At 70.5% G+C, this 54304-nt stretch carries 56 protein-coding genes and 4 tRNA genes (1 of these 60 running past the window's edge); 38 read left to right on the top strand and 22 right to left on the bottom strand.

The features are described 5' to 3' along the window. Positions 1-138 precede the first annotated feature (138 nt). A complete protein-coding gene (locus Aau02nite_RS06970) occupies positions 139-1581 on the top strand; it encodes an LVIVD repeat-containing protein (protein ID WP_212987464.1) in 1443 nt (480 codons plus the stop codon). 144 nt (positions 1582-1725) lie between these two features. Beyond that, positions 1726-2235 (top strand): class I SAM-dependent methyltransferase, encoded by a 510-nt coding sequence (locus Aau02nite_RS06965; RefSeq protein ID WP_212987510.1) that lies wholly within the window; start codon positions 1726-1728, stop codon positions 2233-2235. Here Aau02nite_RS06965 and Aau02nite_RS06960 read toward each other — a convergent pair whose 3' ends face one another. The 3 genes from Aau02nite_RS06960 to Aau02nite_RS06950 all read right to left on the bottom strand — a co-directional run bounded on the left by Aau02nite_RS06960 (position 2236) and on the right by Aau02nite_RS06950 (position 3901). Beyond that, positions 2236-3009 carry a M15 family metallopeptidase gene (locus Aau02nite_RS06960; RefSeq protein ID WP_246594952.1) on the bottom strand — a complete coding sequence of 258 codons (774 nt, stop codon included), beginning with the start codon at positions 3007-3009 and terminating at the stop codon, positions 2236-2238. A gap of 158 nt (positions 3010-3167) precedes the next feature. Continuing rightward, positions 3168-3476, bottom strand: coding sequence for a DUF3618 domain-containing protein (locus Aau02nite_RS06955; RefSeq protein ID WP_212987462.1), 309 nt, complete (start codon positions 3474-3476; stop codon positions 3168-3170). Continuing rightward, on the bottom strand, positions 3473-3901 hold the full coding sequence (locus Aau02nite_RS06950) for a phage holin family protein (protein ID WP_212987461.1): 429 nt from the start codon (positions 3899-3901) through the stop codon (positions 3473-3475). The genes Aau02nite_RS06955 and Aau02nite_RS06950 overlap by 4 nt, the downstream gene beginning before the upstream one ends. Before the next feature lie 184 nt (positions 3902-4085). Between Aau02nite_RS06950 and msrA the strand changes: the two genes are divergently transcribed. The 3 genes from msrA to Aau02nite_RS06935 all read left to right on the top strand — a co-directional run bounded on the left by msrA (position 4086) and on the right by Aau02nite_RS06935 (position 5722). Then, positions 4086-4589, top strand: a complete 504-nt coding sequence (gene msrA / locus Aau02nite_RS06945) for a peptide-methionine (S)-S-oxide reductase MsrA (RefSeq protein WP_212987460.1) — start codon at positions 4086-4088, stop codon at positions 4587-4589. A gap of 96 nt (positions 4590-4685) precedes the next feature. Next, on the top strand, positions 4686-5039 hold the full coding sequence (locus Aau02nite_RS06940; RefSeq protein ID WP_212987459.1) for a hypothetical protein: 354 nt from the start codon (positions 4686-4688) through the stop codon (positions 5037-5039). A 35-nt stretch (positions 5040-5074) separates the two neighbouring features. Beyond that, positions 5075-5722, top strand: coding sequence for a 4a-hydroxytetrahydrobiopterin dehydratase (locus Aau02nite_RS06935; protein WP_212987458.1), 648 nt, complete (start codon positions 5075-5077; stop codon positions 5720-5722). 17 nt (positions 5723-5739) lie between these two features. On the opposite strand, the gene Aau02nite_RS06930 is transcribed toward Aau02nite_RS06935, so the two are convergent. Further along, a complete protein-coding gene (locus Aau02nite_RS06930; protein WP_212987457.1) occupies positions 5740-6129 on the bottom strand; it encodes a MarR family winged helix-turn-helix transcriptional regulator in 390 nt (129 codons plus the stop codon). 101 nt (positions 6130-6230) lie between these two features. On the opposite strand from Aau02nite_RS06930, the gene Aau02nite_RS06925 reads away from it, so the two are divergent. After that, positions 6231-7655: an MFS transporter gene (locus Aau02nite_RS06925; RefSeq protein WP_212987456.1), complete on the top strand. Its 1425-nt coding sequence runs from the start codon at positions 6231-6233 to the stop codon at positions 7653-7655. Between the two features lie 140 nt (positions 7656-7795). Further along, a complete protein-coding gene (locus Aau02nite_RS06920; protein ID WP_212987455.1) occupies positions 7796-8575 on the top strand; it encodes a CYTH domain-containing protein in 780 nt (259 codons plus the stop codon). A gap of 3 nt (positions 8576-8578) precedes the next feature. Here the strand turns inward: Aau02nite_RS06920 and Aau02nite_RS06915 are convergent, their stop codons facing one another. Continuing rightward, positions 8579-8722, bottom strand: coding sequence for a hypothetical protein (locus tag Aau02nite_RS06915; RefSeq protein WP_212987454.1), 144 nt, complete (start codon positions 8720-8722; stop codon positions 8579-8581). An 80-nt stretch (positions 8723-8802) separates the two neighbouring features. On the opposite strand from Aau02nite_RS06915, the gene Aau02nite_RS06910 reads away from it, so the two are divergent. Further along, positions 8803-8979 (top strand): DUF1059 domain-containing protein, encoded by a 177-nt coding sequence (locus tag Aau02nite_RS06910; RefSeq protein ID WP_212987453.1) that lies wholly within the window; start codon positions 8803-8805, stop codon positions 8977-8979. A 3-nt stretch (positions 8980-8982) separates the two neighbouring features. Here the strand turns inward: Aau02nite_RS06910 and Aau02nite_RS06905 are convergent, their stop codons facing one another. Then, the gene (locus Aau02nite_RS06905; RefSeq protein WP_212987452.1) at positions 8983-9144 is read right to left on the bottom strand and encodes a hypothetical protein; all 162 of its coding nucleotides are present in this window, start codon (positions 9142-9144) and stop codon (positions 8983-8985) included. Between the two features lie 143 nt (positions 9145-9287). On the opposite strand from Aau02nite_RS06905, the gene Aau02nite_RS06900 reads away from it, so the two are divergent. The 9 genes from Aau02nite_RS06900 (at position 9288) to Aau02nite_RS06860 (ending at position 17692) form a co-directional block, all read left to right on the top strand. Next, positions 9288-11549: a tetratricopeptide repeat protein gene (locus tag Aau02nite_RS06900; protein WP_212987451.1), complete on the top strand. Its 2262-nt coding sequence runs from the start codon at positions 9288-9290 to the stop codon at positions 11547-11549. Beyond that, positions 11546-13045 (top strand): dienelactone hydrolase family protein, encoded by a 1500-nt coding sequence (locus tag Aau02nite_RS06895; RefSeq protein WP_212987450.1) that lies wholly within the window; start codon positions 11546-11548, stop codon positions 13043-13045. The genes Aau02nite_RS06900 and Aau02nite_RS06895 overlap by 4 nt, the downstream gene beginning before the upstream one ends. Before the next feature lie 103 nt (positions 13046-13148). Next, positions 13149-13802: a hypothetical protein gene (locus Aau02nite_RS06890; protein ID WP_212987449.1), complete on the top strand. Its 654-nt coding sequence runs from the start codon at positions 13149-13151 to the stop codon at positions 13800-13802. Between the two features lie 287 nt (positions 13803-14089). Further along, positions 14090-14162 (top strand) — tRNA-Leu (locus Aau02nite_RS06885). Between the two features lie 31 nt (positions 14163-14193). Then, positions 14194-14267, top strand: a tRNA-Arg gene (locus Aau02nite_RS06880). Positions 14268-14327: 60 nt separating this feature from the next. Continuing rightward, a tRNA-Tyr gene (locus tag Aau02nite_RS06875) sits at positions 14328-14408 on the top strand. A 130-nt stretch (positions 14409-14538) separates the two neighbouring features. Further along, positions 14539-15399, top strand: coding sequence for a sulfotransferase domain-containing protein (locus tag Aau02nite_RS06870; RefSeq protein ID WP_212987509.1), 861 nt, complete (start codon positions 14539-14541; stop codon positions 15397-15399). Positions 15400-15895: 496 nt separating this feature from the next. Beyond that, positions 15896-16384: a DUF3887 domain-containing protein gene (locus Aau02nite_RS06865; RefSeq protein WP_212987448.1), complete on the top strand. Its 489-nt coding sequence runs from the start codon at positions 15896-15898 to the stop codon at positions 16382-16384. 24 nt (positions 16385-16408) lie between these two features. Further along, positions 16409-17692 (top strand): serine hydrolase, encoded by a 1284-nt coding sequence (locus tag Aau02nite_RS06860; RefSeq protein ID WP_212987447.1) that lies wholly within the window; start codon positions 16409-16411, stop codon positions 17690-17692. On the opposite strand, the gene Aau02nite_RS06855 is transcribed toward Aau02nite_RS06860, so the two are convergent. Further along, positions 17689-18507 carry a hypothetical protein gene (locus tag Aau02nite_RS06855; protein WP_212987446.1) on the bottom strand — a complete coding sequence of 273 codons (819 nt, stop codon included), beginning with the start codon at positions 18505-18507 and terminating at the stop codon, positions 17689-17691. The genes Aau02nite_RS06860 and Aau02nite_RS06855 overlap by 4 nt on opposite strands. A 58-nt stretch (positions 18508-18565) precedes the next feature. On the opposite strand from Aau02nite_RS06855, the gene Aau02nite_RS06850 reads away from it, so the two are divergent. From Aau02nite_RS06850 to Aau02nite_RS06825, 6 genes are all read left to right on the top strand, one after another. Beyond that, positions 18566-19591 (top strand): PIN domain-containing protein, encoded by a 1026-nt coding sequence (locus Aau02nite_RS06850; RefSeq protein WP_212987445.1) that lies wholly within the window; start codon positions 18566-18568, stop codon positions 19589-19591. A gap of 9 nt (positions 19592-19600) precedes the next feature. Further along, the gene (locus tag Aau02nite_RS06845; RefSeq protein ID WP_212987444.1) at positions 19601-19894 is read left to right on the top strand and encodes a DUF8821 family protein; all 294 of its coding nucleotides are present in this window, start codon (positions 19601-19603) and stop codon (positions 19892-19894) included. Between the two features lie 156 nt (positions 19895-20050). Next, positions 20051-26203 (top strand): polymorphic toxin-type HINT domain-containing protein, encoded by a 6153-nt coding sequence (locus Aau02nite_RS06840; RefSeq protein ID WP_212987443.1) that lies wholly within the window; start codon positions 20051-20053, stop codon positions 26201-26203. Between the two features lie 104 nt (positions 26204-26307). Beyond that, the gene (locus Aau02nite_RS06835; protein ID WP_212987442.1) at positions 26308-26751 is read left to right on the top strand and encodes a hypothetical protein; all 444 of its coding nucleotides are present in this window, start codon (positions 26308-26310) and stop codon (positions 26749-26751) included. 10 nt (positions 26752-26761) lie between these two features. Beyond that, entirely contained in the window at positions 26762-27016 is a 255-nt protein-coding gene (locus Aau02nite_RS06830; protein WP_212987441.1) for a hypothetical protein, read from the top strand. Between the two features lie 334 nt (positions 27017-27350). Next, on the top strand, positions 27351-28502 hold the full coding sequence (locus tag Aau02nite_RS06825; RefSeq protein WP_212987440.1) for an endo-1,4-beta-xylanase: 1152 nt from the start codon (positions 27351-27353) through the stop codon (positions 28500-28502). Positions 28503-28580: 78 nt separating this feature from the next. Here the strand turns inward: Aau02nite_RS06825 and Aau02nite_RS06820 are convergent, their stop codons facing one another. Continuing rightward, positions 28581-29837 (bottom strand): ATP-binding protein, encoded by a 1257-nt coding sequence (locus Aau02nite_RS06820; protein WP_212987508.1) that lies wholly within the window; start codon positions 29835-29837, stop codon positions 28581-28583. A gap of 249 nt (positions 29838-30086) precedes the next feature. Between Aau02nite_RS06820 and Aau02nite_RS06815 the strand changes: the two genes are divergently transcribed. After that, positions 30087-30162 (top strand) — tRNA-Arg (locus Aau02nite_RS06815). 7 nt (positions 30163-30169) lie between these two features. Here the strand turns inward: Aau02nite_RS06815 and Aau02nite_RS06810 are convergent. Then, entirely contained in the window at positions 30170-31021 is an 852-nt protein-coding gene (locus tag Aau02nite_RS06810; protein WP_246594951.1) for a helix-turn-helix transcriptional regulator, read from the bottom strand. Between the two features lie 100 nt (positions 31022-31121). Between Aau02nite_RS06810 and Aau02nite_RS06805 the strand changes: the two genes are divergently transcribed. The 3 genes from Aau02nite_RS06805 to Aau02nite_RS06795 all read left to right on the top strand — a co-directional run bounded on the left by Aau02nite_RS06805 (position 31122) and on the right by Aau02nite_RS06795 (position 33458). Further along, a complete protein-coding gene (locus tag Aau02nite_RS06805) occupies positions 31122-31886 on the top strand; it encodes an SDR family oxidoreductase (protein ID WP_212987438.1) in 765 nt (254 codons plus the stop codon). Between the two features lie 4 nt (positions 31887-31890). Beyond that, the gene (locus Aau02nite_RS06800) at positions 31891-32778 is read left to right on the top strand and encodes an SDR family NAD(P)-dependent oxidoreductase (RefSeq protein ID WP_212987437.1); all 888 of its coding nucleotides are present in this window, start codon (positions 31891-31893) and stop codon (positions 32776-32778) included. Positions 32779-32900: 122 nt separating this feature from the next. Next, positions 32901-33458 carry a hypothetical protein gene (locus tag Aau02nite_RS06795; protein ID WP_212987436.1) on the top strand — a complete coding sequence of 186 codons (558 nt, stop codon included), beginning with the start codon at positions 32901-32903 and terminating at the stop codon, positions 33456-33458. A gap of 74 nt (positions 33459-33532) precedes the next feature. Here the strand turns inward: Aau02nite_RS06795 and Aau02nite_RS06790 are convergent, their stop codons facing one another. Together Aau02nite_RS06790 and Aau02nite_RS06785 are read right to left on the bottom strand one after the other, a co-directional pair. Then, positions 33533-34405 (bottom strand): LysR family transcriptional regulator, encoded by an 873-nt coding sequence (locus Aau02nite_RS06790; protein ID WP_212987435.1) that lies wholly within the window; start codon positions 34403-34405, stop codon positions 33533-33535. 81 nt (positions 34406-34486) lie between these two features. Continuing rightward, on the bottom strand, positions 34487-35167 hold the full coding sequence (locus tag Aau02nite_RS06785; RefSeq protein ID WP_212987434.1) for a type 1 glutamine amidotransferase domain-containing protein: 681 nt from the start codon (positions 35165-35167) through the stop codon (positions 34487-34489). A 127-nt stretch (positions 35168-35294) separates the two neighbouring features. Between Aau02nite_RS06785 and Aau02nite_RS06780 the strand changes: the two genes are divergently transcribed. The 5 genes from Aau02nite_RS06780 (at position 35295) to Aau02nite_RS06760 (ending at position 37583) form a co-directional block, all read left to right on the top strand. Further along, positions 35295-35813, top strand: coding sequence for a CGNR zinc finger domain-containing protein (locus tag Aau02nite_RS06780; protein ID WP_212987433.1), 519 nt, complete (start codon positions 35295-35297; stop codon positions 35811-35813). A gap of 349 nt (positions 35814-36162) precedes the next feature. Further along, positions 36163-36342: a hypothetical protein gene (locus Aau02nite_RS06775; RefSeq protein ID WP_212987432.1), complete on the top strand. Its 180-nt coding sequence runs from the start codon at positions 36163-36165 to the stop codon at positions 36340-36342. Between the two features lie 18 nt (positions 36343-36360). Further along, positions 36361-36549 carry a hypothetical protein gene (locus Aau02nite_RS06770; protein ID WP_212987431.1) on the top strand — a complete coding sequence of 63 codons (189 nt, stop codon included), beginning with the start codon at positions 36361-36363 and terminating at the stop codon, positions 36547-36549. Positions 36550-36700: 151 nt separating this feature from the next. Next, positions 36701-37147, top strand: a complete 447-nt coding sequence (locus tag Aau02nite_RS06765; protein ID WP_212987430.1) for an ATP-binding protein — start codon at positions 36701-36703, stop codon at positions 37145-37147. Between the two features lie 61 nt (positions 37148-37208). After that, a complete protein-coding gene (locus Aau02nite_RS06760) occupies positions 37209-37583 on the top strand; it encodes a hypothetical protein (RefSeq protein ID WP_212987429.1) in 375 nt (124 codons plus the stop codon). 91 nt (positions 37584-37674) lie between these two features. Here Aau02nite_RS06760 and Aau02nite_RS06755 read toward each other — a convergent pair whose 3' ends face one another. From Aau02nite_RS06755 to Aau02nite_RS06735, 5 genes are read right to left on the bottom strand one after another with little or no spacing between them, the layout of a single operon-like run. Continuing rightward, positions 37675-38619, bottom strand: a complete 945-nt coding sequence (locus Aau02nite_RS06755) for a zinc-binding dehydrogenase (protein WP_246594950.1) — start codon at positions 38617-38619, stop codon at positions 37675-37677. Next, positions 38619-38978 carry a hypothetical protein gene (locus Aau02nite_RS06750; RefSeq protein ID WP_212987427.1) on the bottom strand — a complete coding sequence of 120 codons (360 nt, stop codon included), beginning with the start codon at positions 38976-38978 and terminating at the stop codon, positions 38619-38621. The genes Aau02nite_RS06755 and Aau02nite_RS06750 overlap by 1 nt, the downstream gene beginning before the upstream one ends. Then, positions 38975-39838: a DODA-type extradiol aromatic ring-opening family dioxygenase gene (locus Aau02nite_RS06745; protein ID WP_212987426.1), complete on the bottom strand. Its 864-nt coding sequence runs from the start codon at positions 39836-39838 to the stop codon at positions 38975-38977. Before Aau02nite_RS06745 ends, Aau02nite_RS06750 begins: the two co-directional genes overlap by 4 nt. Positions 39839-39847: 9 nt before the next feature. Further along, positions 39848-40627 carry a citryl-CoA lyase gene (locus Aau02nite_RS06740; protein WP_212987425.1) on the bottom strand — a complete coding sequence of 260 codons (780 nt, stop codon included), beginning with the start codon at positions 40625-40627 and terminating at the stop codon, positions 39848-39850. Beyond that, a complete protein-coding gene (locus Aau02nite_RS06735; RefSeq protein ID WP_212987424.1) occupies positions 40609-41733 on the bottom strand; it encodes a CaiB/BaiF CoA transferase family protein in 1125 nt (374 codons plus the stop codon). Before Aau02nite_RS06735 ends, Aau02nite_RS06740 begins: the two co-directional genes overlap by 19 nt. A 192-nt stretch (positions 41734-41925) precedes the next feature. On the opposite strand from Aau02nite_RS06735, the gene Aau02nite_RS06730 reads away from it, so the two are divergent. The 4 genes from Aau02nite_RS06730 (at position 41926) to Aau02nite_RS06715 (ending at position 45970) form a co-directional block, all read left to right on the top strand. Next, the gene (locus tag Aau02nite_RS06730; RefSeq protein ID WP_212987423.1) at positions 41926-43356 is read left to right on the top strand and encodes an amidohydrolase family protein; all 1431 of its coding nucleotides are present in this window, start codon (positions 41926-41928) and stop codon (positions 43354-43356) included. A gap of 30 nt (positions 43357-43386) precedes the next feature. Beyond that, on the top strand, positions 43387-44184 hold the full coding sequence (locus tag Aau02nite_RS06725; protein ID WP_212987422.1) for an IclR family transcriptional regulator domain-containing protein: 798 nt from the start codon (positions 43387-43389) through the stop codon (positions 44182-44184). A 70-nt stretch (positions 44185-44254) separates the two neighbouring features. Continuing rightward, positions 44255-44866, top strand: a complete 612-nt coding sequence (locus tag Aau02nite_RS06720) for a GNAT family N-acetyltransferase (protein ID WP_212987421.1) — start codon at positions 44255-44257, stop codon at positions 44864-44866. A gap of 12 nt (positions 44867-44878) precedes the next feature. Continuing rightward, complete coding sequence (locus Aau02nite_RS06715) at positions 44879-45970, top strand: DNA glycosylase AlkZ-like family protein (RefSeq protein ID WP_246594949.1); 1092 nt, start codon at positions 44879-44881, stop codon at positions 45968-45970. Between the two features lie 24 nt (positions 45971-45994). Here Aau02nite_RS06715 and Aau02nite_RS06710 read toward each other — a convergent pair whose 3' ends face one another. The 4 genes from Aau02nite_RS06710 to Aau02nite_RS06695 all read right to left on the bottom strand — a co-directional run bounded on the left by Aau02nite_RS06710 (position 45995) and on the right by Aau02nite_RS06695 (position 50972). Continuing rightward, positions 45995-46294: a DUF3040 domain-containing protein gene (locus Aau02nite_RS06710; protein ID WP_212987420.1), complete on the bottom strand. Its 300-nt coding sequence runs from the start codon at positions 46292-46294 to the stop codon at positions 45995-45997. Positions 46295-46381: 87 nt separating this feature from the next. Continuing rightward, positions 46382-47623: a bifunctional glycosyltransferase family 2/GtrA family protein gene (locus tag Aau02nite_RS06705; protein ID WP_212987419.1), complete on the bottom strand. Its 1242-nt coding sequence runs from the start codon at positions 47621-47623 to the stop codon at positions 46382-46384. Positions 47624-47758: 135 nt separating this feature from the next. Next, on the bottom strand, positions 47759-49822 hold the full coding sequence (locus tag Aau02nite_RS06700; protein ID WP_212987418.1) for an ArnT family glycosyltransferase: 2064 nt from the start codon (positions 49820-49822) through the stop codon (positions 47759-47761). A gap of 73 nt (positions 49823-49895) precedes the next feature. Next, complete coding sequence (locus Aau02nite_RS06695; RefSeq protein ID WP_212987417.1) at positions 49896-50972, bottom strand: 3-deoxy-7-phosphoheptulonate synthase; 1077 nt, start codon at positions 50970-50972, stop codon at positions 49896-49898. 270 nt (positions 50973-51242) lie between these two features. Here Aau02nite_RS06695 and Aau02nite_RS06690 point away from each other — a divergent pair, with 270 nt between their 5' ends. Continuing rightward, positions 51243-51653, top strand: coding sequence for a hypothetical protein (locus Aau02nite_RS06690; RefSeq protein WP_212987416.1), 411 nt, complete (start codon positions 51243-51245; stop codon positions 51651-51653). Here the strand turns inward: Aau02nite_RS06690 and Aau02nite_RS06685 are convergent. Beyond that, the gene (locus Aau02nite_RS06685; RefSeq protein WP_212987415.1) at positions 51619-53157 is read right to left on the bottom strand and encodes a sensor histidine kinase; all 1539 of its coding nucleotides are present in this window, start codon (positions 53155-53157) and stop codon (positions 51619-51621) included. The two genes, Aau02nite_RS06690 and Aau02nite_RS06685, sit on opposite strands and share 35 nt — an antisense overlap. Then, the gene (locus Aau02nite_RS06680) at positions 53135-53872 is read right to left on the bottom strand and encodes a response regulator transcription factor (protein WP_212987414.1); all 738 of its coding nucleotides are present in this window, start codon (positions 53870-53872) and stop codon (positions 53135-53137) included. The genes Aau02nite_RS06685 and Aau02nite_RS06680 overlap by 23 nt, the downstream gene beginning before the upstream one ends. A 186-nt stretch (positions 53873-54058) precedes the next feature. On the opposite strand from Aau02nite_RS06680, the gene Aau02nite_RS06675 reads away from it, so the two are divergent. Then, a protein-coding gene (locus Aau02nite_RS06675; RefSeq protein WP_212987413.1) for an RCC1 domain-containing protein crosses the window boundary here: on the top strand, positions 54059-54304 show its 5' end (the start). Its footprint extends 1398 nt past the window's final position; only the first 246 of its 1644 coding nucleotides appear in the window; it begins with the start codon at positions 54059-54061; the stop codon falls past the right edge of the window.

The following is a 54304-nucleotide window of genomic DNA, read 5'->3' as shown; positions in this document are numbered from 1 at the left end:
GAGTCATCGGATCCTCTCGCCCGGATAACAATGTCCCCCGCGTTCCCCGTCCGGCCACTACTGTAGCGACGAAGGTGAATGCGCACCGACCGTGAGAACATCCTGCCCCTCGGTGCGCCAGCAGCCGGAAGGAGCTCCATGAAGCACTCTGCCTCACGAGGGCGGCAGCTCAAGCGCCTGGCGGGCGTCAGTGCCGCAGCAGTCCTCATCGGACTGTTGTCGGCGCCGTCGAGCAGCGCCGCGCAGGCCCCCGCCCTCGACCCGGGCACCCCGCCCGGTGTCGACGAGGTCGCCAGCACCCCCAACCTCAACCTGGTCGCCAATCTGCCGAAGACGGGCCCGTTCGCCGACTCCACGAACTCGGACCTCGCCTTCCAGGACGATTTTGCATACGCCGGTAACTACAACGGCTTCACCGTCTACGACATCAAGGACCCGGAGTCGCCGACCGTCGCCGCGCAGGTGCTCTGCCCCGGCGCGCAGAACGACGTTTCGGTCAAGGGCAACCTGCTGTTCCTGGGCACCGACTCGCAGCGGACGAACGACTCCTGCGACAACACCGGCTCCACCACCGCCGCGCCCGGTGAGCGGTGGGAGGGCATCAAGATCTTCGACATCAGCGACCCGCGGACGCCGAAGTACATCAAGTCGGTCAAGACGGACTGCGGCTCGCACACCCAGACGGTGGTTCCGGGCAAGAGCGGCGACAACTCGGTCTACCTGTACGTCTCGTCGTACAACCTGGCCGGCGCGGACCTGCCGAACTGCCCGCTGCCGCACGACAAGATCTCGATCGTGCGCGTGCCGGTGCAGAACCCCACCGCCGCGGCCGTGGTGTCGACCCCGGTGCTGTTCCCGGACGGCGGTTACCCGGGTGGCACCGAGGGGCAGTCCGCGACGACCGGTTGCCACGACATCACCGCGTACCCGGAGAAGGACATCGCGGCCGGCGCCTGCATGGGTGACGGCGTGCTGTTCGACATCTCCGTGCGCAGCGCCCCGAAGGTGATCACCAGTGTCCGGGACACCGTGAACTTCGCGTTCTGGCACTCGGCCACCTTCAACAACAGCGCCACCAAGATCGTCTTCACCGACGAGCTCGGCGGCGGCGGCGCGGCCACCTGCAACCCGGAGATCGGCCCGACCCGGGGCGCCGACGCGATCTACGACATCGTCGGCAAGGGCAAGAACCGCAAGCTGGAGTTCCGCAGCTACTTCAAGATCCCGCGGACCAACACCGAGAACGAGAACTGCGTCGCCCACAACGGCTCGCTGATCCCGGTCCCGGGCCGCGACATCATGGTGCAGGCGTGGTACCAGGGCGGCATCTCGGTCTGGGACTTCACCAACTCCCGCAAGCCCAAGGAGATCGCCTACTGGGAGCGTGGACCGCTCTCGGCCGACAGCCCCGTGCTGGGCGGCTCGTGGTCCGCGTACTGGTACAACGGCTACATCGTCTCGAATGACATCGTCAAGGGACTCGACGTCCTGAAGCTCAAGGACCGGCGGACGAACCCGGCCCGTAACTTCCTGACGGACGAGTTCAACGCGCAGACCCAGGACAACTTCCGCAACTGGTGAGTCCCGGATCAGTGTGGGCCCGGTCTCTTCGCGAGACCGGGCCCGTTGCGTCTGGCAGTGTTCGTGGACGTGGAGAACCTCTGGCTTCAGCAGATCGCGGCGAACCCCGGCCACTCGCAGTGGTACGTCGAACGCTTCCGCACCATGGCGAGCAACGGCGCCGACCTCGGCGGCGAGGCCCGCCTGATCGACGCGATGGTCCCGCGCGGCGCGCGCATCCTCGACGCGGGCTGCGGCACCGGCCGGGTGGGCGGCCGGCTCGCCGCCGCCGGTCACCAGGTGACCGGCATCGACCTGGACCCGGAGCTCATCGCCGCCGCCCGGCAGGACTATCCGGACACCGACTGGCGGGTCGGTGACCTGGCCGAGCTGGAACTGCCGGACCGCTTCAATGTGATCGTCTGCGCCGGCAACGTGATGACCTTCGTGGCCCCCGACACCCGCGGCGAGATCCTCCGGCGGATGCGCACCCACCTGAGCGCGAACGGCCGGGTGGCGATCGGCTTCGGTGCCGACCGGGGATACCTGTTCGACGACTTCCTCGCCGACGCGGTCGCCGCCGGACTGGTCGGTGACCTGCTGCTGGCCACCTGGGACCTGCGCCCGTACACCCCCGGCGCGGACTTCCTGGTGGCCCTGCTCAGGCCGGCCTGATCAGCGGTTGTTCATGCTGAAGTGCATGTCGTCCTTCAGGCTCTTCCAGCGTCCGCCCCAGTAGAAGCCCTGGTCGGTGAAGGCCCGGACCGCGCCGGTCGCGTGCATCATGCCGCGGCGGTAGACGTCGCGGCGCAGGAAGTCGGTACCGGCGGCCGGGTCGACGTACGAGCCGCGGACCATCGGGTTCTGCACCGGGTTGACGTCGATGGCCTTGCCGTAGGCGTGCTGTGACCAGGTCCTGCTCCCGCTGACCACCCGGCAGTTGTAGCCCGAGGTGACCGCGCTCATGTCGGAGATGTAGGGCGCGTTGAGCGTCATCGGGCTCATCCCCTGGATCCGGAACCGCATCCGGTACAGCGTCCGGAACGCCCCCTGGGTGCGGGTGGCGATGCTGCGGTGCACGACGATGCTGCCCTGGTGCGGGACGCCGTAGAAGTCGATGTAGGTGACCCAGACTTTGCGGAGGTCGGCCGGGCGTACCGGGCACTTCCTGGCCGGGTCCCAGTTGACCGCGGCCGGCGTCACGGCCTCGATCGTGGAGCGCCAGCCGGAGAGCCGCCCGGCGGCCGGCCGGGCGAGGTTGAGCACACCGTCCGGGTGGGGCTGGTTCGGCTTGACGATGCCGTTCCAGGCGCGCAGGTCGCGCGGGCGCAGCCGGTGGGCCCGGGCGATGCTCTTGATGGTCTCGCCGGGACGGACCACGTGATAGGCGGGCGCCGCGTCGGCCGGGGTCACCGCGGCGGCCGGGGCCGGCGGGGCGAAAGCCGTCACGATGGTCAGGACAAGCGTACTGAGCAGGGTGGGCAGTCTTTTCACATGCCCCATTACGCCAAGAAACAGCGCGGAAATCTGGCGAAACCGGAAAACGGTTCGCTTAACGCCGGTGGCCCGCCCCGGATCCGGGACGGGCTACCGAGCACATCTCGAAGTCAGCGGCGGCTGCGGCGGATCAGCACCAGCGCCACCATGGCCGCGGAGGCGACCGCGGCGATCACGGCTACCGGCACGGGGCGCCGTACCGTCGTCGCGGCGCGGTCCCGGACGGTGCCCGCCAGAGCGGTCGTCCGGACAGCGACATCGGAGGCCTTGGCGCGTACGCGGGCCTTCACGTCGGTCTTCGCGGCCAGGGCCGCGGCGGTCTGGCCCAGGTCTTCCCGGGTACGCGCGATCTCGGCCTTGAGCTGCGCCGGATCCTGCGGGGCCGTGCCGTTCGCCCGGGTGGTGGTGTCGCTGCTCACCCGTGCCTCCCGTCCCGGACGGCGGCCTTGACCGCGTCCACGTCCCGCTTGCTGCTGTCGACCGCGGCGGTGGGCGCCGGCGGTACGGCCTGCTGGACCTGCTTCTTGCCCAGCAGCGCGGCCACGCCGGCGAGGGCGAACACCACGACGGTGACCACGAGGGCCGCCAGCCAGGCCGGCCACACGACCGCCAGGGCCGCTCCGATGGTCACGAGCAGGGCGCCCACGCCGTACATGGCCAGCACGCCGGCCCCGCCCAGCAGCCCGGCGCCGGTCCCGGCGCGCTTGCCCTTCTCCACCATCTCCACGCGGGCGAGCGCCAGCTCGTCCCGCACGAGGGTGGACACCTGCTCGGTCATCTGGCTCACGAGCTGCGCGGTCGACGCCTCCGCCGGCCACACAGTGCGCGACTGTGTATCGGTCATGATCATCTCCATCCTGCGTCCGACGCCGACCTGTGCTGACCAGCGCGTCAGCTCTCTGACGTACCCACCGCCCGGGTGGCTATGCCCACCGGCGGCAACCGCACCTGATCGGGTCACCGCGAGCTACGGTTCTTCAGGCAGGCCGCCGCCGTCGGGCAGGCCGCTGAGAAAGAGGTGTATCGCGATGACCGCAGAGAAGGCCGTACTCGCCGGAGGCTGTTTCTGGGGGATGCAGGACCTGATCCGCAAGCGCCCGGGCATCATCTCCACCCGGGTCGGCTACACCGGTGGCGACGTGCCGAACGCGACGTACCGCAACCACGGGACCCACGCCGAGGCGATCGAGATCGTCTACGACCCGGCCGTCACCTCGTACCGTGAGCTGCTGGAGTTCTTCTTCCAGATCCACGACCCGACCACGCTGAACCGCCAGGGTGGCGACATCGGGCTCAGCTACCGGTCGGCGATCTTCTACACCGACGACGAGCAGAAGCGCGTCGCGCTGGACACGATCGCCGACGTCGAGGCGTCGGGGCTGTGGCCGGGCAAGGTCGTCACCGAGGTGACCGCCGCCGGTCCGTTCTGGGAGGCCGAGCCCGAGCACCAGGACTACCTCGAGCGCATCCCGAACGGTTACACCTGCCACTTCGCGCGGCCGGGCTGGAAGTTGCCGCACCGCGCCGGCTGATCCCCCGCACGCGCACCCTCGTCCTGACGGGCCGGGACCCGGTCGGCGGATAATCTGCCTTCCGGTTCCCGGCCCGTACGTTCAGAGTGGAGTGTTGTGAAGCTGAGTCTCAACAAGCGTCAGGTCATCATCGCGGGAGTGGTGCTCGCGGTGGTCCTGGTGGGGCTGGCGGTGGGCCGGTCGGCCGGCGAGGAGCAGGGCGGCGGCGTGCTCGACGCCCCGGCCGAGCGCGCGTGCACCGACTTCGCCGACGGTTACCCGGAGGCTCGCACCGCGGCGGCCCGGCTGGCGCTGGCCGACAAGGTCAGCAAGTCGGCCGCCGGCAGCGACAACGAGGCGATCGCCGACCGGGTCCTGGCCGTGGGCCGCAGCGCCAACGAGAGCACCACCGCCTGGAAGGCCGACGCCACCGCCCTGACCAAGGCCTGCCGGGACGCCGGCTGGAGCTGACTGCCGCGGCGCTGCCGGTGTGCGAGCATGCCTGCATGACCAAGCTGACGGGACAGCAGATCGCCGACCAGGCTCCGGCCGGATGGGTCTATCTGCTCGGTGGGCTGCAGACCAGGATCCGCACCCGGGACTTCGCGGCCGGGCTGGCCGTCGTCGACGCTATCGGCGCGGCGGCGGAGGCGATGGACCACCACCCTGATCTCGACCTGCGTTACACCCACGTCGACGTCCGGCTGACCAGCCATGACGTCGGCGCGGTGACCGGGCGCGACCTCCGGCTGGCCCGCACGATCTCCACCATCGCCGCCGACGCCGGCACCGCGACGGAATGCGCGAGCGTCTCCCGGCTGGAGCTGGCCCTGGACAGCCCCGACTTCGGCGCGGTCCTGCCGTTCTGGGGTGCCTTGCTGGCGATGGAACAGGCCGGGGACGAGCTGCGGGACCCGTACGGGGCGCTGCCCGTCGTGTGGTTGCAGCAGTCCGGCAGCGAGGAGCCCCGGCAGCACTGGCACCCCGACGTGTGGGTGGACCCGGCCCAGGTCCAGCCGCGGATCGAGGCGGCCGTCGCCGCGGGCGGGACGCTGGTCAGTGACGCGTTCGCCCCGAGCTTCTGGGTGCTGGCCGACCCGCAGGGCAACAAGGTCTGCCTGTGCACCTGGCAGGAGCGCTCGACGGGCGCGTGATCCGGGCTGAGCCCGCCTCAGCCGGCCGGGGCTGAGGTGCCGAGGTGCTCGGCAAGGATCGCGCGGTGGGTGGCGCGGGCGTCCGCGTGCCGCTGGAGACCCTCCTCGGTCACCGAGACGAAGATCCCCCGGCGGTCGTCCTCGCAGAGGCTGCGGCGGACGAGCCCGCCCTTCTCCAGGCGCGCCACGGTCCGGGACAGTGCGCTCTGGCTCAGGTACATGTCCGCGGCGAGCTCCTGCATGCGGCGCTTCTCACACGTCACCGTGATCAGCCGGTCGAGGGTCTCGAACTCGCCCATGGTGAGCCCGTGGGTCTCCTGCAGCGCTCGCTCCAGGTGCCCGGCGACCTCGTTGTAGCTGCTCAGCAGGGAGCGCCACCGCTCAACGAGGGCCGGCTCGGACGTCATGTCGCGCATCCTAACTGCTGAGGAAAGTAGATGCGAACAAATTATATGCAGCCGAATCTGATGCGTCGACATTTAATGCGTGCGCATGTATCTTCTGGCCCGTGACTATCTCAGAAGCCGCCCTCCCGGCGGCAGCTCCGACCACCCCGGTCGACCAGCGCTGGACCCCGCGTCTCTGGGGTGTCCTGGCGGTGCTGTGCGGGGTGCTCTTCCTGGACGGGCTGGACGTCTCGATGGTCGGCGTGGCGCTGCCGTCCATCGGCGCCGAACTCGGCCTGTCGACCACGTCGCTGCAGTGGATCGTCAACGGCTACGTGCTCGGTTACGGCGGGCTGTTGCTGCTCGGTGGGCGTACCGCTGATCTGCTCGGCCGTCGCAAGGTCTTCCTGATCGCCCTCGCCGTCTTCGCGGTGGCCTCGCTCGTCGGTGGCCTCGTCGACGACGGCACGCTGCTCATCGCCACCCGGTTCGTCAAGGGCCTGGCCGCGGCGTTCACCGCGCCGACCGCCCTGTCGATCCTGACCACCACCTTCCACGAGGGACCGGCCCGCAACCGCGCGCTGTCGGTGTTCTCCGTCTTCGGCGCGAGCGGCTACTCGTCCGGCCTGATCCTGGGCGGGCTGCTCACCAGCTTCGGCTGGCGGTGGACGTTCCTGATCCCCGTACCGCTGGCGATCGCGGCCCTGGTCGCGGGCATGGCGCTGATCCCGCGCGACCGCCCCGCCGCGGGCGGCGGCCACGACCTGGTCGGCGCCGCGACGCTGACCTCCGGAATGCTGCTGGCCGTCTACACCGTCGTGTCGGCGCCCGACCGCGGCTGGACCGACCCGCTGACCCTGGGCTCACTGGTGCTGTCCGTGGCGCTGCTGGCCGGCTTCGTCGTCACCGAGAAGCGGGTCCGGCACCCGCTGATCCGGCTGGGCATCCTGCGCACCGGCACGGTCGTGCGGGCCAACCTGAGCATGATCGCGCTGTTCGGCTCCTACCTGAGCTTCCAGTTCATGATGACCCTGTACCTGCAGAACGTCCTGCACTGGTCGCCGCTGCGGATGGCGCTCGCGCTGCTGCCGGCGGGCCTGCTGGTGGCGTTCGGGTCGCCCTTCGTGGGCCGGCTGATCGACCGGTACGGCACCCCGCGCCTGCTGATCAGCTCGATGACCTCGCTGCTGCTGGGCTACGCATGGTTCCTGCTGACGGCGGGCAACGCACCGCACTACACCGTGACGGTCCTGCCGACGATGCTGCTGCTGGGCGGCGGTTTCGCGTTCGGCTTCAGCTCGATCATGGCGCAGGCCACGCAGGGCATCGCCGACTCCGAGCAGGGCCTGGCCTCGGGTCTCGTGCAGACCTCGGGCCAGGTGGGCGCGGCCCTGGTGCTGGCGGTGCTGACCGCGCTGATCGCCGGCGGGGGAGCGGGCGGCGACTTCAGCGGCTTCCACCCGGGCGTCAACCTGGTGACCGGGGTGGCCCTGGTCGGCCTGCTGCTCAACCTGGTTCCGCTGTTCAACCGGCGCCGGCCGGCATGAACGGCCGGGTGCGCGACGCCGGTCCCGCGGCGTCGCGCACCCGCGGCCATGACGAACGGCACAGCGCTGGTACGCATGTGTTGCGTAGGCTGGGGAACCCGGACGTGTTCGACCATGGTTGACACCGGAGGAAGCCCCACATGCAGCTCGTGCAGGATCCAGCGACGAAGGCCGACGCCCAGCAGTTCTGGCAGTTACCCGGCCACCAGCTGGACCGCCTGCTCGCCTCGACCCGCCACGCCGACCGGGTGGAGCTCAAGCTCGTCGTGCCCCCGGCCGCGCATGAGCGCACGTGCGAATCCCTGGGCGTCGACTTCTCCCGGGCCTCCGCCCGCAAGGTGTACTTCCTGGACACGGCCGACCTCGAACTGAAGCGGCGCGGGGTGGTGGCGCGCATCCGCAGTGTCGGGGACCGCGCCGACGACTCGGTCGTGAAGCTGCGGCCGTGCACCGCCGAGGACCTGCCGGGGCGGCTGCGCCGGTCGAAGCGGTTCGGCGTCGAGATCGACGCGATGCCCGGGCAGTTCGTGTGCACCGGCGCGATGACCCGGCGGCTCGGCAAGAACGACGTGCGCAAGGTGGTGCGCGGCGAACGGCCGCTGCGCGCTTTGTTCGCGAAGGAACAGCTGGCGCTGCTCCCCAGCCGGATCCGCATCGACGATCTGACGATCTTCGGCCCGGTGGACGTACGGCGGCAGAAGATCATGCCCCAGGGCGCGGACTTCCGGCTGGCGATCGAGCGCTGGACGTACCCGGACGGCTCGGCCCTCCTCGAGCTGTCGACCCGCTGCGCCGCCCGGTCGGCTGTCCCGGTGGCCGCGCAGCTCGTGTCGGTGCTGCGGGCGTACGAGATCGAGCTGACGGGCGAGCAGCAGACCAAGACCCAGACGACGCTGTCCTACTTCCACTGCGCCGGATAATGCTCAGTCGGTCGGCTCGGCGCTCCCGGCCTGCGGCTCATCGGACTCCTCCGGCCCCACCCGGACATCCTGCCCCTCGGGCACCGCCGGGGCGTCACTCTGCTCCGCGCCCTCGACCATGTCCTCGGGCTGCTGCTCCACGCTCATCACGACATCCTCTCGCCGGTTGCCGCTGGTGTACCCGCTCCGCGCCGTTTCAGGCAGGCGGGCCCGGGTAGCCAGCTGCCATGGCCGTTTCGATCCGCTGCGCTGATTTCAACAACGACTGCCCCGCCCAGTTCACGACCCCGGACGAGGGGGAGCTGCTGCAGCACGTGGAGCTGCACACCAAGTCCGCCCACCAGCCGATGGACTGGACGCCGGAGCTGGCCGAGGTGGTCAAGACCCACGTCAGGCAGGTCTGAGCCTCACGCATCGTCGCGCGGCTCATCCGAGCCGGACCCGGACGACTTGTCCGCCCCCCGGCGCTGCTGGATCTCTCGGGCTGCCAACCAGCCCGCCACCACGAAGCCGATGAGCGCCGTGCCGAACTCCAGGGCGGCGGTGGCGCTCGGCAGCCAGATCAGCATGATGACAACTTCTCCCTGAGTGAGTCGTGAAGGTACGTTCACCTCAGGATGGGTTCTTGATCTGGTTGTCCACCAGTAGTTCCGGACATACCCGAACACCCTTCATATCGATACGCGACAGTGTTTCTCGTTACAGTGAGAACATGGTCGGTGACAGTCAGCATGGATCTTCGGGGTCCGAGCCGGAGCGCAGCGCCGCCGAGCTACGGCGTGATCTGGCCGCACGGCTCGACGCGTTGCGGAACCATTGCGAGCTGTCCCTGCGTGATCTGGTCCGCTGGTGCCGGGAGATCGAGCGTCCGTATCCGGTGTCCTCCATCCACGAGAAGCTCAACGGCCGCACCCGGATGAACTGGCGCTTCGTGGAGACGATCGTCAGGGCCTGTTACCGCTCAAAGCACCCGCGCGGCGAACCGGATCTCCGGCCTTGGCGCGCACTCTTCGACGAGGCGCAGCGGGTTTCCGAAGTGGAGAGGCGGCGGGCCGCCGCCCAGCTGCCCGACCGGGTAGCACCGCGTCCCGGTACCGCTGCCGTCTGGCCCCACCTCGTCGGTGTCGTGCCCACTGTCGCCGACGCTTTCCAGGCGCGGCCCGGCCTGCCGAGTTTCGAAGACCTGCTGCGTGGCGGGCACACAGTCGTGCTCAACGGGCTGGGCGGGGTCGGTAAGACGCAGCTCGCCGCCGCTGCCGCGGACCGGATGTGGCAGCAGCGCGCCGTCGATCTGTTGCTCTGGATACCCGCCACCTCCCGCGAGAGCGTCGTGACCGGTTATGCCGGTGCGGCCGGCCTCATCGGTATCGACGACGGCTCAGGCCCCGATGCCGCTGCGAAGTTCCTTGCCTGGCTGGCGGAGCCGCACGGCCACCGGTGGCTCATCGTGCTCGACGACCTGAACGACCCCGTGCACCTGCGCTCGCTCTGGCCTCCCGTCACCGCCGGCGGCAGCACCGTGGTCACCACCCGCCGGCGAGACTCGGCACTCACCCGCAGGGGCCGGCATGTCATTCCGGTCGGCCTCTTCTCCCCGGCCGAATCGGTGCAGTACCTGCGGGACAAGCTCGACGGTGATGACCATCAGCTGGCCGGCGCCGATCTTCTCGCGGCGGACCTCGGTCACCTCCCGCTGGCCCTCGCGCAGGCCGCGGCCTACATGAAGGACCGGGGTCTGGACTGCGCCACGTACCGGTCCCGGCTGAGCGAGCGGAAGCTGACCGACGTCCTGCCCGAGCGGGGCGCGCTGCCGGACGACTATCCCGCCGAGGTGGCGACCACCTGGTCCTTGTCGATCGAGGAAGCGGACCGCCTGCGGCCGGCCGGTCTGGCCCGTCCGCTCCTGGAACTCGCGGCGCTGCTCGGCCCGCATGACATTCCCGCCGACGTGTTCAGCGCGGAGGCCACGGTCGGGTACCTCCGCGACTCCCGGTCCGCGAGCACGACTTCCGAGGACGCCCTGGACGCCATCGCGTGCCTCGATCGGCTGAGCCTGGTCAGCTTCGACCGTAGGGCCGCGATGGTCCGGGTCCATCACCTTCTCCAACGTGCTGTGCGTGAAGCCACGGATGAGCGCCACACCTCCGCGCTGGCCGTCGTCGCAGCCGACGCGCTGCTGGAGATCTGGCCGGAGGTCGAGACCGACGCGAACTTCATCCAGCTGTTGCGGGACAACGCGGAAACACTGCTCGCTCAGGCCGGCGATCAGCTGTGGGGTGCGAATCTGCACCGGGTGGTGTTCCTGGCCGGCAACAGCCTGGCCGCTGCCGGCCTCGCGGAGGCAGCCGTGTCGTACTGGCAGCGGCTGTTGCCGACCGCCGTCGAGCGCCTCGGCGCCGACCATCCCGAAACGTTGATCGTCCGCAACAACCTCGCCTGGTCGTACGGCCGCGCCGGTCAGCCGGAACGGGCGGTGAGCGAGCTCAGGGAACTGCTGGTCGATCGGCGGCGGGTGCTGGGCAACGAGCACATCAACACGCTGGCCACAGTGCACGGCATCGCGGAGTGGCTGGGTGAGTCGGGCGACCCGCGAGGCGCGGTCGACATGTCGCGGAGCTTGCTCGCCGACTATCTGCGGGTGGTCGGCCCGGACCACCGGGACACTCTGAACACCCGCTACCTGCTGGCCAACTGGCTCGGGGAGACGGAATCGGCGACCGTGGCGGCGGCCGAATTCCGGGCGCTGGTCGCTGACTACGAGCGTGTCCAGGGGGCCGACCACCCGGAGACGTTCGACGTCCGCTACAACCTGGCCTACTGGCTGTCCCGGACGGGCGCACCCGACGAAGCCGTCAGCACGTTGCAGCAACTGCTCCTCGACTCCGAGCGCGTTCTCGGCGCGGATCACGAGGACACGCTGCTGATCCGGCAGCGGATCGCCGCCCTTCGGGAGGAACGGTACGGTCGTGCGTGACTTTCGCCCGGCACTCCCAGGTACGGCCCCGGTTCGGCGCTCCGGTCGCGGCAGTGCTCGCCGCCCTGGTGGCACTCGTCGGCGCGTGGCTGCTGGCCGGTCCCTCCGACGGGACGACCCGTCGGCAGGTGGTCGTCAGTGGAGTGCCGCTGGCCGAGGTTCATCCGCCCGCCGGTGGCCGCCGTCCCGGGGTGGTGGTCGCCCACGGCTTCGCCGGCTCGGCCCGGTTGATGGCCCAGTTCGGTGACTCCCTCGCCGCCCGGGGTTACGTGGTGGTGCTGCTCGACTTCTCGGGCCACGGCGCCAATCGCACTCCGCTGCCGGACAGCGCGGCCAGCACCGATTCCTCCACCGCCGCCCTGCAACGCGACCTCGACGTGGCGGCAACGCACCTGCGGCAGCTGGCCGACGTCGACCCGTCCCGGATCGCGCTGGTGGGCCACTCGATGGGCGCCTCGGCGGTGACCCGGTACGCGGGCGCGCACCCCGAGATCACGGCGACGGTCGCACTCTCGCTGCCGGACGCCTCCACTGTGCTGGCCAGGCGCCCGGCGCGGTTGCTGCTGCTGGTCGGCGCGCTGGAGTTCCCGGGCTTCCGGGCCGAGGCCGAACGCGCCGCTGGGCCGATGGTGGTCGTGCCCGGGGTCGAGCACATCTCCATTCTCTACGCGCCGCGTACCCATCGGGAGACCGCCGCCTGGCTGGATGAGAGCTTCGGCCGTCCGGCGCACGACCCGGGGATGCCGTCACCGATCCGGGGGATCGGCGGCGCCGCGCTGCTGTTGTCGGCGCTGCTGGCCGGGCTGTATCCCGTGGCCCGGTCGGTGTTCGGGGTCGCCCGGGGGAGCTGGCCACGGCCCATGCTGCCGCAGCTCGGCGGCGCCGTGGCGGTCGCTGCCGCGGCCACGGCGGTTGCCGTCGTGGCCGCCCGGCTGCTGCCGACCAACCGCCTGCCGCTGGCCATCGGCGGTTATCTCGCCGGATTCACCGGCGTCACCGGTGCCGCGATCCTCGGCTACCTGCTCCGGCGCGGCCCGGTCTTTCCGGCTTCCGCGCCGGTCTCCGCACCGGCACGGCTGCGGCTGGCGCTGGCCACACCCCTGCTGATCGGGTACGCGGCCACGGCGATCGCGGTCCCGACGCACCTCGGTCTGACCCATGCCGTTCCCGTCGGCGCCCGATGGTGGCTGCTGGCGGTGCTCTGGGCGGGCTTCGCCGTCCTGGCCTACGCGGCCGAACGGGTCACGGCCGGCAACAGCTTCGGTGTCCTGGCCGTCTCCGCGGTCGCCGTGGTCGCACTGACGGGCGCCGCGGTGGTCGGGCTCACCTTCGGTTTCGTGCTGCTCATCGTTCCGCTGCTCGCCGTTCTACTGGTGTGGCAGGCGGCCTGGAGTGCCCTGCTGCACCGGTTCGCGGCGCCGGTGTGGCTCATCGCGCTCGTCGGGTCACTCGTGGTTGCCTGGCCGCTCGCTACCGCCCTGCCGGTGACCGGGTAGCCATCTCCAGGTTTCGTGCCACTGTGCGGCGGGATCGCGCCGCGGGCATCGATTGATCGACAAGCATGGGCCGGTCGTCACCCACCGATCGGGAGGAATCATCGTGCGGACTCGTCGTTCCACCGTGCTCTACGGCTTCCTGGCCGCCGGTCTCGTGCTCACCCAGCAGGCCTGCACCCGCGGCGACCGGCAGACCGGCAGGCCGGTGGCCTTCACCACGCCGGCTTCCGCGGGCACGACAGCCGGCTCGCCCAAGGCCACCACGTCCGGCGGCGACAAGTCCGCGGTGGGCACCAGCACGGCCGACCCGATCCTGGCGGGCCGGCGACAGGTCGTGATCAGGCCGATCCCGAGCACCGAGTCGATCGTCGCGTTCGACGACCGGGGCCGGCTCAACCTGACCGACGGCGAGGCCGAGTTCGGGCTCTTCGTGCTGGCCCCGGTCGGCGACAAGTTCCTGATCAAGACGGCCAGGGCGGGTGCCGGTGGCGAGCCCTCCTGCCTGGGCATCAAGAACAACGGCAGCGGCCCGCTCACCGTCGAGGCGACCGCCTGCGACACCCGGCGGGCCGGCCAGCTGTTCACGATCACCCGGCAGCGGGCCGACGATCGGGGCCGGCCGACGTACGCGATCAGCAACCAGGGCGCCTTCCTGCAGGTCTTCCCGCGCACCGGCCTGATCGCCGAGGAACTGGGCGACGCCCCGCTGAAGACCACGTACGCGTTCGTCGACAACGGCCCGGTCGGCTCGTTCTAAAAAGCGTTGACGAGAACGGCGAGGGTCGGTCATCCTGGATTCCGGCAACCGCACCGGGACCTTGAAGGGAGTTGACCGTCATGTCGCAGCAGAATGCTTATCCGCTCGCCCTGTCCGGTCTGCGCCTTCGCGGCCGGGCAATCCGTCGTGACCTGGAGCGGTGGAGCGGTTAGCGCAGCAATGCCTGCGTCTGTGCCGCCCACCCCGCACCGGGGAAAGGGCGGCTTTTTCGTTCGCCGGATCGCCTCCTGAATGCGATCGACGGCCGGCGCCGCATGACAATTCTCGCCCGGGTGGCCCAACGGCAGAGGCGTCCGATTCAGGGTCGGAAGGTTGGGGGTTCGAATCCCTCCCCGGGTACGCAAGCCAGGCACTTCCCGCACCACCCCTTGTTCCCATGGCGCAGCTGGACAGCGCGCGACGCTACGAACGTCGAGGTCGCAGGTTCGAATCCTGCTGGGAACGCGCACCGTCACCGAGCGAACCGGCTCGGTGACGACGCCGACGATCTGTTGATCGCCGCAAGCGGTAGCGCCGACGCGGGAGAGTCGGACCTGCCTGTAAAGCAGGTGCCTTGCTGAGAGGGTTCGAATCCCTCCTACCGCACATCGAATCCGGGCCGTTTACTATCACCAATGTCGATTCAGGCCCTATCATGGGCAACGTTGCGGGCGGCGACAGTCCGCCGAGCGGACGACATTTACCCACTTAACAGATGGGAATTGTGGTCAGCGTGATGATCAACCGTACCGTGATGTTCGCCAAGCAGCACACCCCCAATTCCGTACGGGTCGTGGCCCGTCGGATGCAGGTGGAAGCGCACAATGCGAGGCTGCGGCTCACGGTGCCGGTCGTTGCCCGGTGCGGGTACGACAACATCTATCACTGCGCGGTACGCAAGACGGCGAGCCAATGGGTGAAGGCTCTCTTCGCCGATCCCGTCGTCTACCGCTACTCCGGGCTGCTGCCCTACGACCCGCGCCCCTACCGGTGGAGCTTCCCGCAGGCCTTCCCGTCCGGGCGGGTGGTCTCCTCGCTCTTCATCTCCCACAAACGTTTCCAGGCGCTGCCCAAACCCGACCGGCACCGTGCGTTCTTCGTGCTGCGCGATCCCCGCGACATGGTCGTGTCGAGCTACTTCTCCACCCGTAACTCGCACGCGCCGATGGGCGACATCCCGCAGGTGCGGGAAGTGCTGCGGGAGAAGCCGTTCAAGGAAGGTCTGCTCTACCTCATCGACCATCACGCCCAGCGGGGCACTTTCCGGGCCCTCCGCTCGTGGGCGACCGCCGCGGACGTCGATACCGTCCCGCTGTTCCGGTACGAGGACCTGACCGGGGAGAGGCAGCTGGAGGAGGTCGACCGGATGATGCGGCACTGCGGCATCAACATCCCGCCGGCCGAGCTGACCGACCTGCTGTCGCGGTACAGCTTCTCGAGGATGCGCAGCGCTCCGGAAAGTGCGGCCACGACCTCGCACTACCGCAAAGGAAAGTCCGGCGACTGGCGGAGCCACTTCGACGACGACATCCACGACGCCTTCGTCGCGGCGACGGGTGACCTCGTCAAGCTTCTCGGATATCCCGCACGCGCCTGAGGGTGAGGATGCCGGAATGGCACGCTTCACCCATGCGGGCCTCACCTCGAGGTGACCGACACGCCGGCGGCCGGTGGCAGCGGGGCGGAGGAGGCGGCCGTCCTGCTGCACGGCTTTCCCCAGGACCGGCATTGCTGGGACGCGGTGACGCCGGCGCTGACCGCGGCAGGCTACCGGGTGCTGGCGCCCTGGTCTCCAGCAGCCAGGCCCTCCGCTCCTGGTACATGGCTGCGCTGCAAGTGCCGTGGCTAGTCCACCGGTTCGCCGATCGGTGATCGTTTCCGTGCCGTATTCCGTGCGGCGTCGTCACGGATTAGTATTCCGTGCTGTGGCCTGCGAATATTGCGGAAATCCCCTGCCCGAGCGCTCCGGCCCGGGCCGTAAGCAGCGGTTTTGCAACTCGACCTGCCGTAGCGCGGCCCGCCGGCTACGCGGATCTGTCAATTCCGAATTGACATCTCCGGGCCTCGGCGGGACCCTCGGGGAAGTACAGGCTGTGCACCGGCAGGTGCTCGAAGCCCAGGAGTCCCTGCGCGCCGCGGTCGACCGCGCGCGTGCCGAGGGCCGCACCTGGCAGGAGATCGGAGACGTCTTGGGCACCACCCGGCAGGCGGCGTTCCAGCGGTTCGGACGGCCGGTCGACCCGCGTACGGGTGAGCCGATGGCGGCCCGGATCCTGCCCGGCGCGGGGGACAAGGCTCTCGATCTGCTCACCCACCTCGCCGCCGCCCGCTTCGACCGGGTCCGCGAGGACTTCGACGCCACGATGCTGCGCGAGCTCGACACCCGGGCGCTCGCCTCGGTGTGGGCCGTGGTCGTCGGCAATGTCGGCACGTTCGAGCGGTTCGGCGATCCGGTGGTGCACGCCGCCGGGGAGTTCACGGTGGTCGACGTCCTGATGCACTTCGAGGCCGGTCAGAGCACAGCCCAGGTGAGTTTCCGTCGCGAGGGGACGGTGGCCGGGCTATTCCTCCGGCCGGCCTGACCTCGCCGTACCCCGGGGGTAACCATGGTCCGGAGAATCGTCGCGGTCATCGCGGCAGTGACGTTGACGCTCGGTCTGTCGGCCGCGCCCGCGCGGGCCGCCTCGCCGGTCGAGACCCAGTTCGCCTGGTTGATCGACGCTTCGGCCCGGTTGCCGGTGCCGGCCGGCGAACTGGCCGAGCACGTCGACCAGGTCCTGCTCACCGCGGCCGGCGGAGCCGACGGCTTCAACAACGCCGTGCGCCCTTTCTCGCCGTTCACGCCGGCGGCGGTCATCTCGTCGTCACCGACCCAGCTGCGGCAGCTCGTGTCGAGCCCGGCCGGCACCCTGCTGGCGGACGTCACCGTCAACCCGTCCGGCCTGATCGCCGGACTGCGCTTCACGCCGTACCTTCCGGCCCCGGCGACCTGGCCCGCGGTGGACAGCACCCTGCGCACCCTCGCGCCGCAGGTGTCTTTCGCGGCCATGCGGATCTCGCCGGCCGGCTGCCGGCTGGTGCACGGCAGAAACCCGGACACGGTACGGCCGCTCGGTTCCGCCTTCAAGCTGTACGTGCTCGGCGCTCTGGCCGAGGCGGTCAGGTCCGGCCGGCTCTCCTGGGACACCGAGGTGCCGCTGAACCCGGCCTGGAAGTCGCTGCCCTCGGGCGTCATGCAGGACCAGCCGGACGGCACCGTGCACACCCTGGCCGAGTACGCCAACCACATGATCGCCATCAGCGACAACACGGCCACCGACCATCTGATCCACACGGTCGGCCGGGAGGCGGTGCAGCGGCAGTTCACCCGCTTCGGCAACACCGCGCCGAACGCCCCGGTGCTGACCACCCGGGAGTTCTTCACGCTCAAGGGGTGGCGCTACCCGGCCGCCGCGTCGTCGTACGCCGCCCTGAGCCCGGCCCTGCGGAAGCGGATGCTGCCGCTGCTCGACCGGGTGCCGCTGAACTCGATCACCGCCTGGCAGCAGCCGCGCATGATCAACAAGGTGGAGTGGTTCGGCTCGCCGGTGGACATGTGCCAGGCGTACGCCGGCCTGTGGCGGCAGCACGAGCCGTCGGTGCACGCGGCCCTGACCCTGAACGACGGCGGTATCGCTCTGCCGGCGGCGGAGTTCCGGACCGTCTGGTTCAAGGGCGGCTCGGAGCCCGGCGTGCTGACGCTCAGCTACTTCGCCCGGGCCGCCGACGGTGACCTCGTCACGGCGAGCCTGATGCTGTCCGACCCGGCGCGCCCGCTGGATGAAGCGGCGGTGGCGCCACAGGCTGTGGCCCTGCTCCGAGGGGCGATCGAGCTCTCCGCGGCTGCCTAACGGCTGGCCCGGCCCGGGAAACGCTTGCCGATCGGCCGGCGGTTGCCGGGCCGGGGCGCCGCCACAGGTGCGGGGGTGCCCCGATACCGGCGGGCGTCCTCGGCCACCGTCTCGTCGGCGTCGTTCTCCAGCGCCTGCCGGATGTGCTGCGGGGTGACGGCGGACGTGGCCATCGAACGCCGCACCTCCACCGACCGGTCGTTCAGCAGGGCCTGCAGATCCGCCTCGTCCAGCCGGACGGCGCGGACCAGGGCGGCGCGGACGTCGGGGGAGGAATCCTGCGCCAGCTGGTGCCGGTGCTCGGCGGTGGTCTGCTCGTTGATGGCGAGGCCCTTGCGTACCCGGACGGTCCGGTCCTGCAGGAGGGCGGCCATGACGTCCGGGTCGTAGGTGTGACTGGCGAGCCGTTCCCGTACTTCGGGCGAGGCGTCGTTGATGAGGATGGCCGCCAGCTCGGGCTCGAGCTCGCCCATCTCCGCGAGCAGTCCGCGCAACTCCTTGTCCTGCGCCTTGACCATCACCTGCCGTACCCGGGCATCGCAGGACGGGTTGGCCGCGACCGCCCAGCGCACCCACCGGTCCGCGTCGCCGACGAGGCGCAGCAGATTGCCCTGGGAGGTGGCGGGGTTCCCGGCGACGGCCTGCCGGACGGTGCGGTCACGATCACGGGCGAGCGGCCGCAGGGCCTCCGCCGGCGCGTCCGGCCGGGCAGCGACCGCGGCGCGCACCTGAACGGAGGGGTCGGAAGCCAGCTCGTAAAGCGTCGCGGCGGCGGTCGTACGGTCCTGCGCGAGAGCGAGCCGGTCGTTTTCCATGGGCGCGATCCTCTCACGCCTGGTCCGCGGGGCCCGCTTCGATGCGTACGCTGACCGGGTGGATCACGAAGAGCGCATCGCGATGTTCCTGGACTACGAGAACCTGGCGATCAGTGCCCGCGACCACCTGGGCGGCATGTCCTTCGAGCTGCGGCCGGTCTCCGACGCACTGGCCGAACGGGGCCGGGTGGTGGTCCGCCGGGCGTACGCGGACTGGTCGTACTTCGACGAGGACCGCCGCATGCTGACCCGGTCCCACGTCGAACTCATCGACATCCCGCAACGCATGAACGCCTCCCGCAAGAACGCCGCCGATATCAAAATGGTGGTGGACGCGCTGGAGGTGGCCTTCGAACGGTCGTACATCTCGACGTTCGTGCTGTGCACCGGAGACAGCGATTTCACCCCGCTGGTGCACAAGCTCCGCGAGCTCAACAAGCGGGTGATCGGGGTGGGAGTCGAAAGGTCGACGTCCGCACTACTGCCACCGGCCTGCGACGAATTCCTCTACTACGACCGCCTCGAAGGCGTCGAGATCCCCGCCGTGGTCGTGCAGGAACCACAACCGGCCCCGAGCGAGCCGGCCCGGGACGTGGACACGTTGTCGGCCCTGGTCGCGCAGACGGTGGCCGGCCTGCAGCGCAGTTCGAGCGGAACGGTGACGGCATCGACGCTCAAGCGGACGCTGCTGCGCAAGGATCCGACCTTCAACGAGGCGGACTACGGGTTCCGCGCATTCGGGGAAATGCTGCGCCACCTGGCCGGTCACAACGTGGTGGAATTGATCGGCGGCGGCTCGGCCAAGGGCGACCCGGAGGTGGCCCTGCCGGAACACGGGGGCCGGGAGGCGGCATTCGCATTGCTGCGCGGTGTGGTCTCCGACTTGGCGGGAGCCAACGGATCCGCGGCCCTGTCGGGCCTGAAGAATCAGGTACGGAAGGTGGCGCCGGACTTCAGCGAGAAGAAGCTGGGGTACCGCAGCTTCCTGCAATTCTGCAAAGCGGCGGCGACGAGCAACGCAGTCGACCTGAAGTGGAGCCCCGAGGCCGACGACTACCTGCTCACCCCCAAGCCACAAGGCTGAGGAGTTGTCATGTCCTATGCGGTGGACTTCGGCGCGGTTTCGACCGTCGGCCTGGAGTCGTCGCCGGTCGCGGATGCGCTGGCCGGTCTGCGGGCGAACGAGGCCTACGTCTTCTACGAGAACGGCCTGTCGATCAACGTGATGTACACGATCGACGACGGCGGCAAGCGGGCGGTCGGCTTCAAGCTCTCCGACGGGATGGACGTTCCGGAAGAGCTCGGGTCGTTCAGGTTCGCCCGGCAGAAGTCGAAGCTGGCCGGTACCATCCGCGGTTCCTACTTCGTCATCAAGAAAGAGTACTGACCCGGCCCTGCGCTGCAGGAACTCGGCTGGTCAGCCTCGGGCACGACCACATTCTGGGAGCGCTCCCATCATGGGCCGTTCGGTGGATGTGTCGATCACGATCGATGCGTAAGGGTGCTTGCGGACTGCAACGCCATCTCCACGGGGGAGACCATCGTGCGCGTTTCCAGCCGGTTCCGGCTGCTCAGCCATGCCCTGATCTGGGCACTCGTCTCTACTTTCCTGTTCGTCGTGCCGTCGTCGCGGGCATTCGCCGCGCCGTCGGCGACACCGGGTGCGGGCCCGGTCAACAGCCCGCTGCCGAGCACGGCAACCAAGAATCACGGCCTGCCCGCCGGGAAGTCGGCGCCGCCGGTGCCGCCCGCGGTCGAGGCCGGCGGCAAGGTCAAGGTGCCTACCGCGGCCGAGAAGACTCAGCGGCGTGCCAAGGCGATCGCGGCCGCGCGGGTGGTGGCCGCCCGGCAGGCGGAGTTGCCGGGCCGGCCGATCGCCCGCCCGGGCTTCCTGCTCGGCGACACCTCACTCGTCGTGTACTGGGACGCCGTCGTCGACGACGGTGATCCGACGTCGTGGGGCCGTTGGTTCGCGACCGTCACCGACGTCGGGTCCGGGGCCGAGCAGCGGTCCGCGGAGCTCGGCAAGCCGGACCTGAGCCGGTGCTACAGCCCGGCTCTGCTGTGCCGCAGCTTCGGTGCCGCGGACGGCTGGGTGCTCGACCCGGCGCGGGCCTACACCGTGACGATCACCGAGGTCGCGCCGGACGGCACGGAGCTGACCAGCGCGGCGTCGGCCGAGGCCAAGCCGCGCAAGACCGACGACGTACCGACGCTGCCCGCCGGGCAGGCCACCGGCTGCGGATGTGCGACGGTGCTCGGCCCGACAGTGACCGCCCAGGCGCTGCGTGGCGCGACCGTCAACACGGCGACCGGCGCCTACCTGCGGGTGGAGAAGGACTTCGTGATGCCGTCGTACGGCATCCCGTTCAACCACGCGCGCTACTACTCGTCCGGCAACCCGGGCACGGGCATGTTCGGGCCGGGGTGGAGCTCGTCGTACGACATCAGGATCACCGCGGCTGACAGCGGCGCGGTCCGCGTGCGGGCGGAGGACGGCTCAGAGGCCGTCTACACCGCCAACGCCGACGGATCGTACGACCGTCCGGCCGGTGTCCGCGCCAATCTGTCCAAGGTGGACGGCGGCTGGCAGTTGGTGCCGCCGGACCGGCGGGTGCTGCGTTTCAACGCCACCGGTCAGCTGCTCTCCATCAAGAACGCGCGTGGCTCCGGGGTGACGTTCGGATACACCACTGACGGGTTGCTCAGTACGGTCACCGACGCGAGCAGCCGGATGGTGCGCTTCGAGTCCCGCGCCGACGTGCGGCTCATCACGAAGATCACGCTGCCGGACGGCCGGTCGACCCAGTTCGACTACCAGGACGGGCGCCTGCTCAAGGTCCAGGACCCGCGCCGTAACGTCACCACTTACGGCTACGACGCCGGTGGCCGGCTCAACGACATCACCGACGCCCGCGGCAACAAGCTGATCCGCAACACCTACGACGCCGCCGGCCGGGTCACCGAGCAACTGGACCCGGAGAACGCGCGGACCGAGTTCCGGTGGGACGCCGGCCAGCAGGTCGCCCGCACCACCGACCCGGACGGCGTGGCAGTCGTCGACGGCTACCGCAACAATGTGCTGCTCTACAGCCAGAACGCCGGCAACGACACCGTCAACCACCGGTACACCGGCAGGCTGAACAAGAGCCTGGTCGTCGACCCGAAGGGCAACCAGGAGGAGACCCGGTTCGACGACAGTGGCAACCCGGTCGCCCGGACCGCGCCGGAGCCGTTCGCCTTCACTGAGACCAGCACGTTCGACAACCGCAGCAACCTGACCAAATACACCGACGGTCGCAAGAACGACTGGGACTACAAGTACAACGAGTTCAACGAGATGGTCGGGCAGAAGAGCCCGAAGCAGGACACCGGGTACGAGTACGCGTACGACGCCAAGGGTCAGCTCGTCTCCCGCACCGACCCGCGGGGCAAGGTCACCCGCTACGAGTACGACACCCACGGCAACCGTACGGCCGAGATCGCACCGACCGGCCGGCGCACCGAGATGACGTACGACGGCACCGGCCGCCTCGCCTCGGTGGTCGACCCGCGCGGCACCGTCGCCGGGGGCAACAAGGACGCCTACCGCACGCGGTACGTCTACAACGAGCAGAGCCAGATCACCGAGGTGTGGCAGCCGGGCAAGGCCCAGCCGTCCCGCACGGGCTACGACGAGCTCGGCAACGTGGTCGTCACCACCGACCCGCTGAGCAACTCCACCCGCTTCACCTACGACAAGGCGAGCCGGGTCACCGAGGCCAAGGACCCGATCGGCAACGTCTCCGCGACGACGTACACGCCCGGTGGGCGGCGCGCCTCGGTGACCGACGGCGAGGGCAACAAGACCTCCTGGACGTACGACGGCAACGGCCGGGTGGCGACCGAGACCTCGCCGCGCGGCAACGCCGATCCGCCCCGGGCCGCCCTGTTCACCGCGGTCTTCCACTACGACTACAACGGCAACCTGATCCGCGCCGACCGGCCGTACGGTTCCGACGGCCAGCGGGTCGAGGTGGACACCGCCTTCGACGCCCTCGACCGCCCGACCACCCAGCGCGACCAGTTCAAGCAGGGCACCACGGTCGGCTACGACAACAACGGCAACGTCGTCTCGATGACCAACGAGCGCGGCGAGGAGCTGACCAACACCTACGACGAGGCGAACCGCCGTACCGGAAGCTCCGGGCCCGGCGCGGGCGCGGCCGGCATCGAATACGACGACGCGGGCAACCCGGTCCGCCAGACCACCCCGACCGGCGGTGTGATCACCACCCGGTACGACGACGACGGCCGCGTCGTCGCGGTCACCGAGCCGCGCGGCAACGTCTCCGGGGCCGACCCGGACAACTACACCACCCGGTACGCCTACGACCGGGCCGGCAACCCGGAGTCCGTGACCGACCCGCTGGGCAACGCCACCAAGCTCGACTACGACGGGGTGAACCGGCCCACGGCGCAGACCGACGCCAACGGCAAGACCACCCGCTTCAGCTACGACGCCGCCGACCGGCTCGCCTCGGTCATCGGCCCGGACGCGACCGGCGGGCAGGGCCTGGTCTACGGCTACAACGCCAACGGCCAGGTGATCAAGCGGACCGATCCGCTCGGCCGTACCGCCTCGACCGAGTACGACCGGGCCGGGCGCACCACCGTCACCACCGACCCGATCGGCCGTCGCCGCGAGTACGTCTACGACGCCGACTCCAACCTCATCCAGGAGGTCACCGCCCGCATCGTCGAGGAGGGGCGGCCCGACCCGAACCGGCCGGCCCGCTCGATCTTCTACGCGTACGACAACCTGGGCCGGTTGACGAGCAAGCAGCTCGGCGCCGACGGGGTCACCTACTCGTTCGGGTACGACGCTAAGAACCGGGTGGTCAGCGCCGCGGACCCGGCCGGTGCGCAGTCGTACGTCTACGACGTCACCGACCGGCTCACCTCGGTGACCCGCGGGCCGGAGACGTTCAAGTACGAGTACGACAGCACCGACCGGGTGACCGCGCGGACCTATCCGGACGGCACGCGGATCGGCGCCACGTACGACGCGGGGGACCGAGTGCGTTCGCTCACGGCCACCCGCGGCGGGAGCAGCGCGGAGTACGCGTTCTCCTACGACGTCGCTGATCACCTGACCGGGATCACGTACCCGGAGTCCACCGGGGTCTCGGAGAGCCGGGAGTACGACCGGGCCGGCCGGATGACCCGGATCGCCGCGGTCAAGGGCGACACCACGCTGTCCGCCTTCGACCTCACCCTCGACAAGGTCGGCAACCCGACCAAGATCGTCGAGGCCACCGGCGAGCCCGGCCAGCCGACGGTCACCGAGGCCACCGCCTACACCTACGACGCGGCCAACCGGTTGACCGCGGAATGCTTCGGTGCGCAGACCTGCGCCGGTGCGGTCGCCGACCGGACCGACTACACCTACGACCTGGTGGGCAACCGCAAGACCAAGACCCGGGTCGCTCCCGGCGAGAACACCACCACCAATTACACGTACGACGGTGCGGACCAGCTGACCCGCGAGGACGTCACGGGCAGCCGGTCGAGCACCCGCTCGTTCGCGTACGACCTGGAGGGCAACCAGACCGAGGCGGGGTCGGACCGGTTCACGTACGCGCTGGACCACACCATGACCTCGGCGACCGTCGGCGGCAAGACCACCGACTACACGTACGACGCCACCGGCAACCGGATCAAGGCGGTCACCGGCTCCGGCGCGGGCGCGGTCACCCAGACCTGGAGCTGGGACGTCAACGCCGGGCGGCCGATGCTGGCCCAGGAGCGGCAGACCGACGCCTCCGGCACGGTGGGCCGCGACTACCTGTACGACCCGTCCGGGCAGCCGCTCGCGCTGATCGTGCCGTCCGCTGACGGGCTGGCCGCGCACTCGTACCTGCGCGACTGGCTGGGCGGTGTGTCCGGCGTCGTCTCGCCGTCCGGCGCACCGGAATGGAGCTACGACTACGACGCGTTCGGCGTCGCCCGCGGCACCGGCCTCACCCAGGGCGGCACCAAGGTCGCCGAGGACGCGCCGGCCAACCCGATGCAGTACGCCGGGACGTACCAGGACGTCAGCCAGGGCGACCGGTACGCGATGGGCGCGCGCAGCTACGACCCGGGCACCGGCCGCTTCGCCTCGGCCGACCCGGTGACCCAGCCCGCCACCGACCAGGCCGTCTCGACGTACTCGTACACCAATGCCCGTCCGACCGTGCTGACCGACCCCACCGGGGGCGATCCGGACGGCAACGGGATGACCCAGGCGTACGTCGACTACTACTCGTCGATGGCGTGCACCAACAATCCGGCCGCCTGCCAGGGGACCGTGGATGCCAACACCCCGGCCGCCGGCGAGGGTGAACAGGCCACCGACAACCCGGACTGGCTGAACGCGAAGAAGATCGTCGACGAGGCCGAGGGCTTCGTGAAGCAGATCGGCGACGAGATCGTCAATCTGATCCTCGACCTGGTCGGCTTCAACGACGCCAAGAAGTGCATCACCGAGGGCGACATCGTCGCCTGTGTCTCGACCGCACTGCAGGCCGTGCCCTGGGGCAAGATGTTCAAGGCCGCCAAGGTGGCGATCAAGGCCATCGGTGTCGGCCGCCGCCTCATCGACGCGTACGGCCGGCTGAAATCGGCGAAGAACGCGCTGTCGAGCATCCCCCGCTACATCAAGAAGGCCACCCAGACCGCGGACGAAGCCGCTGACAGCAAGAAGTACGCCGACGAGGCCGCGCAGGCGGCGAAGGGGGCCAAGGACGCCGGCGGCAAGGCCAAAGCGACCTCGCAGAAAGCGGCCGACAACGCCAGACAGGCGAAGAAGAAGGAATCCTCGACCGGCGAGAGCTGCAAGATAGCCCAGGGCAACAAGGCCCGCCTCGCGTCGAACTCGTTCGCCGCCGGCACCCTGGTGCTGCTGGCCGACGGCAGCAGCAAGCCGATCGAGCAGCTGCAGGCCGGCGACACGGTCACCGCCACCGACCCGGTGACCGGCGAGACCGCGCCGCAGCAGGTGACCGCCACCGTGGTGGGCACCGGCGACAAGGACCTCATCGATCTCACCCTGGTGGGAGCCGGTGCCGGTGGCGGCGGACCGCCGTCGGTCATCACCGCCACCGCGGGACACAGGTTCTACAGCCCCGGCCGCGGCTGGATCCCGGCGGCCGACCTCCGCACCGGCGACACCCTCCGGGACGAGTCCGGCGCCGAGGTCAGCATCGCGCTCCTCGGGGAACCCATCACCTCCGACACCACCGTCTACAACCTCACGGTCAGCGGTACCCACACCTACTACGTGGTGGCCGGCGATACGCCGGTGCTCGTCCACAACTGCGAAAAGGGATCCGCGGAGAAGCTGCGAAATGCTCTGAACGATGCCGGAGACCTGGAGCCGAGCACACCCCACTCTCCCCACCACATCGTCGCGGGGAACTCGAGCAAGGCGGCTGCGGCGAGGGCCCAGCTCGACCGATTCGGAATCGGGGTGAACGATGCCGAGAACGGTGTCTGGCTGCCGCGCAGCAGCTCGTCACCCAACCCCTCTGGCGCATCGGTCCACTCTAAAGTCCATACCAACCAGTACTACGATTACGTCAACGACCTCATGGCGGGGGCCAGAAACAGGAACGAAGCTCTGGACGTGATCGGCCATGTCAGAAGGCAGCTCCAAGGCGGCTACTGGCCGTAGTCACTGACCTGCCCCATCCCCGCCACGCGATCGCGTGGCGGGGATGGGTCTTTCCAGTTCGTCGGCGTCGCATGACGGAGGTTCGATTGTCCAACAAACACCAGGTGGACGAGGCGGTCGACATCGCCCGTAGCCTCGTCGACGACGAGGTCCCGGTCAGCTCGCCCGTACTCGCTTTGACGGAGCTGGCCCGACGGTTCGCTGCGACCGAGTTCGACGTTCCGGAAGACCAGGACGCCGACGGATATCTCTTTCAGTACGGGAAGGTCGGCTGGCTCCCGCAACCCACCTTTGTGGTCAGCATGGTGAGACAGCTGGAAGTCGTCGACTCGGACGGAGAGCACGAGTTCTATTCTCAGGTCCAGTTCGAGTACAGGTTCCCGCTGGACCGTGACCTCGAAAAGTTGGAGAGTCATTCGGAGTGGTGGTTCCCCGGTGGCGCAACACCCTTCGGTGCTTGGTTGGAGTCGGTGTCGAGGTCGCCGATCGGCGACCTTCTGGGAAGCAGGGAGCCGCGCGAATTCCTGGTCTGGGCAGACCAGTCCTGACGGTCCTCGGATGAACTGCGAACCCCTGGTCAGGGCCATCGCGGCCGGCATGATGTTCCTGGAGGAGTCGGGCGACGACGAGGTCGACCCGGACTCCGCGGAACGCGCACTGGAGAACATGTCCCATGTGCTCCTGCAATACGCGGGACCGGACCGGGACGAGTTCCTGGAACTCATCGAAAGGGTCGCCGACAGCACGCCGGATGAGCACGACGCACGTTTCATCCGCGACATACCGCGCGCGATCGGCATGGTGGAAAGCTGACGTCCGCGCTTCAGTAAGGCCGGCCGGGTAGCGGCCCGGGGACTCGCTCGAGATCCCCAGGACGCTCCCGGCCGGCTTTGTGTCCGCTCGCCTGTCGCGGCCTAGGCTTCCCGAAACTTACGAGGATTGATCGGTAGCCGTCCCGCCTGTCTGACTCGTCAGATCCGCGCGGAGATGCCCTGGTTGTAGCCCGTGAAGTCGGGTCGTTCATGGCGCTGAAACATTGACGAGGGCTGTTCACTCGGCTTAGCGTACGAGGGTCTTCCGGTCCGCCCGCCCTCGAAACTTTCGGCATCACCATGATGCGTGCGGCCTGTCCGACGCCCTCAAAGGAGTGATCTTGAGAAAGGCATACCGTGTCGCCGTGGCCGTCCTCGCCACCTCGGCACTGATCGGCCCCGGCATCCAGCCGGCGCAGGCCGGTACGAAGGCAACCGGCGGCTCGTCCGTCGTGGACCACCACCCCGGCAAGTGGAACCTGCCGCTGCGCTGGGCAGCGCCACGCGACCTGCGCATCGGAACGGCGGTGGCCGGCGGCGGTCACCACCTCGAGCAGGAGTACCCGGACCCGTTCACCTACGACAAGCCGTACCGCAAGGTCCTGGCCCGGGAATTCAACTCGGTCTCCCCGGAGAACCAGATGAAGTGGGAGTTCATCCACCCGGAGCGCCGCAAGTACAACTTCGGCCCGGCCGACGCGATCGTCAAGTTCGCACGGCAGCACGGCCAGGTCGTCCGCGGGCACACGCTGCTCTGGCACAGCCAGAACCCGGCGTGGCTGGAGGAGGGTGACTTCACCAAGGCGGAGCTGCGCGCGATCCTCAAGGACCACATCTCCACGGTGGTCGGCCGCTACCGCGGCAAGATCCAGCAGTGGGACGTCGCCAACGAGATCTTCAACGAGAACGGCGAGTACCGCCAGGAGAACATCTTCATCCGCGAGCTGGGCCCGGGCATCGTGGCCGACGCCTTCCGCTGGGCGCACCGGGCCGACCCCAAGGCCCAGCTGTTCCTGAACGACTACGGCGTGGACTGGCCGGGCGTGAAGGTCGACGCGTACGAGGCGCTGGCCAAGCAGCTGCTGGCCGACCGGGTGCCGCTGGACGGCTTCGCGTCCCAGGCCCACCTGAGCATGCGGTACGGGGCGCCGGACCAGCTCCAGGCTGTGCTGCAGCGCTTCGACGACCTGGGCCTGTACACGGCGATCACCGAGCTCGACGTGCGCATGGACCTGCCCGAGGGCGGCGCGCCGACTGCGGAGCAGTTGCAGACGCAGGCCGCGTACTACAAGACCGTCCTGGACGCCTGCCTGGCCGTTGAGGACTGCAACTCGTTCACCATCTGGGGCTTCACCGACAAGTACTCCTGGGTGCCGGTGTTCTTCCCGGCCGAGGGCGCCGCGACGGTGATGGGTGACAACTTCGAGCGGAAGCCCGCGTACTACACGCTGCGGGACACTCTGGCCGCGGCTCGCTGGAACCGCTGATTCGGAACTGGGAGGCGGCAGCACTTCGGTGCTGCCGCCTTCGTCTGTGCCGGGGAGAACGCATCGACGCTGCGAGGTTCAGTTCGCGGTGGGGGAGGCGACCTGCCAGAGGGCGCTGACCGGCATGGCGCGGAGTTTGGGGCCGAACGGCAAAGTCGAGGCTCCGGTGTAGAGGACGATGCCGGCGATGAAGTCGTCGCCCAAGCGTTCGGCGAGGCGGCGGAGGCCGCGGAAGTCGTCCGGTCCGACGGTGCTGGCCGCTTTGACCTCGATGCCGACGACCTGACCGGATCTGTTCTCCAGCACCGCGTCGACCTCATATTTGGCCTGGTCGCGGTAATGGGACAGGTCGATCAGTTGCTGGGACCAGGTGAGCTGGCGCGACAGCTCGGACAGGACGAACGATTCGAGCAGCGGACCGAACGGGCCGCCCGGCCGCAGCAGGGCCCGGGCGTCGGTCGCGACCTCGTTGGCCGCGATTCCCGAGTCGACGAAGACCAATTTCGGGGTGGCGGTGGCCCGGGTGCCGAGGTTGCGGGACCAGCCGGGGATCCGTTTGACGAGAAAAATCTCCTCGAGGGCCCGGAGGTAACGCGCGATCGTCGGCCGGCTCAGTCCGAGCGCGGATTCCAGCGAACCCGCGGCGATGAGGGTCGCGGATCTGGCCGCGAGCAGACGCACCAGCTTGCGTAGCTCGGCTTTGCGCTGAATCTCGGACAGCTGCTGGACATCACGGTCGATGAGTGCCTGAACGTACGCGTCGAAGAAGCGCTGGCGGCGCCGCGGGTCATCCCGGGTCGTGGCCTCCGGCAGGCCACCCCGCACGACTCTGGCCGCGTAATCGGCCCGGGTCACCTGTGACTCATGCCGTAGATCCGGGCCGAGCGCGAAGACGGCGTCGATGAACCCGTCAGGTTCACCGTCGAGCTCTCCTTGCGAGAACGGCCACAGTTCGACCGTTTCCATCCTCCCAGGCAGCGCGTCGGGGGCGGCCACCATGCCGAAGAGCCGTGATGAACCGGTGAGCAGATACCGGCCCGGGCGCGGGTCCTCGTCGACGGCGGCCTTGATGGCCAGCAGCAGCTCGGGATCACGCTGGATCTCGTCGATGACCAGCAGCTCCGAGGAGTCGACGAAGCCGATCGGATCGGCGAGCGCGGCCGCTCGGTCCTGGGCCCGGTCGAGGTCGCGGCGTTCAGCGAGCCGATCCCCGGCGACTATGCGGACGAGAGTGCTCTTCCCGGCCTGGCGCGCTCCGCTGATGAGGACCACGCGGGTGTCGGCCAGTGCGGCGTTCACCTGAGCTGCGGCGTGGCGAGGAACCAGGGGCGGTATGGGCACAGCTCAAATGGTAGTCAACCGGGTTTCGATCTGCGTGGCCTCTGACTTTCGATTTGCAGGCGGTGCCATGTTCGATCTGCGTGAGGGTGGCGTTCGATCCGCAGCCCGGCCACGCTCGTACGGAGCGCCGAGCCGCTCCGGGTGTGCTCACCAGCGCCGACGCGAGCCCTGACCCCGGATGGGACGACCCGGCACGCCCGGGCACTCCCGGGTATCCCCTGGTAGGTAACATGTGGGCCGCAGGCCCTCGTAGCTCAGGGGATAGAGCATCGGTTTCCTAAACCGTGTGTCGTAGGTTCGATTCCTACCGGGGGCACCACACACCGTCAGGCGCGGGCCGTCTCCGTCACGCCCCGCTGCCCCAACACCCCCAGCAGCTGCAACTTCTCATACCCCGCAGACCCCCGCGGCGCCGTCAGCACCAGCAGACACTGCGACTGGTCCTCCGTGAACAACGCCTGGCAGTCCAGTTCGATCTCGCCGACCTCCGGATGCACCAGGACCTTGTGATCGCTGAACCGCCGCGTCACCTCGTGCCGTTCCCACAGCTCCGCGAACTCCGCACTGGCCTCCTGCAGCGCTCGCAGCAACTCCCCAGCCCGGGACCGCGGCCCCATGGCCCCGTAAGCCGCCCGCAGGCTGGCCACCTGAGCCCGGCTCTGCCGATCCCGGTCCTCCGCCGGATAGCGCAGCCGCTCAGCCGGATCCGTGAACCACCGGTAGATCTCGCTGCGGGCCAACCCCGTATATCCGGACACGTCCCCGAGCAGCGCCGCGGCCAGGGCGTTCTGGACCAGGCGCTCACCGAGACTCGACAGGATCAGCGCCGGTGTGTCGTCGAGGCGCTCCAGGACCCGCATCAGCGCCGGCGCCACCTGCGTGGCCGCCGTCGTGGGCGTGGGCGCATTGTGCCCGGCCACCCGGAACAGATAGTCCCGCTCTTCGTTGCTCAGCCGCAGCGCCCGGGCCAGGGATCCCAGCATCTGTTCACTCGGCTGCGGTCCGCGCTGCTGCTCCAGCCGCGTGTAGTAGTCAGTCGACATCGCCGCCAGCGATGCCACTTCCTCGCGGCGCAGTCCCTGGGTGCGGCGGCGCAGCCCAGCGGGCAGACCGAGGTCGCTCGGCTGCAGGGATGCACGGCGGCGGCGCAGGAAGTCGGCGAGTGCGGGACGGTCCACCGTCCCAGTATCGTCGCCTCGCGCACCACATCCAGGGACTTCCGATCCCCCGATGACGGATCTCTGCCGCTGCCCGGCCCGGCCGCCCAGACTTCGGGGCATGAACATCTCCGGAAACACCATCTTCATCCCCGGCTCCACCAGCGGCATCGGCCTCGCCCTGGCGCTGGCGCTGCAGGCCCGCGGCAACACCGTCATCGTCGGCGGGCGGCGTGGTGACCTGCTGGAACAGATCACCCGGGACCATCCCGGGCTCGACACCGTACGGATCGACACCGCCGACCCGGCCGGCATCGACGCCGCCGCGCAGCAGGTGCTGAGCCGGCACCCCGGCCTGAACGTCGTCGTCACCATGGCGGGGATCATGCGGATCGAGGACTGGCACACGCCCGCGTCCTTCCTCGCCACCGCCGAGGAGACCATCACCACCAACGTGCTCGGCCCGATCCGGCTCATCGGCGCGTTCATCGAGCACCTGCAGAAGCAGCCCGACGCGACGATCGTCACCGTCTCCTCCGGCCTCGCTTTCGCACCGCTGCGGGCCACCCCGAGCTACAACGCGTCCAAGGCCGCGATCCACATGCTCAGCGAGTCGCTGCGGCTGCAGCTCGCCGACACGTCGGTCAGGATCGTCGAGCTGGTCCCGCCCTCCGTGCGCACCGCGCTGCTGCCGGGCCAGGAGAACAGTGACTTCGCGATGCCCCTCGACGAGTACGTCTCGGAGGTCATGGCCCTGCTCCAGGACCAGCCCGACGCCAAGGAGATCCAGGTCGAGCGGGTCAAGTTCCTCCGGTACGCCGAGGTGCGCGGCGACTACGACAAGGTCGTCGAGACGCTGAACGCCGCCGACCCGCACGGGAAGTGACGCCATGAGCAGCCAGACCATCCTCATCACCGGGGCGTCCAGCGGGTTCGGTGCGCTGGCGGCCCGGGCGCTGGCCCGCGCCGGGCACACCGCGTACGCCGGCATCCGCGACCCGAACGGCCGGAACGCGCCCGCCGTGGCCGACGCGGCGGAGTACGCGGCCCGGCACGGCGTGGATCTCCGCACCGTGGAACTCGACGTCACCTCCGACCAGTCGGCCGAGGCCGCGGTCCGGGCGATCGGCCGGCTCGACGTGGTGGTGCACAACGCCGGTCACATGGTCACCGGGCCGGCCGAGGCCTTCACACCCGAGCAGCTCGCGGCGCTGTACGACGTCAACGTGCTCGGCGCCCAGCGGGTGAACCGCGCGGCGCTGCCCCAGCTGCGGGAGCAGGGCCGGGGCCTGCTGGTGTGGGTGGGCAGTACGAGCACTCGCGGTGGCACCCCGCCCTACCTCGGCCCGTACTTCGCCGCCAAGGCCGCCATGGACGCCCTGGCCGTCAGCTACGCCGGCGAGCTGGCCCGCTTCGGCATCGAGACCTCCATCGTGGTGCCGGGCGCCTTCACCTCCGGCACCAACCACTTCGCGCACGCCGGCAGCCCGGCCGACACCGCGACCGTGGCGGCCTACGAGCAGAAGTACGCCGGTCTCATGGACCAGGTCGGCGAGGCCCTGGCCGCGCTCACCCCGCCCACCGCCGACGTCGCCCAGGTGGCCGACGCCATCGCCACGATCGTCGGCACGCCGCACGGCCACCGTCCGTTCCGGGTGCACATCGATCCCGGTGACGACGGCAGCGAGGTCGTCAGCGCCGTCGCCGACCGGATCCGCAGCGAGTTCCTCCGCCGCATCGGCCTGGCGGACCTCCTCGGGCCGGCTACCGCCGGCTGACTCGCCCGAGGCCCGGACACCACGAACGGTGGAGGTTGTGGGCGGCGGACCGCAACCCGCCGCTCATGCCGTACGTTCTCAGACCGTCCGTTCTCCAATCCGAGCCAGGGCGAGGGCGCCGCATGAATGTGATCGATCTGGACCGGCCGGCCGTCGTACCCCCTGCTCGTCAGCGCAAGTCCCACCGGCTGGCCGCCTCCGCGCTGGTGATCGGCGCCGTGCTCGGCGCCTGTGCCACCTACGGCTGGTCCGTGCAGCGGCAGGCGGCGGCCCGGGAGCGGCAGGTCGCCGTTTTCGTCTTCGCCGAGGCGAGCCCGTTCGTCGACGGCGCGCCCGCCGACAGCGTCGTCTCCGGCGGGCGGGTCGCCACCGTCACGCTCACCCGGCGGGTGACGCTGGTCAACGCCGGTCCGCTGCCGATCAACATCCGTGACCTCTCCGCCTCCCGGCCCGGCGTCAGCGTGCGCGGGGTGGACAAGCAGCGCTGGGTCGCTCCGGGCGCGACGGTGCAGGCCGACGCCGACGTGCAGGTCGACTGTGTACACGGGCTGCCGCTCGGCCGGCTTCCGGTCACCCTGTCGGTGCAGACCTCCGACGAAGAGGACCGCGAGGCCCACCCCCGCGAAGGCTTCGACGGCACCCCGTGGAGCGAGCAGGCCGAAGTCGCCTGCGCCGGCTGAGCGGGCCGCCGAGCTGGGCGGGCCGCCGAGCTGGGCGAAAGCCGGCTGAACAAGGCCCGCGGCGGCGAAGAGAGCTAGACCGCGAAGGCCCGCCGGCAATGGGGGAGCAGCGCCCGCAGCACGATGCTCTCGCTGCGCCACACCAGGGCCAGCATCGCCGGCACGTCGATGTCCTCGATCGGCACCGACCGCACCCCCTCGTGCCCGGCGGTCATCGACGCGCTGAGGACCGCCACCCCCAGGCCGCGGGCGGCCAGGTCCAGGACCGCGTCCGGCGCGGTCGCCTGCAGCGCCACGGTCGGGCGGATCCCGGCGGCCGCGCAGGCCTGGTCGAGCACGCCGCGGACCCCGGTGCCCACCGGTAGGCAGATCAACGGGTACGCCGCCAGCCGGCGCAGCGGCACCGATTCCCGCTCGGCCAGGGCGTGGTCCGGCGGCACGGCGGCGACCAGGCCCTCGCTGACGATGGTCATCGACTCCAGGCCGTCCGGCATGCCGCCCGCCACCGCCGCCAGCGCGATGTCGACGTGGCCCGCGCGCACGTTCTCCAGCAGGACGTCCGAGTTGTCCTCGCTCAGCGCGATGGTGATCCGCGGGTGCCGGCGGTGGAACGAGGCCAGCGCGTCGAACAGCGGGGTCACCGTGCAGCCGGTCACCATGCCGATCCGCAGCCGGCCGCGGACCAGGCCGTTCACCTCGTCGCAGGCGGTACGGATGGCCTGGGCCGCCGCCAGCGCCGTGCGGGCGTGCGGGAGCGCTGCGGCCCCGGCCGGGGTGAGGCGGACCATGCGGGCGGAGCGGTCGAACAGGTCGGCGCCCAGCTCGCGTTCGAACTGGCGGATCTGGGCGCTGACGCCGGACTGGGTGATGTGCACGCGGTCGGCCGCGCGGGTGAAGTTGGCCTCCTCGGCCACCGCCACGAAGTACTCGAGCTGCCGCAGATCCATGAGCGCTGATACTAGCTACGACAAGAACCATCTGTTGGACTTGTCACTCCGGCGTGTCAAGACTAGTCGCATGACCGACGCCTAGAGCTTCGCGAGGATCGCCTGGCCCGCGGCCTCGGCGGAGGCGGGGTTCTGCGCGGTGATCAGGTTGCCGTCGACGACCACGTGCGACGCCCAGGCCGGGGCGGACTCGAAGACGGCGCCACCGGCTCGCAGCCGGGTCTCCAGCAGCCACGGCGCGTTGTCTGCCAGTCCGGCCTGCTTCTCCTCCTCGTCCGTGAACGCGGTCAGCTTGCGGCCCTTGAACAGCCAGTTGCCCTCCGCGTCACCGGCGGCGAGGAAAGCGGCCGGGCCGTGGCAGAGCGAGGCGACGACCTTGCTCTGGTCCGGCAGCATCGCGGCCAGGATGCGGGCCACGTCCGGGTCGACCGCCAGGTCCTGCATCGGGCCGTGCCCGCCGGGGATGAAGACCGCGTCGTAGCCGGCCGGGTCGACGTCCTCGAGCCGGGCCGGCGACTCCAGCAGCTCCTTGACGGTGTCCAGGTACGCCCGCAGCTCGGGACCGGACTCGTCACCCAGGCTCGCCTCGTCGGCGACCGGGACGCGGGCGCCCGGCGTCGCGATGGTGACCTCGTGACCGGCCTCGATCAGCAGGCGGTACGGCGTCACGAACTCCTCCGCCCAGTACCCGGTCGGGTGCTGGGTGCCGTCCTTGAGACTCCACACCCGGGCACCGGAGAGCGCCAGCAGGACAGATGACATCACAACCTCCACGAGTCGGCTTCTGCAGCCACCGTACGCCGGACGGTCCTCACCATCCACGCTGAACGGCAGCGATAGTTAGTACCGTCTCTTTTTTGCCGGTAACGATGCCCGGTAGGCTGGGGCAATGCCGGAGGATGTCTGCACCCCAGCGGTGTGCACCACCAGCGACCTCATCGTGGGTTTCGCCAACAGCGGCGCCGAGCTGACCGCCTGGCTGACCCGCTATGCCGGCGAGCCCACGGTCGACGAGGTCGACGTCGTCGCCGCGCGTGATCTGCGGGCCGCCCTGCTGACGCTGCTGCGGGCCCACTCGGACTGCGCGGGGGAGGACGAGGTGGCCTCCGCCCAGGGCTATCTGGAGCGCATCGCCGCCCGTTACCCGCTGGTCCCGCGGATCAGTGCCGAGGGCTGCACGCTGGTGCCGGCGCAGACCGGGGTGCTGGGCGTCTTCGGCGCGGTGCTGGCCGCGGTCACCAACCTCGCGTATCAGGGCGGCTGGCCCCGGGTGAAAGTCTGCAAGAACATCGGGTGCCACGAGGCTTTCTTCGACAAGACGCGAAATTGCTCGGGGCTCTACTGCAGCCCGGCGTGCAGCTCGCAGGTCTCCATGCGGGCCTACCGGAGCCGGCAGCGCAGCGCGTGAAGAAGCGCCTTGTGAAGCCGCCAGGTCGCCGGGGGGTCGCGCGTCGCTGAGTCGTACGCCTCGTCCGCGAGCAGCTGACCACCCGGTTCGCCGCTGTACTGACCGCAGAACCTGCGGGTTTCGGGCGACCGGTGAGCCCGCCTGGCGACTCGGGCGTCAGCGTACACGGCTGGTGCGAACCGCCCGGCCGGGGAAAATCCCGGGCGGCAGCGGAAATACGGATTCGTGCTACCGTGAGAGTGTTCCCGTTTCGAATCCGTTGACGTTCTCCGCGCCCGATGGGTATACGCACCCGTCTGGCGCTTTTTTCGTTTTCGACGTCGCGACACCTCTCCAGACGGGCCAGGAAATGATCATCCAGAAGAGCACCATCATCGCCAAACTTCGCGAGCGTGGGCTGACCGCCCGGGCCGACTGGGTCGACCGGGAGCTTCCCGACGAGGTCGACCCGTTCCTGCACAGCGGACTGCTGTCCACCCTGCACCTCGATCTCAAAGAGCTCGAGAGCCCGCCCGCCCCCACCCCATAAGAGCATCGGACCGGTTCAATGAACTCCACGGACAACAACGACGCCGACCTGTTCCTCGCCCCGGCCGGAAGCGCCGCGCCCGAGGAAAAGTCGGAGGTGGCCGACAACAGCGCCGAGGCGATGACGCGGCTGCGTGATCCGTTCGCTGTCGAGGGCGCCGAGCCCACCAAGCCCGGCGAGCGCCAGGCCACCGCCGAGGCGCACTAGCCGGAGGATCGGCGAGCCGGCGGAGGGCACGGACTGCCGGTACGGGCGAACGGTGGCAGACTGCCCCGGTGCAACGCCGGTGCCCGGGGTTGTCCGTTGGGCGCTTCGGACTGTTCCGCTCACCGTCTGCCGCTGGTCCGCTGGATTGACGTTGCCACCTTCCCCCGCTCGGGACGACTCCGCTCCGGAGGGCTCCGCCGGCGGCTGCCTCGCTGTCCTGGACGACGTCCCGGCCACGGGTTCGGCCTGTGGGGTGGGGCGCCGGTTCGTGGCCGAGACGTTGCGCGGCTGCGGTGTGCCGGAGGAAACGGTCGAGACTGCGATGTTGATCACCAGCGAGCTGGTGGCGAACGCGGTCAACCATGCCCCGCCGCCGGGCTACCTGCGGGTGCGGATCGACGCCGAACGGATCCGCATCGAGGTCAGCGACGCCGGTCCGGCCGAGCCCCGGATGGTGCGGCCCGGCGACGCCGTGGCCGGCGGCCGGGGTCTGCTGCTGGTCGACCGGCTTGCCACCCGCTGGGGTTGGGACATCCGTCTCCCGGGAAAGATCGTGTGGTGCGAGGTGAGCCTCCCGGCCGCCTCCACGCGAATGTAGGCTGCGATTCGTGGGTGATTCGGAAGCTCCGGATGACCGGCAGAGGGCCAGGGCTGCGAGCTTGGACGAGTGGGAGCGCCGTCTCGACGCGCGCGAGAGGGCGGCGGACGAGCGTGACCGGCGCGCCGACCAGCGCGAACGGGACGCTGACCGGCGCGAGCTGGACGCGGACGCGCGGGAGGCCGAGGCTACCGAGCGGGAACGCAAGCTCGACGAGGAAGCCGAGCATCAGGACGAACGCACGGTGGACCCGATCGGGCGGTTCCGCGACGCCATCGAGCGCACCTCGGCCAAGACCGACCGCAGCAACGACTTCCTGCAACGCTCCCGCGCGGCGGTCCAGCGCGGCGTCGACCGCATCGACCGGGTACGCCTGGAGACCTCCCGGTCGGCGGAGGACCGCGCCGACAGCGAGCCCGAATCCGCCGGCGACTGACCCCCGCCGCTCAGCGCACCGCGGCGGTGGGCTTGTCGACCGGCTTGACCGGGCGGCTCGTGGCGAGCGGCTCACCCTGGTAGAGCCCGGGTTACGGGATGACGACCATCCTGCGGTCGGTGCGGTGCCAGGCCGTGGTGACGTCGCTCAGGCGTACCGTCTCGTGGTCGACCGTCAGCCGCCCGGCCGCCGCGTGCGCGGCGAGCAGGGTGAGGGCCGCCGACCGTTGCGCCGCGGTCAGCTCGTTGTTGGTGTAGCCGAGGATCCGCAGCGACCCCGCGCGCAGCGTCGCCGAGTCCAGCGGTGCCGTCTCGCCCGCCGCGCTGCCCAGATTGACCAGCCGGCCGCCCGGCCGCAGCGTCCGCAGGGCGGCCGCGGCCGGGACGCCGAACAGCGGGTCCAGGACCAGATCCACCGGGCCGTCGGTGGCGGCCTTCAGGCGGGCCGCGAGCCGGGCGACATCGTCGCCGTCCTTCAGCGGTACGACCTCAGCCGCCCCCGCCAGAGCAGCCCGCTGCCGTGCGGCCTGCGACCGGGCGGCCGCGGTCACCCGGCCCGCGCCGGCCAGCCGGGCGAGCTGCACGCCGGCCTGCCCGACCACGCCTCCCGCGCCCAGCACCAGCACGTGCTCACCGGGCTGCAGCTCCCCGCGCCACGTCAGGGCGAGCTGCGCGGCCACCGCCGACAGGCCCAGCGCCGCGATCAGCCGGTGGTCGACGTCGTCCGGCAGTTCCACCGTGTCCGCGGCGCGCACGGTTGCGTACTCGGCGAGGCTGCCGTCGCCGGGGCGCATGCCCGCGCTGGTGGGGAACCAGACCGCGGTGCCGTCGTCACGGAGGCCGACCCCCTGCACCCCCGGGACGTACGGCGTGGCCGGTACGCCGAAGTACGACGTCCCGGTCGCGCACAGCAGGTCGAGCGGGGTGATGGACGCCGCGGTGACCCGTACGAGAATCTCGTCCGCGGCCGGCACCGGCACGGCCCGATCGCCGACGACCGGCGGCGCGCCGCAGGCGTGCAGCAGGGCGGCCCGCATCACGTGGCGATGTCCGGGTACGGCATCTCGAAGTGCGCCAGCCGGGCCCCGAACGCCTTCTGGTATTCCAGCGGCCCGTGGTCGCGCTCGAACATCGCGATGAACAGGGTCAGCGTCAGGAACGGGTGCGCGCCCAGCGAGAAGAGCGCGACGTGGTCGTGCGCGGCCAGCGCCTCGCGTTCCTCGTCGGTGAAGCGCAGCCAGGTGCTGGCCTCACCGGCGTGGCAGTTCAGCACGCTGTTGGCGCACTCGGCCTCCCACCAGGTCACCGTGCCGCGGGGGTCCTCGCGGTACCGCTCGACCAGCTCGGGATCGCGGTCGACGGTGTAGAGGAACTTGTCGACCAGGTACTTGCTCATTGGTGCACCCCGTTCGGGTACCAGGTGAAGTACGCCTCCATGGTGTGGAACAGGTCGAGACTGTCCACATAGTCGGCCTTCTGGCCCGCGCCGGCCACGCCCATCATCAGCATGAAGTCCATGAAGCCGTGGGTGGCGTTGCCGGGGGAGTGCAGGCTGTCCAGGGTCACCTCGGCCAGGCAGCGTTCCAGGTCACCGGTGGCGATCCACTCGACGGCCTTGCGGTCGAAGTCCGGGTCCGGCCCGTGCGGCCCGAACTGGCGCGGCCCGCCCAGCTCCAGGGAGAGGTGGCCGGTGCCGATCACCGCGACGCGCAGGTGGCTGGGCCACGACTCGACGATGTCGCGGATGGTCTGGCCGAGCTGGACGAAGCGCTTGGGCTGCGGTAGCGGCGGCGCGAAGATGTTGGTGTAGATCGGCACGATCGGCAGGTCGGCCTCGGGCCGCAGGGTGATGATCGGGCAGGTGATGCTGTGGTCGATCCGCAGCTCGTTGCTGAACGCCAGGTCGAAGCCTTCGTCCAGGCCGGCGCGGAGGATGTGCGCGGAGAGGTCCTCCTGGCCCTTGAGCAGCATCCTCGGCAGGCCGAACTCCCGTTCCTCGTTGTAGAAGTTGGCGTCGTAGAACGGCGCCTTACCGACGAGGAACTGCGGCATGTTGTCCAGCCAGAGCTGGTGGAAGTGGTCCGAGCCGACCATCACCAGCACGTCCGGGCGGGCCCGGGTGAGCGTCTCGCGGAACGCGGTGATCTTGCGGACCCACTCGTCCGCGAACGGCCGGCGGTCCTCGCCGGTGGCCGTACTGGCCTTGTAGTAGAAGGGGTGATGGGTGGAGGCGATCACCGCGACGACGGTGGCCATGCCGGCTCCTTAATCCTCGTAGACGGCGTTGCGGTCGACGGTCAGGTAGACGTCCATGCCGATCGGGTTGCGGCGTTCCTCGGCCAGGTGGCCGAGCAGGCCGGCCGCACGGGCCAGCAGCGCGAAGCCGCGCAGCAGATCAACGGGCAGGCCGAGGTCGGCCAGGGCCGCGCCGCACACGCCGGCCCCGTTCAGCGGCAGGGTCCGGTTGAGCACCTGCGGGTGCACCCGGCCGATGGCCTCGAACAGGCGCAGGTGCGGGCCGCGCAGACCTTCCTCCTCCGCGATGCGGATCAGGACGGGGGTACGCGGGTCCTGCTTCTTGTGCACCGGATGCCCGAGCCCCGGCACGAAATTCTTCGCGGCGCGCGCTTCGGTGACAGCGGCCAGCGCGAGGGCGTCGAAGCCCGCGTCGTCCTCCGGTACGCCGTCCGCCAGCACACCGGCCAGGAACCGTCCACAGTCCTCGGTCACGCCCAGGAAGCGCGAGCCACCACCGAGCAGGCCCGCGGCCAGCGCACCTTGCAACGACTCCGGCGCGCTCAGGTAGGTCAGCCGGGCGGCGATCGCGGTCGGCGTGAAACCGTGGTCCGCCAGCGCGACCAGCACAGTCTCGAAGACCCGGACCTCGCCCGGGGTGGGCCGCCGTCCGGCCACGAGCCAGTACGCCAGCTCGCCGAAGCCCACCTTGCCCATCAGATCGGCGGCGAGGTCCTGGCCGAGCAGCCGGATCTGCGTCTCGTCCGAGGTCCCGATCGCGGTCGGGAACCTCAGTCCTTCGTCAGCCACGCGCGAATCTCCTCACCGTGTTCGTCGAGCCCGGGCGGGGGCAGCTCGTAGCTCGCCGGGGTGCCGGAGAACGTGATCGGGTTGCGGACCCCGGGCACCCCGCCGGTCTCGACCACCGGGTCCAGCCCCAGCTCCGCGGCGAGCGCCACGCCGCCGTCGATCGTGTTGATCGGCGCGCAGGGCACTCCGGCCGCCAGCAGGTCGCGGAACCACTCGTCCTTGGTGCGCTTGCTGAGCCGTTCGACCAGCAGCGGGCGCAACGCCTCGCGGTTGGCCGTGCGGTCCTGGTTGCGCCCGAAGCGGGGATCGTCGGGCAGCTCGTCGAGGCCGAGCACCTGGCACAGCTTGCGGAACTGGCCGTCGTTGCCGGCGATGACGATGAGCTCGCCGTCGGCGGTGGGCAGCGGCTCGTACGGGAACAGGCTGGGGTGCGCGTTGCCCATCCGGAACGGGACCGTGCCCCCGGCGACGTACGCGCTGGAGTGGTTGACCAGCCCGGACAGCGCCGAGGAGAGCAGGTTGACCTCGACGTGCTGGCCGCTGCCGGTGGCCCCGCGGTGGTGCAGCGCGGCCAGGATGCCGATGCTCGCGTGCAGCCCGGCCATCACGTCGAAGACCGAGATGCCGGCCCGGTACGGCGACCCGTCCGGATCACCCGTGAGGCTCATCAGCCCGGAGATCGCCTGCACCATCAGGTCGTAGCCGGGGTAGTCGGCCCCGGCGCCCGTGCCGAAGCCGCTGATCGACGCGTAGATGATCTTCTCGTTGCCGGCCGCGACGGTGTCGTAGTCCAGCCCGAAACGCTTGAGCCCGCCCGGCCGGAAGTTCTCGATCATCACGTCCGCCCGGCTGGCGAGGCGCTGCGCCACGTCGAGGTCCTCGGGCTTCTTCAGGTCCAGCGCGATCGAGCGCTTGTTGCGGTTGATGCCCAGGTAGTACGTCGAGACGTCGTCGCGCACCGGGGGCATCCAGGTGCGGGTGTCGTCGCCGGCCGGGCCCTCCACCTTGATCACCTGGGCGCCGAGGTCGGCGAGCAGCATCGTCGCGTACGGGCCGGCGAGGATCCGGGAGAAGTCCGCGACGAGCAGTCCGCTGAGGGGTCCCATGTGCCGCCTTTCCAAGGTCTGACCGTCAGGCGGACAGACGTCCGCGCAGAAGCCAGTCTCAACTCACGAGCGCTGGACTGTCAACTGTGACCGGCGCGAAACATGTCCTTGACACTGCTGGTGAGCCACAACACACTGGCGCCGAGGCAGTGACCGTCAGACGGACGCATGTCCGGAGGGAGTTGACCGGGAATGACCGACAGTGTTCTGTTCCGCAACGGCACCGTGCTGACGATGGATGATCAGCACACCGTGCTGCCGAACGCCGACGTGCTGGTGATCGACCAGCGCATCGCCGAGGTCGGCGTCGGGCTCACCGCCCCCGAGGGGGCCACCGTGATCGACGCGACCGGCGGCATCCTGATGCCCGGCATGATCGACACCCACCGGCACATGTGGCAGACGGCGATGCGCGGCTACGGCGCCGACTGGACCCTGACCCAGTACTTCGTCTGGTACTACCTGGAGTCGGGCAAGCTGTTCCGCCCCGAGGACATCCACGCGGGCAACCTGCTCGCCGCCATCGAGGCGATCGACGCCGGCGTCACCACCACGGTCGACTGGTCGCACGGCCTGCAGACCCCGCAGCACGCCGACGCCGCGGTCGACGCGCTGCAGGCGGTGCCCGGCCGGTTCGTGCTCGCCTACGGCAACATCCAGCAGGGCCCGTGGCAGTGGTCGGCCAGCCCCGAGTTCCGCGACTTCGTCAGCCGGCGGATCACCCCGGGCGACGACATGCTGGGTTTCCAGATGGCCTTCGACGTCACCGGCGACCCCGCCTTCCCGGAGAAGGCCGCCTTCGAGGTGGCCCGCGAGCTGGGCGTACCGGTCACCACGCACGCAGGGGTGTGGGGTGCGACCAACGACGACGGCATCCGGCTCATGCACGAGCACGGCTTCATGACCCCGCAGACCATCTACGTGCACTCGGCGACGCTGAACCACGACTCGTACCACCGGATCGCCGCCACCGGCGGCTCGGTCTCCGTGGCGACCGAGAGCGAGCAGAGCGCCGGCCAGGGCTACCCGCCCACCTGGACCTTGCGCGACCACGGCATCCCGGTCTCGCTGTCGATGGACACCAGCGTGTGGTGGAGCGGCGACCTGTTCTCGGCGATGCGCACCACGCTGGGCGCCGACCGCTCCCGCGAGCACATGGAAGCGCACAGCCGGGCCGAGACCGTGACGCACCTGCACCTGCGGGCCGAGCAGGTGGTCGACTGGGCCACCCGCGGCGGCAGCAAGGCGCTGGGAATGGACTCGGTGGTGGGCAGCCTGGAGGCGGGCAAGAAGGCCGACGTGGTGCTGCTCAAGAACGACGACTCGCCGGTGATGTTCCCGATCCTGCACCCGTACGGCCACGTGGCCTTCCAGGCGCAGCGCGGCGACGTCGACACCGTGCTGGTCAACGGCAGGATCGTCAAGCGTGACCACAAGCTGGTCGGCGTGGACCTGGCGGCCGCCCGTGAGCAGGTCGGCCGGACCATCGAGTACCTGCGGTCGACGATGGGTGAGGACGCCTGGGCGCAGGGGATGAACCCCGACGTGCCCGAGACGAAGGTGAAGGACAACCCGTACACGTACACCGAGTGGGACGCCGGCTCGGCGCAGTGGAAGCATTAGCTGTCCGACGATCACGAGATGGGGGGCTCGATGGCACGGGAGACCGGTCCTGACTTCATCGAGGCCCTCGCCCGCGGGCTGGACGTGGTCCGCAGCTTCCGGCCGGGCCGCCGGGTGTCGACGCTGAGCGAGATCGCCGCCGACACCGGGCTGGCCCGGCCGACCGTGCGCCGGATCCTGCTGACGCTCACCGAGCTGGGCTACGTACGGGCCGTCGAGCGCGGTTACACACTGACCCCGCGGGTGCTCGAGCTGGGCATGGCCTACGTGAACTCGCTGGACATGTGGGACGTGGCCCGGCCGCACATGGAACGCCTGGTCGCGCTGACCGGCGAGTCCACCTCGATGGCCCAGCTCGACGGCTCCGACATCGTGTACGTGGCCCGGGTCGCGGTGCCCAAGATCGTCACGCTGGCCGTGTCGATCGGCACCCGGTTCCCGGCCGCCGCCACCTCGATGGGCAAGGTGCTGCTGGCCGCCCTGGATCCCGCGCAGCTGGAGAAGGTGCTCGCGGAACCGGGCCGGTCCGGCATCAACGCCCGCTGGCAGCCGGAGCGCCCGGCGCTGGAGGCCGCGCTGCGCGAGGTCCGCGCCAAGGGCTGGGCGCTGGCCGACCAGGATCTCGCCCTGGGCATCCGGTCGATCGCCGCCGGCGTGCGCAACGGCGACGGCACGGTGGTCGCCGCGCTCAACGTCACGGTGCACGCGGCGGAGACGTCTGTCGATAAATTGACAGGGGAGTATCTGCCGTTGCTGCTGCATGCGGCCGCGGACATAAGCCACGACTGGTCATTGCTGGACACCGCGCCGATGGTGGTCCGGGGCTGAGCACCGCGACCCGGCTTTCCTGACGCTCCCCTACTGGCAGGAACCGGTCGCTTACGGGCAGGATCGGCGCATGACGACCGCCGGCCGCCTGCCTTACCCGATCGCCCTCACCGGAGACGGCATGTCGCTGCGCGAATGGCGGGACGAGGATCTCGACGATCTGGTCCGGCTGCTCGACGAGCCCGAGATCGCGCGCTGGACGCCCATGCCGTCCCCGTTCGACCTCGAAGCCGGCGTCGCGTACCTGAAACGGGCCCGGCAGAGCCGCGCCAACGGCCAGCGCATCCAGCTGGCGATCACCGTCGACGGGGCCCGGCCGGTCGGCGAGGTGCTGCTGTTCGGCGTGGACGCCGGCGTACGGGAGGCCGAGCTGGGCTACCTGGTCGGCTCCGCGTACCGGCGCCGCGGCCTGGCGTCGGCCGCGCTCTCTCTGCTCTCCGGGTACGCCCGCAGCACCCTGGGCCTGAGCCGCCTGGTGTTGCGCATCGACCCGGCCAACACGGCGAGCTGTGCCGTGGCCCGGCGCTGCGGTTACCGGCTCACCGGCGAGCCACCCATCCTCCAGGAGGGCCCGTACGGCCCGAGCAGCCTCGACACCTGGGAGCTGGTCTCGGCCGGCGGCGGCACGCGCCTGGAACGACTGAGAAATGTCGCAGCCCGGCGCTACGGTCGACGCGGGTGAAAGGTGGTTCCCATGGACGTGGACCGCAGGCAGGTCATGGCATACCGGGTGGCTGCCCTGGGGCTGGCCGAGCGCGGCCGGAAGCGCCCGGGTGAGCTGCCCGTGCTGGATCTGGGCGTGCAGGAGTACACCCCCGGTTCGGTGCAGGTGGCGCTGGCGGCGCGCACCCAGGCCGAGCTCTCCGACGACCGTCTCCTGATGGTGTGGGCAGCCCGCGGGGCGCCGCATCTGCATCGCCGCAAGGACCTGAAGTCGCTGGTCAAGGCGCTCTGGCCGGTCAGCGACGCGGACGCGGCGGCCCGGATCAAGAGCGGGCAGATCCCGCAGGCCGGCCAGCTCGGCATCCGGGCTTTCACGCTGACCGCACAGGCGTTCCGCGAGGTGGTGCACTCCTCGATGCCGCGCGGCGCGGTCAGCACCCAGGTCAGCGCCCGGGTCCCGGCGGTGCTGACCTACGACTGCCGCAGCTGCGCGGCCCGGCACATCGCCGGCAACGTCTGGCAGCACTCCGGGCTGGCCGGCGGAGTCCAGGTCGAGTCCCGGGGCAAGGACGCGACGCTCGGCCCGATCCGCGACGCCCCGCCGCTGCCGGCGGAGAACGCCGGCATCGCGGCGCTGATCACGACCTACCTGCGCCTGCTGGGGCCGGCGACGCCGATGGAGCTGGGCAAATACCTCGGCAGCTCGACGGCGGAGATGAAGAAGGTCTGGCCCGGCGACCTCACCGAGGTGCGCATCGACGGTCGGCAGGCCTGGCTGCCGAGCGGATCGGTGGCGGAGCTGTCGGCAGCCGAGCCGGCGCCGGGAGTGCGGTTGCTGCCGGCGATGGACCCGCTGCTGCAGGCCCGCGACCGTGACGTGCTGGTGCCCGATCGCGCCCGGCAGAAGGAGATCTGGAAGCTGCTGGGCAACCCGGGCGTGTTGCTGGTGGACGGTGAGATCGCCGGGGTGTGGCGGGCCAAGATGGCCGGTAAGAAGCGCGTTGATCTCACGGTGACGCCGTTCGGCACGCTCTCCGCGAAGGAGCGCAAGGCGGTGCAGGAGGAGGCGGCCGTGGTGGCCCGCGCCCGGGAAGCGTCCGAGGCCGCCGTCAGTTTCAGCTGAGCCTGCGGTCCTGCGGGTGGGCGACTACCAGATCCGCGGGGGCAGGTCCGGGTGGATCGCGTCGCGGCCCGGACGGCAGCGGTAGCCCAGGGCCGCCACGATCACCGTCCCCCACACCGCGGCCACGGCCGCCGCGCCCCACCAGCCGAAGACGCCCAGGGTGAGGGCCGCGGCCCAGATCACCACCCCGGTCAGCACGAGCGAGAGCGGCATGCGTCGGCGGGCGAGCAGGTCGCCGCGCATCCGGGCGCAGAAGTCCGGGTCGTCCCGGCGGAGCTGGCGTTCCAGCTGCGCCAGCCTGCGGCTGTCTTCCTTGCTGAGCATGTCGCCACCTCCGGCGGGGCCCGGACTGAAAGGCACATCGACCGGGCCCGTGGGGCGGTCCCGATCCATGCCATTGTTACCCGCTGGTCACCGAATTCCTACAGTCGGGGCACTTGCGTTCACCTCGGCTGCCCGTGCGGCCGCCACGGGCTGTGTGGCGCGGAAGACCCAGATCCGCATGAGCAGGAAACGCACCCCGGTGGCGACCAGGTTGGCGGCGATCAGCACGCCCAGCTCCACGCTGGTCGGTGGATCGCTCAGGGTGTGCAGCAGCGCCAGCGAGCCGCTGGTCAGGCCCAGCCCGACGGCGAAGACGACCAGCCCTTGAGCCTGATGGCGCCAGGCGCCGTCGTGGCCGCGTACCCGGAAGGTGAGCCGCCGGTTGGCCGCCGTGTTCGCCACCGCGGTCACCAGCAGGGCGACCAGGTTGGCCGCCTGCGGGCCGGCGCCGGTGCGCAGCAGCGCGTAGAGCAGCAGGTAGGCCAGCGTGCTGGCCACCCCCACCGCGGCGAAGCGCAGGAGCTGGCCGGTGAGCCCGGCCGGCACCCCGGCGACCGGCAGCGGATTGCGGCCCAGCTGCTCGTGCAGGGCACCCAGCGGCAGCCGGCCGGTGCCCAGGGCCCGGGTCAGCCGGGCGATGCCGCGCAGGTCCGCCAGCGCGGTGGCCACGATGTCCACCCGGCTGTCCGGGTCGTCCACCCAGTCCACCGGCACCTCGTGAATGCGCAGCCCGGCCCGCTCGGCCAGCACCAGCAGCTCCGTGTCGAAGAACCAGCCGGTGTCCTCCACCATCGGCAGCAGCCGGCCGGCCACGTCCGCGCGGATCGCCTTGAAGCCGCACTGGGCGTCGGAGAAGCGGGCCGCCAGGGTGCCGCGCAGGATCAGGTTGTAGGAGCGGGAGATGAACTCGCGCTTGGCCCCGCGTACCACCCGGGAGCCGCGGGCCAGCCGGGTGCCGATGGCCAGGTCGGAGTGGCCGGAGATCAGCGGGGCGACCAGCGGGAGCAGCGCGCCGAGGTCGGTCGACAGGTCCACGTCCATGTAGGCCAGTACCGCCGCGTCGGAGTGGGTCCACACGAACTTGAGCGCCCGCCCCCGGCCTTTCTCGGTCAGGTGCACGGCCGTCACGCCGGGCAGCACCTCGGCGAGGCGGGCGGCCACCTCGGCGGTGGAGTCGGTGCTGGCGTTGTCGGCGATGGTGATCCGGAACCGGTACGGGAACTCGGCCCGCAGGTACTCGTGCAGCCGGCGTACGCACGGCTCGAGGTCGATCTCCTCGTTGTGGACCGGGATGACCACGTCGAGCGAGGGCAGCATGGGAAGGCTCATGCCACCAAGGTCGGGGTCGCGGCTTTGCCCGGATTGTGGCGACCCTGTGGCGGCCCTGTGAGTGTTGTTCCCTCGCGGTGACACGCCGACCGGGCGGCCCCCGGCGTGGAGGGCCGCCCGTGTTCCGGTTGTCATCTACCGGGTGGTGAGGTCATAGAGGGTCACGCCGTCGACGGTCCGGCTGGTGAAGGTGGCGGCGACCCACTCGGAGATCTGCGAGCTGGCGTCGCTGCCGCCCGAGCCGGTGCCACCGCGCCCGCCGCCGAAGCCGCCGCGCCCGCCGCCGATGAAGTAGTGGATCTTTCCGTCGGCCACGTACCGCTGGAACTGCGCGAGGGTGGGGGACGGGTCGCTGCCGTTGAAGCCGCCGATCGCCATCACCGGGTCGCCGGTGGCCAGCTGGTAGCCGGAGGCGCTCTGCGAGCCGACCGCGGCGGCGACCCAGGTGTACCGGTCCGCGTCGGCGTCCAGCAGCGACTTCATCTCGTCGCTGACCGTGGCGGCGTTCAAGAGTCCACCCATGCCGCCATCGCCGCGCAGGCCGCCGCCGGCAGCTGTGCCGCCCGGCACCGTGCCGGTTGCGCCGCCCGGCGGAGTGCCGCCGCCCGGGAAGCCGCCGCCGGGGAAGCCGCCCGGGAGCGTGCCGCGCTGACCGCGGCCGCCGTCGCCACCGGGACCACCGCCGCGGCCGCCGAAGCCGCCACCCGGCGAGGCCGGACCGGCCGACGGGATCGAGCCCGTGTGCGGCGTCGCGGCCGTCTGCACCGCGTACGCGGCCGGTCCGGCCAGCACCGCGGTCAGGGCGAAACCCGCGATGACGAGGGCCATCCGGGCCGGCAGCCGCAGTCCGGCCAGCATGCCGACGGCTGCCACGATGCCGCCTGCCAGCACGACCCAGCGCAGCCACGGCACGAAGTCGGCGCTGCGGCCGAGCAGGTGGAAGGACCACCAGGCGCTCACCGCGATCGCCGCCGCCAGGGTCAGCGCCGCGAAGACGTCGGTGCGGCGCCGCCACAGCAGCACCGAACCCATGCCGACCACCGCGCCGACCGCCGGAGCCAGCGCCACCGTGTAGTACGCGTGGAAGATGCCCTGCATGAAGCTGAAGACGCCGGTGGTGATGACCAGCCACGAGCCCCACAGGATCAGCCCGGCCCGCGACCGGTCGGTCCGTGCCGCGCGCAGCGTCAGCACCAGCCCGGCGACCAGCACGATCAGGGCGGGCGGCAGCAGCCACGAGACCTGCCCGCCCTGCGAACTGTCGAACATGCGCAGCAGACCGGTCTCACCCCACCCGCCGCCGCCTCCGCCGCCGACGCTGCCGGTCTCCTCACCGTTGAGCCGGCCCAGGCCGTTGTAGCCCAGGGTCAGCTCCAGCAGGCTGTTGTTCTGCGAACCACCGATGTACGGCCGCATCGAGGCCGGCATCAGCTCGACGATCGCGATGTACCAACCGGCCGAGACGACCACCGCCAGCCCGGCCAGCAGCAGTTGCCCGATCCGCTTGCCCAGCTTCGGCGGGCCGGCGAACAGGTACGCCAGCGCGTACGCCGGCACCACCAGCAGCGCCTGCAGCATCTTGGTGAGGAAGCCGAAGCCGACGAACACCCCGGCCAGCACCAGCCACTTCGTCGAGCCGTTCTCGACGGCCCGGACGGTCGCGTAGGCACCGGCCACCATCAGCAGCACGAGGAGGGCGTCCGGGTTGTTGAACCGGAACATCAGCACGGCGACCGGGGTCAGCGCCGACACCGCGCCGGCGAGCAGGCCGGCGGCCGGGCCGTACCAGCGGCGGACCGTGGTGAAGAGCAGGCCGGCCGTCGCGACCCCCATCAGCGCCTGCGGCACCAGGATGCTCCACGAGCTGAGGCCGAAGACCCGGACCGACAGCGCCATGATCCACAGTGCACCCGGGGTCTTGTCGACGGTGATCGAGCTGGCCGCGTCGGACGAGCCGAAGAAGAAGGCCTTCCAGCTCTCCGAACCGGCCTGCACGGCCGCCGAGTAGAACGCGTTGCCCCAGCCGGAGGCGCCCAGCCCCCACCCGTACAGGATGCCGGTGAGCAGGAGCAACGCGAGCAGGGCGGGCCGCACCCAGGCCGGGTCCTCCGCACGGCCCCGCAGGAGGCCCGGCCGGCGGGACCGGGGACGGTCCGCGGGAGGCGACACCGTCGGCGGTACAGGCAACGTCGTGGTCATCGGGGATCCTTCAGGCAGGCGGAAGCAGTGACCTCGTTACTGTCTTCCGCCCCCCTGTCGGCCCCTTATGCCGTTACTGTGCGCCGCCTGTGAGCGCCCGGCGCTTCGCGGAGGCGAGTGCGAGCCGCTCCAGCACCCCGACCGTCGGCTCCCAGCCCATGCACGCGTCGGTGACGCTCTGCCCGTACGCCAGCTCGCCGCCCAGGTCCTGCCGTCCCGGGATCAGGAAGCTCTCCAGCATCACGCCCTTGATGCCCTGCTGGCCGGCCTCCAGCTGGCCGGCCACGTCGTCGGCGACGATCGGCTGGCGCAGGTGGTCCTTGTTGCTGTTGCCGTGCGAGCAGTCGACGATGAGCCGCTCCGGCAGGCCGGCGGCGCGCAGCTGACCGAGCGCGGCGTTGACGTCTGCGGCGCTGTAGTTCGGGCCCTTGCCGCCCCGCAGGACCAGGTGGCAGTCCGGGTTGCCGGTGGTGTGCATGATCGCCGGGGTGCCGGAGACGTCGATGCCGGGGAACACGTGCTGCGCCGCGGCGGCGTTGATCGCGTCGATGGCGGTGGCGATGCTGCCGTCGGGCCGGTTCTTCATGCCGATCGGCATGGACAGCCCGGAGGCGAGCTGGCGGTGCACCTGCGATTCCACCGTACGGGCGCCGATCGCACCCCAGGCCACCGTGTCCGCGATGTACTGCGGGGTGATCGGGTCCAGGAACTCGACGCCGACCGGCAGGCCCCGGCCCAGCACCTCGAGCAGCAGCGCCCGGGCGACCCGCAGGCCCTTGCCGACGTCGCCGGTGCCGTCGAGCCCGGGGTCGTTGATGAGTCCCTTCCAGCCCACGGTCGAGCGCGGCTTCTCGAAGTAGACCCGCATCACGATCAGCAGGTCGCCGGCGAGCCGGGCGGCCTCGTGCCGCAGCCGGTCGGCGTACTCGGTGGCGGCGACGGGGTCGTGCACGGAGCACGGGCCGACGACGACGAGCAGGCGCGGATCTCGGCCGTCGAGCACGGCCTCCACCTGCCGGCGGCTGTCCAGCACGGTCGCCGACAACTCGTGGGTCAGCGGCAGCTCGTGATGCAGCAGCGCGGGGCTCATCAGCGGCACGACGGTTTCGATGCGCTGGTCGCTGACCCGCTGCACCTCGGGGATGGTCACGGCTGTCTTCTCCTCCGCCGGGACCGGGGGCCGGCGGCCCCGGTGTGACCGGCTTTCGTGCAAACGAAAAGGCAGCGACGAATGTCGCTGCCTCGGCCGGCCCTACGGGGTGTCTCAGGTCATGGGATCATGGCTGAGGCACCGGCGGGAGCCGGCCTCGTAAACCACTGATACGTCCAGGACACGCGGTGAGCTTAGCTCATCGCGGCGTCCGGGTGTCCGTCAGCCGGGGTATGGGCACGTGCAAGTTGCTGTGCTGCGATTGAGCACATGAACAACGCGAGCGCGCCGTACCTGCTGGACGGCCTGGCCGAGCTTCCGCCGGCACGGCGCAGACAGGCCGTGGCAGCGGTCGTGCTCCGGGTCTGGGAGACGCCGTCCGTCCTGCTGGGTGAGATACCACCGACGCAGGCGCTGACCGCGATCGCCGCGATCGCGGCCGGGCTGCCCGGCGCGGCGACCCGGCCCTGGCTCGACGACCGGCTGCTGGCCGCCGCGTGCCCGGACGTGACGAGCGAGCTGGCCGGGCGGGCGCTGTGCGCGCTGGACGTGATCGTGGGCCGCGACCGCGAGTCGGTCCCGCTGGAGCTGCACGTCACCGACGGCGAGGCCGCCGGTGCACTGCTGGAGGACCTGCGCGACGTGCTCATGGACGGGCTGCGACGGGGACACCCGGGGTAGGTGGCGGGGCGGGTGCTGCCGTCATCGGCAGCCGCACGGTGAACTCGGTCCGGCCCGGCACGCTGTGCATCGAGACCGTGCCGCCGTGTGCGGTGACCACCGCGTACACGATCGACAGCCCCAGGCCCGTGCTGCCCGCCGCCCGCGACCGGGAACTGTCCCCGCGCGCGAACCGCTCGAAGATGTGCGGCTGCAACTCCACCGGGATGCCGGGCCCGGCGTCGGTCACGGTCAGCACCGCGGCGCCCCCGGCCTCACCCACCCCGACCGTCACGGTCGTGCCTTCCGGGGTGTGCGTCCGGGCGTTGGCCAGCAGGTTCCCCAGCACCTGATGCAGCCGCTGGGCGTCACCGGTGACCGTCACCGGCTCCGCGGGCAGGTCGAGCTGCCAGTCGTGCCCGGGACCGGCCGCGTGCGCGTCGCTCACCGCGTCCACCACCAGCACGGTCAGATCGACCGGGTCCTGGGCCAGCGGCCGGCCGGCGTCCAGGCGGGCGAGCAGCAGCAGGTCCTCGACCAGCGCGGTCATCCGCTCGGCCTCGGACTCGACGCGGCGCAGCACGTGGCCGATCTCCTCCGGGACCGGCCGGCGGCTGCGGCGGCTGAGCTCGGCGTAGCCCCGGATCGCGGCGAGCGGGGTACGCAGCTCGTGGCTGGCGTCGGCGACGAACTGCCGGACCTGCATCTCGCTGGCGTGCCGCGCCTCGAGTGCGCTGCCGACGTGGTCGAGCAGCCGGTTCAGCGCCGAGCCGACCTGGCCCACCTCGGTGCGCGGGTCGGTGTCCGAGGCGGGCACGCGCTGGGCGAGCTCGACCTCACCCCGGTCCAGCTCCAGCTCCGAGACCCGGGTCGCGGTGGCGGCCACCCGGGACAACGGCTGGAGGGTACGGCGGACGATGAACGCCCCGGCCCAGCCGGCGATGAGCAGGGCAGCCAGCACGGCGCCGCCGGTGACCAGCGCGGCCTGGAGCAGCGTGGCCCGGGTGGAGTCCAGCGGCAGTGCGGTGATGCTGACGCCGCCGCGCTCGTTCAGCGCCGACACGACGCGGTAGTCGCCGAGGTCGGCGCCGAGGTTGAGGTCTCTCGGGGTGTTGTCCGGCGCCACCGACGCGAGCCGCGCGACGGTCGGATCGGCCAGCTTCTTGTAGTAGGCCACGTAGACGCCGTCCGCGTCCGTGTCGATGGCGACGATGCCGCCGCTGGTGACCGCGCCGATGCTGTCCAGACGCGTCACGATCCAGTTGGTCTGGGAGCCCGGGGGTGGCCTGTCGCCGAGGGGAAGGGGACCGCGGCCGTCCCAGCGGTTGCGGACGTTCGTCTCGAGGACCTTCGCGTCGAGCTGCTGGTACAGCGACTTGTGCAGGTAGATCTCCGCGGTGCCCCCGACGACCAGGCCCAGCAGCACCAACAGGGCGATCATGATGGCGACCAGCCGGGTGCGCAGCGGCCAGCCGGCCGGGTTCCATCGCGCCGGGCGGGCCTCAGTCGGCGGGCTTGAGGACATAACCGCTTCCGCGCATGGTGTGGATCATCGGGTTGCGGCCGACATCGATCTTCTTGCGCAGGTACGAGATGTACAGCTCCACCACGTTGGCCTGGCCGCCGAAGTCGTAGTTCCACACCCGGTCCAGGATCTGGCTCTTGCTCAGCACCCGGCGCGGGTTGCGCATCAGGTACCGCAGCAGCTCGAACTCCGTGGCCGTCAGCGTCACGAGGTCGCCCCCGCGGCGCACCTCGTGGCTGTCCTCGTCCAGGCTCAGGTCACCGACGATGAGCTCGGAGTCCGTCCGCATCGGGGAGTGGCCCATCCGGCGCATCAGGCCGCGCAGCCGGGCCACGACCTCCTCCAGGCTGAACGGCTTGGTGACGTAGTCGTCGCCGCCGGCGGTCAGGCCGGTGATCCGGTCCTCGACCGAGTCCTTCGCGGTCAGGAACAGCACCGGCACCTCGGGCGACTCGCCGCGCAGCCGGCGCAGGACCTCGAGGCCGTCGATGTCGGGCAGCATCATGTCGAGCACGACGGCGTCCGGGCGGAAGTCGCGGGCGGTCCGGACGGCGGTCTGCCCGTCGCCGGCGCTGCGCACGTCCCAGCCCTCGTAGCGCAGGGCCATGGAGAGCAGCTCGGCCAGCGTGGGCTCGTCGTCGACCACGAGCACCCGGACCGGGCCGCCGTCGGGGCGCCGGAGCTCCGTGCTGCTGTCCGCGTTCGCCATCGTCATGTCCCCACTGTCGCGGGCCACGCTTTGCGCTGCCTTTCCGCTTCCTGTGTAGCACCTGTGTGTCCGGGACACGGGCTGACCTTGGTTTTCATGCAGCACCGGCCGGAGCGTGTCGGAAACGGACTAAAACCTTAAAACTCCGCATAATGTCCCGCGTTGTGCCGGCGAGAGAGAGCGGAGGAACGGTTGCGACTGGGTCGTCTCGGTGGTGCCCTCGCGGCGCTCGCCCTCATCGTGCTGCCGGTGGCCCCGGCGGCGTCCTCGCAGGGGCCGTACCCGCCCGGCATCAACGCCGACACGATCCGGATCGCCGGTCCGGGCACGGCCACGATCACCGCGGGCGGCGCCCACTCGTGCGCCCTGACCAGCCTCGGCGAGCTCTACTGCTGGGGCGACGACTCGTCGGGGCAACTGGGTGACGGGCCGGCCGCG

It is taken from the genome of Actinoplanes auranticolor (genome assembly GCF_018332655.1).
GTDB lineage: Bacteria > Actinomycetota > Actinomycetes > Mycobacteriales > Micromonosporaceae > Actinoplanes > Actinoplanes auranticolor.
Note: the sequence above shows the minus strand (reverse complement) of the source record. Positions and strands in the feature narration are given on the sequence as shown.

Bases quoted from the DNA above. Each gene is read 5' to 3' on its own strand.
- Aau02nite_RS06705 (WP_212987419.1), bottom strand. From the start codon at position 47,623: ATGAGCCTTCCCATGCTGCCCTCGCTCGACGTGGTCATCCCGGTCCAC.
- Aau02nite_RS06965 (WP_212987510.1), top strand. From the start codon at position 1,726: ATGGCGAGCAACGGCGCCGACCTCGGCGGCGAGGCCCGCCTGATCGAC.
- Aau02nite_RS06745 (WP_212987426.1), bottom strand. From the start codon at position 39,838: ATGGCCACCGTCGTCGCGGTGATCGCCTCCACCCATCACCCCTTCTAC.
- Aau02nite_RS06735 (WP_212987424.1), bottom strand. From the start codon at position 41,733: ATGGGACCCCTCAGCGGACTGCTCGTCGCGGACTTCTCCCGGATCCTC.
- Aau02nite_RS06800 (WP_212987437.1), top strand. From the start codon at position 31,891: ATGAGCAGCCAGACCATCCTCATCACCGGGGCGTCCAGCGGGTTCGGT.
- Aau02nite_RS06710 (WP_212987420.1), bottom strand. From the start codon at position 46,294: ATGCTCAGCAAGGAAGACAGCCGCAGGCTGGCGCAGCTGGAACGCCAG.
- Aau02nite_RS06950 (WP_212987461.1), bottom strand. From the start codon at position 3,901: ATGACCGATACACAGTCGCGCACTGTGTGGCCGGCGGAGGCGTCGACC.
- Aau02nite_RS06900 (WP_212987451.1), top strand. From the start codon at position 9,288: ATGGTCGGTGACAGTCAGCATGGATCTTCGGGGTCCGAGCCGGAGCGC.
- Aau02nite_RS06845 (WP_212987444.1), top strand. From the start codon at position 19,601: ATGTCCTATGCGGTGGACTTCGGCGCGGTTTCGACCGTCGGCCTGGAG.
- Aau02nite_RS06730 (WP_212987423.1), top strand. From the start codon at position 41,926: ATGACCGACAGTGTTCTGTTCCGCAACGGCACCGTGCTGACGATGGAT.
- Aau02nite_RS06830 (WP_212987441.1), top strand. From the start codon at position 26,762: ATGAACTGCGAACCCCTGGTCAGGGCCATCGCGGCCGGCATGATGTTC.
- msrA (WP_212987460.1), top strand. From the start codon at position 4,086: ATGACCGCAGAGAAGGCCGTACTCGCCGGAGGCTGTTTCTGGGGGATG.
- Aau02nite_RS06685 (WP_212987415.1), bottom strand. From the start codon at position 53,157: ATGTCCTCAAGCCCGCCGACTGAGGCCCGCCCGGCGCGATGGAACCCG.
- Aau02nite_RS06690 (WP_212987416.1), top strand. From the start codon at position 51,243: ATGAACAACGCGAGCGCGCCGTACCTGCTGGACGGCCTGGCCGAGCTT.
- Aau02nite_RS06870 (WP_212987509.1), top strand. From the start codon at position 14,539: ATGATCAACCGTACCGTGATGTTCGCCAAGCAGCACACCCCCAATTCC.
- Aau02nite_RS06785 (WP_212987434.1), bottom strand. From the start codon at position 35,167: ATGTCATCTGTCCTGCTGGCGCTCTCCGGTGCCCGGGTGTGGAGTCTC.
- Aau02nite_RS06935 (WP_212987458.1), top strand. From the start codon at position 5,075: ATGACCAAGCTGACGGGACAGCAGATCGCCGACCAGGCTCCGGCCGGA.
- Aau02nite_RS06805 (WP_212987438.1), top strand. From the start codon at position 31,122: ATGAACATCTCCGGAAACACCATCTTCATCCCCGGCTCCACCAGCGGC.
- Aau02nite_RS06780 (WP_212987433.1), top strand. From the start codon at position 35,295: ATGCCGGAGGATGTCTGCACCCCAGCGGTGTGCACCACCAGCGACCTC.
- Aau02nite_RS06770 (WP_212987431.1), top strand. From the start codon at position 36,361: ATGAACTCCACGGACAACAACGACGCCGACCTGTTCCTCGCCCCGGCC.
- Aau02nite_RS06680 (WP_212987414.1), bottom strand. From the start codon at position 53,872: ATGACGATGGCGAACGCGGACAGCAGCACGGAGCTCCGGCGCCCCGAC.
- Aau02nite_RS06970 (WP_212987464.1), top strand. From the start codon at position 139: ATGAAGCACTCTGCCTCACGAGGGCGGCAGCTCAAGCGCCTGGCGGGC.
- Aau02nite_RS06855 (WP_212987446.1), bottom strand. From the start codon at position 18,507: ATGGAAAACGACCGGCTCGCTCTCGCGCAGGACCGTACGACCGCCGCC.
- Aau02nite_RS06700 (WP_212987418.1), bottom strand. From the start codon at position 49,822: ATGACCACGACGTTGCCTGTACCGCCGACGGTGTCGCCTCCCGCGGAC.
- Aau02nite_RS06775 (WP_212987432.1), top strand. From the start codon at position 36,163: ATGATCATCCAGAAGAGCACCATCATCGCCAAACTTCGCGAGCGTGGG.
- Aau02nite_RS06720 (WP_212987421.1), top strand. From the start codon at position 44,255: ATGACGACCGCCGGCCGCCTGCCTTACCCGATCGCCCTCACCGGAGAC.
- Aau02nite_RS06725 (WP_212987422.1), top strand. From the start codon at position 43,387: ATGGCACGGGAGACCGGTCCTGACTTCATCGAGGCCCTCGCCCGCGGG.
- Aau02nite_RS06860 (WP_212987447.1), top strand. From the start codon at position 16,409: ATGGTCCGGAGAATCGTCGCGGTCATCGCGGCAGTGACGTTGACGCTC.
- Aau02nite_RS06915 (WP_212987454.1), bottom strand. From the start codon at position 8,722: ATGAGCGTGGAGCAGCAGCCCGAGGACATGGTCGAGGGCGCGGAGCAG.
- Aau02nite_RS06795 (WP_212987436.1), top strand. From the start codon at position 32,901: ATGAATGTGATCGATCTGGACCGGCCGGCCGTCGTACCCCCTGCTCGT.
- Aau02nite_RS06910 (WP_212987453.1), top strand. From the start codon at position 8,803: ATGGCCGTTTCGATCCGCTGCGCTGATTTCAACAACGACTGCCCCGCC.
- Aau02nite_RS06790 (WP_212987435.1), bottom strand. From the start codon at position 34,405: ATGGATCTGCGGCAGCTCGAGTACTTCGTGGCGGTGGCCGAGGAGGCC.
- Aau02nite_RS06755 (WP_246594950.1), bottom strand. From the start codon at position 38,619: ATGCGGGCCGCCCTGCTGCACGCCTGCGGCGCGCCGCCGGTCGTCGGC.
- Aau02nite_RS06930 (WP_212987457.1), bottom strand. From the start codon at position 6,129: ATGACGTCCGAGCCGGCCCTCGTTGAGCGGTGGCGCTCCCTGCTGAGC.
- Aau02nite_RS06715 (WP_246594949.1), top strand. From the start codon at position 44,879: ATGGACGTGGACCGCAGGCAGGTCATGGCATACCGGGTGGCTGCCCTG.
- Aau02nite_RS06750 (WP_212987427.1), bottom strand. From the start codon at position 38,978: ATGAGCAAGTACCTGGTCGACAAGTTCCTCTACACCGTCGACCGCGAT.
- Aau02nite_RS06920 (WP_212987455.1), top strand. From the start codon at position 7,796: ATGCAGCTCGTGCAGGATCCAGCGACGAAGGCCGACGCCCAGCAGTTC.
- Aau02nite_RS06905 (WP_212987452.1), bottom strand. From the start codon at position 9,144: ATGCTGATCTGGCTGCCGAGCGCCACCGCCGCCCTGGAGTTCGGCACG.